This window comes from Phyllobacterium sp. TAF24, assembly GCF_052113785.1.
Classification (GTDB): Bacteria; Pseudomonadota; Alphaproteobacteria; order Rhizobiales; family Rhizobiaceae; genus Phyllobacterium.
In genome coordinates, this window is sequence record NZ_JBFRDN010000006.1 from 95,172 (window position 1) to 152,249 (window position 57,078).

A 57,078-nucleotide genomic window follows, 5' to 3' on the forward strand; every position below is an offset into this window, starting at 1 on the left:
CTCGAGTGGTTGCGTGTTTTTGGTCATGGTGAATGCCCTAGGTTGAGAAACTAGATCGGCACGGGTTGGGGGAACTCGGGTCGGGGAGATAAATAAGGAACTAATCAGTTCCCTAATTATGTCTGGACAATTCCGATTGCAAGACAGAAAATGCACGAGCAACTATTTTTGAAGACCGAAAGCAGAACACTGGTGACAAACCTGACAGTTACTCTTGAGATCGACCCTGATGATCCCGGCGAAAACACGGAAGAGATCAAACGTCCACGAGGGCGGCCTCAGAATCGATCCGATGCGGAAACCAAACATCTGATCCTGCAGGTCGCAACGCAGGTCCTATTAAAGAACGGCTATACGGCAACCCGGATGGAAACGGTCGCGCGCGAAGCTGGAGTCGCCAAACGAACGATCTATCGCTTCTGGACAACGAAATCCGATCTACTGGCTGCAATTACTGCCGAACGAGGGGAAGAAATCGTCGCGAAGGTGGATAAATTCCTTCAGACAATTCATCCGGAATCCCTCGATAAGCTGGGGCTGAAAAGCGCACTCGAACACATATTGAGCGAGTTTGCCCATATCATCCTGTCGGATCAAACCGTGGCTTTCTATCGTCTCGTAACTGCGGAAGCCTTGAATTTTCCAGAGGTGGCAACTGCCTTTTACCGGGAGGGGCCGTCCAGAAGTTCTGCAATGGTTGCCCGTTTTCTGGAACAGCAGCAAAAACGTGGGCTGATCAAGCTTGAAGACACAAAGGTTGCAGCTTCCATGTTGTTGAGCATGGTGACTGCAGAACCGTTTCGCATGGCAACACTGGGTCTAGCAGGTGTTCCGGAAGACCGGGAAATTGAGGCACGCGTTGCCATGGCTGCGACACTGTTTCTGGAAGGATGCAGTACGAACCCTGCCAAATAGCCTATCCTTCCAGCAATCCTAAATGGTTCGCAAGCTCGCGCGCCGCAGCCCCGCCCGCGCGGTTTGCGCCTATTGTAGAGGCGGAAGGTCCATATCCAACCAGATGAATACGCGGATCTTTGGCTACCTGCGTCGCCAGCCTGCCTGATATGATGATGCCGCCATTCTCTTCACGGATTTGCAATGGCGCGAGGTGGTCCAGAGAACTGCGGAAACCGGTACACCAGAGAATGACGTCCGCTCTCTGTTCTGTACCATCAGCCCAACGAACACCGTTTTCAGTGATATCCGTGAACATGGGCAACCGATTGAGCACCCCTCGTGCTTGGGCGGCCCGCAAGGCTGGCGTCCATGGAATGCCGGTTACTGAAACAACAGAGCCCGGCACCAGTCCGCGCCTTACACGATCTTCCACAATAGCAACGGCCGCGCGCCCATCCTCAAACGTGAACGGCTGATCGCGAAACTGCGGCTCCTGCCTTGTCACCCAGGTTGTCGACGTGACGCGCGAAATCTCGTCCAGTAATTGCAAAGCGGAAATACCCCCACCAACAACAATGACGTGCTTTCCAGCAAACTCATCGGCTGTCTTATAGTCATGGGTATGAAGCTGGCGGCCCTTGAAACTTTCGCCACCCGGATAGGTCGGGATATAGGGTGTTTCCCACGTCCCGGTCGCGTTGATGATGCCCCGGGCGGAAAAACCTCCCCTCTCCGTTTCGACGCGAAAACGGCCAGACCGTTCGCAGACCACGGTCACTGTCTCCGGCCTGATCACCGGCAGTTCAAACTTCCGTTCATAGGCCGCATAATATTGCGGTACGGCCACCGACGCCTTTACCTCGTCACCGACATCCACCGCATCGGAAAACCGCAAACCGGGCAGATCATGAACGCGGTTGACAGTCGTCAAAGTCAGGGATGGCCAGCGATATTGCCACGCCCCGCCAGCGCCCGGTGATTTGTCCAGAACCAGATAATTCTTCCACGATTTGAGACCAAGTTGCTGCAGATGGTATGCCGAGGAAAGCCCTGCCTGTCCGGCACCAATAACGACTATATCCGCCTTCAGCAAAGTGCGGACGTCGTTACGCTCTGACGCGTTGTCTGTTTTTCGCTCAGTTGGGGGAAAAAGCATATGATCTGAAGGCATACCCAATCATAAGTTTGATCCGGACGAATTCAAGTGCCCAGCCCTCAACTGTTGCTCATATCCGTTCGGGCTTCAATGGCGCGAACAACGGCTGCCATGTCCTCCTGACCATGTCCAAGGGCCACGGTCTCGCCGTAAAGCGAATAACAGATATCGAGCAAGGGTGAAGCAATGTTTGACTGTCTTGCTGCCGCTGCGATCAGCCGGTTGTTCTTTAAAACATCGCTGATCGAAGTTAACGCCGCAAAATCCCCATCAACCAGCTTATGGGCGCGGAGGCGCGAGACGCTGCTTGCCATCGGCCCTGCGTCGAGCACAGCGAGAAATTGTTGCAGGTCAAGCTGATGACGCTCGGCAAAATGAAACGATTCGGCGAGGCCAGTGACCATTGTGATCAGGAAAAGATTGATCGACAGCTTCATCAGAAGGGCGGAAGGAACCTTACCGCACTCCACCACCTGATGACACATCGGTTGCATCAATGGTCGTACTTCATCGACGCTCGCCGGATCGCCGGCCAGCATCGCCACGAGTAAGCCGGCCTCGGCGGGTTTGCGGGACCCTGAAACCGGCGCTTCGACATAACTACCTCCTGCCGCCCGGATATCAGCCTCAAGCCCGCGTGAATATTCAGCCGAATTCGTACCCATACTGACGATGATGTGCTGCGCAACATTGATGGCAAAATCCGGTGTACCCCGCCCCAGCACCAGATCGGTGGCATCGCTATCGACCATCATCAAAATGACAATGCGTGCCTGACAAAACACCCCTGCCGGACTATCAGCCACGCGCGCGCCTGCGGCGCGTAAAGGTTCAATTTTGTCGGAAGAACGGTTCCACACGACAAGCGATGTCCCAGCTTTGACCAGATTGAGCGCCATAGGCTGGCCCATCAGACCAAGACCGATAAAACCAACATCCATTTAAACCTCCAGCACGAGTTCCGAATTTTCTTCGTACGATAGCAATCGATCACACATTCGACTATCAAATAGATATGAAGTGATACTTCGGGAAACCATAAGTATGAACACAGCTCTCGATATGGATGCCCTGCGAACAATGGTTGTCGGCACGGATATGAAGAGCTTCGCCCGCGCGGCATCTCAGCTCGGCCGTTCGCAATCGGCCATCAGCATGCAATTAAAGAAGCTTGAGCAGCAGACGGGGCAAACCTTGTTTCGTCGCAGTGGTCGCGGGCTTGTTCTGACTGAGGCCGGTGAATCGCTGCTCGCTTACGCCCGGCGGATCATTGCGCTGAACGATGAAGCCACCGCATCTCTTGGCACAATAGCCGCGTCAGCGGCTGTGCGCATCGGATTGCCCCAGGATTTCTTTGATGACGTGATGCCCGAAACCATCACCCGTTTTGCCCTTCTCAGGCCGAATGTTCATGTGGAGGTAGCGGCCGGTCGCAATTATGCACTTGAAGAAGAGGTTCGCACGGGTCGGCTTGATGTAGCCCTTGCATTCTTTCCTGCGGGCTCGGATACGCATGGAACATTGATAGCCTCGCAACAAATATTGTGGTTCGCCAACCAGCATTTAACCAAGCCACTGAATGGGGATTCGCTTGCGCTTGTCCTGAATGACCATCCGTGCCTCTTCAGGCAAACGGCTTTGCAGACACTGGAAAGCAAAGGGTTGCGTTGGCGTTTATCGCTGACAACGCCAAGTCTGCCGGGCATATGGGCTGCAGTCCGCTCGGGACACGGCCTTTCGCCCAGAACGGCACATGGGGTCCCGGCGGGTATACGCGACATAGGCAAAGAGTTTGATCTGCCTGAACTTCCCCGGATTGAGTTGCGGATGCTGACTGCAAGCAACCTTTCTCCCGCCGCAGTAGATTTGCAGGACATATTAAACGCGGTGGCCACCGAGAAGGTTGGACAGAACCAACAAGCTAATTGACGCGAGATAGGTGCTCGACCAGTTCCCGTGCGTGAGGATGCAAATCATCAAAACTGCGCGTGCAAATTGCAAGATGTCGGGTGGCCCATATGTCAGTCAAACGGATCGAATGAATTGTCATTGAGCGGCGATATCTTTTGGCGGCTGTTTCCGGAACGATTCCCACACCGACACCATGCGCAACCATGCGGCAAATGCTTTCAAAAGTCCGCATGCGGATGCGAAAAGAGAGGGGATGTCCAGCGCGCGCCGCATGATCCCCCAGATAATCCTGCAGCGGACTCCCCGCGCTGAGCCCGACAAATTCCTGTCCGGCCACATCCTGAAACGCGATATGGCGATGGCCGGCCCATTTGCTTGACCGGGCGACAACCAAGACAAGTCGATCAATAGCAAAGGATCGCAGTTCGAGTTTTCCGGGGTCAACCGCATTGGTGATGATACCGACATCGGCTGAACCACCAGCCACTGCCTTGACGATCTCCGTGCTGAGACGTTCCTTCAGATCAATATCGACATTCGGTCGGCCAGCGAGAAAGATTGCGAGTTTCTCCGGCAGGAATTCCGTCATTGCAGCCGTATTCGCCAGCAGGCGAATATGGCTTTTCAATCCCTTTGAAAATTCGCCCAGTTCCCCGCGCATCTGCTCGATCTGTTGCAAGACAATGCGGGCATGATGGGCAACCGCATCACCCGCTGGCGTTGGTTCGACACCGCGTCTGCCCCGTTCAAGCAAGGGAAGACCGATCACCTCTTCCATGCCGCGCAGACGTGCGCTCGCGGATGGAAGTGTCATGTTGGCTTGCGCGGCACCATGGGTAATGCTTCCAGCTTCCACAACCAGAAGAAAGAGGCGTAAATCTGTGAGGTCAAAGCGCATACATTGCTAGTAACATTCAATCTGCCTTCGTCATAGCCTTAGGCAAAGTATGTTTCTTCCGCATTGTGAAAGGCGCATCGTCAGGCAATGTGGGAGCATGTTTGATTTGCCCCTCGCCTCCCTTCTCATCATTGCGCTCACATTCTTTCTTGCCGGGATCGTCAAGGGCGTCACCGGCATGGGCTTACCGACTGTTGCCATGGGCATTCTCGGCACGATCATGCCACCAGCCGGTGCCGCCGCCCTTCTGCTCGTGCCATCCTTCGTGACCAACGTGCTGCAATTATTGTCCGGACCAAGCTTTGCCGCTCTCGCATTGCGCTTATGGGCGATGATGCTTGCCATCTTATTGGGTACTATCGCCGGGTCCTGGCTCATGGCCAATGATACCGCAGGCTGGACCACAATGGGTTTGGGCGCTGCGCTGATGATCTATGCCGGCTACAGTCTTATGGCGCGGCAACTATCGGTCCCGCGAAATCTGGAGCCCCTCCTGTCACCGCTCATCGGCGTCATCACGGGCGTTGTAACCGGCGCAACAGGTGTGTTTGTCATTCCTGCCGTCCCCTACCTGCAATCGCTCGGTTTGACCAAGGATGATTTGATACAGGCACTTGGCCTATCCTTTACTGTTTCAACCATAGCCCTTGGCGTCGGATTGACATCAGGCGGAGCCTTGCAGCTCGACAGTTTGAGCACATCCACGCTTGCTCTGGCACCGGCGCTATTGGGTATGTGGTGCGGCCAGAAGGTCCGCAATGCGATCAGCCCCACGTCATTCCGTCGCTGGTTCCTGATCTGCCTCCTGCTGCTGGGGCTGGAACTCGTCTTAAAACAGCTATTCTGACATCCACCTATTGCTCATTTTTCTTGCACTTCTATTTGGGAGCCGCTTAGTTTCGACCGCCAGTTGAAACAAGAGGAATGATCTATGTCGAAACTTTACGTTCGCAGCTTCTCTTTATCCTTGGATGGTTATGGCGCAGGCCCTGATCAAAGTTTAGATAATCCACTTGGCGTGAACGGAATGTCCCTGCACCAGTGGGCCTTTACCACACGCACTTTTCAAAAGATGTTTGGTCAGGATGGCGGCGTAACTGGGATCGATGATGACTTCGCTAGACTCGGATTCGACAACATCGGAGCGTGGATACTTGGACGCAACATGTTCGGTCCGGTGAGAGGCCCCTGGCCCGATGATAGCTGGAAAGGATGGTGGGGTGATAATCCGTCCTATCACGCTCCCGTTTTCGTTCTGACGCATCATGAGCGTCCGTCTATMGTGATGGAAGGTGGAACAACATTTCATTTTGTGACGGATGGTATCGAAAGCGCGCTGACACAGGCCAAGGCTGCGGCTGGCGGAAAGGATGTGCGGGTTGGCGGCGGCGTTGATACGGTCAAACAATACCTGCGGGCGCGTCTTATCGACGAGTTGCATCTCGCCGTATCGCCGGTGTTTCTCGGCCAAGGTGAAAACCTGTTTTCCGATATTGATCTTCGCAACCTCGGATACGTTTTTGGCCGCAGTGTAGCCACTCCCAATGCTACCCATCTCATTATTACCAAGGAAAGTTAGGGCAGCAAAAACCCGTGCTGGGTTCTCAGCACGGGTTTGATTTACGCAATCAGTGATCTGACCGGATTACTCTTCGCGCTGACCTGTCAGCTGCAGCAGCAACTGGAAGATATTGACAAAGTTCAGATAGAGCGAGAATGCGCCAAAAACAGCAAGCTTCTGCTGCGATTCAGAATCGAAGCTTTCCGCATACTGTTCCTTGATCGACTGTGTGTCCCAGGCAGTCAAACCGATGAATACCAGCACACCGGCAACCGACACCACGAACTGCAGCATGGATGAACCGAGGAAAAGGTTGACGACACTGGCAACAACAACACCGATCAGGCCCATCATCAGGAATGCACTGAACTGGGAAAGGTCACGTTTGGTTGTGTAACCATAGAGGCTGGTTGCACCAAACATGGTCGCTGCGATGAAGAACGTACGGGCGATGCTGGTTCCGGTGAAAACGAGGAACACCGATGCCAGCGACAATCCCATCACCGCACAGAACGCCCAGAACATGGCCTGCGCCGAAGACGCGGACATGGACTGCATCTTGAAAGAGAAGAACATGACAAATGCCAGCGGTGCCAGCATTACGACCCATTTCAGGGGGGTCGAAAAGATGGGTACATAAAGAGCTGGTGTTGACGCAACAACAAACGCAACAACACCGGTCAGGACAAGACCAAGACCCATATAATTGTAGATGCGCAGCATATGCTGGCGCAGACCTTCATCGAAGGCCGCGGATGACTGGCCGCGAGTCGTGTCCATCCCATAGCGAAGAGGGGTATTCATAAACATGGTTCCTTTCGGTTCATTGGATCAGTAAAGGGTTTTGGCAAGGCTTATCGCAGCGTTTTCGAGATCTGCTGTTGCAGCATCCGAAACGAGCGCATAGGCGACATCGCCAATCTGGAAATAGGCCGCCGAAGTGTCATTGACGCGCACGGCCTTGGGTTTGACGACGTCAAACGTGCCGGGGCGGACGGCGAAGAGTGAAACCGGACCAAGATTATCAGACCGGACTTCCATTTCGACGCTCGGCCCAAAGTTGGATGGGAACAGCTGAACATCGCGAACGCTCCACTTGTCTGGCATGGTAGGTATGACGATCCCGGTCGATGCGCGTATCTCGGCAGGGTCATAACTGCGCGTTTGCGGTTGCGATGCCATACCGGCACGGACCGAAGAGGTCTTGTGGGCCATGATGGCATCGGAGACATAGGCGGGTGGAGGCGTCGCAGCCACCACCTTTGAGACTGTCAAAGGGCCAAATCCCGCATGCGCCATCCATCCCAAAGCGAGCAAAACACCAACCGCTGCCACACGCTGCAACCCGCCAAACAGCCGATCGCGTCCGAGGCCTCGTTCAAGACGATGAGCAAGCTCCGAAGTTTCCGGAGAACCCGTCGTGTGGCCCTGCACTAAAGCGAGTCGCAGTTCATCTCGCGACTGCAAATCGGACATAACACGAGCCGCCTGTTCCGGATGCTGTGACAAGTAGCGTGCAACTTCAATTCGGCGCAGCGCATCAAGTTGATCGTCAATGTAAGCATCAAGATCAGCTTCGACCACGGGATCAATCGTTTCGGTCATCGCGACCTCCTACAATTTTCAAGTGACCAGATTTGTCTGGCTGCTTTTCTGTTTCCTGCGAACGAAGCGTTGCGCGAGCGCGGCTGATCCGCGACATCAAGGTCCCGACAGGAATGTTCAACGTCCCTGCCGCTTCCTCATAAGAAAGCCCCTCAATAGCCACGAGATGAAGGGCAGACCTCTGCTCCTCGGGCAGCGCAAAAAACGCTTCTCTTATCTGGCCAAGCCGCACGGAATGCTCCTGCGGCGCATCGATGCTCGTCTCATTCAAGAAATAGGCGGTTTCCAGAGTTCGGGCTTCTGTCGCGGTTGAACGTTTGACGTCGATGAACCGGTTATGGAGGATCGACAGCAGCCAGCCACGCAACGTTTTGCCGTGACGAAACCCGCCTCGCCGCTCATAGGCGCGCAGAAGCGTATCCTGAACAAGGTCCTCAGCGTCAGCATCGTTCCGGGTCAGGGAACGGGCATAACGACGAAGAGACCCAAGCTGTCCAACAACATCAAAGCGTGGTTTCGGCGTTTTCATAATGAGTATACGGAGCCCGCGCGGTTTTATTCCCGCTGCATCCTATTATTTTTTACAGCTCAAACAGATTATTTGTTTTGGAAGGGCGCTGACGGGCCCATCCCACGTCGGGCCCTTCATTTGAAGGTTTCGCGGAAATCGTCGCCGATCAAATTGCCAATCCACCAAGCAATGAGCGCCAGTATAGAGCCCGCTCCTTGAGCCGCGCATCGCGCACATAGGTCAGATCTTCATTGTCCAACCGTTCAAGTTCTTCGAATGTGAAATCCTGGGCGTCGTGAGCATTCCATGCCTGCTGCAATTCCCGGCACGGATGATTGCCGAGACGAAGTGTGAACCATAGACGGTTCTGGATCGTGTCGAGAGTTGTGCTTTGGCCAATCCAGGCAGTGCCGGACATGAGGCAGCGAATGGCATAAATCCCCATAATCAACTTTCTTTCCTTGTAGGCGGTCGTCGCAGCTTTCCTGTTTTCAGTTTTCATCCACCATTCCAATCATTTCAGACATTTCGAGCTGCAGACCAAATAACAAGCAATTCGACTTCGGTCAATTTATTACCCGGATGATATTGACTATAGTATTAAAGCCCGGATATAAAACATCGCATTAACAGCGAGCCAATCCCATGACCGACCATCTTTCCAAACCTTGCACCGCCTTCGAAGGCAATCGCATCCTGTCATCAGGCCCTTTGATTGAGGTGGCGCTGGCCGTAAAGAACGCATCTGAAGAAAAGCGCGCAACTGAGCCGCTTCTTGTCTTTGACGACGCCACGGGTCGCGCGATGGATTTTGATTTACGCGGAACCAAGGCGGATATCATCGCCAGACTGGTGCAATCTTCGGTGGCTGCGAGCAATCAACCGAAAGTGCCTCAATCAGTTGCGGAGTCCACGACTGACACCATCGAAACCGCTCCGCGTGGACGAGGCAGGCCAAAACTGGGAGTAATTGCACGCGAGGTCACGCTGTTGCCGCGCCATTGGGAATGGCTCGCAGCACAAAATGGAGGCGCATCGGTTGTTCTGAGAAGGCTGATAGACGAAGCCAGAAAGGCCGGTGGCAGCGAACAAAAAATACGTGCGGCACGGGAAGCCGCTTATCATTTCATGTCCGCCATGGCAGGAAACTTACCACACTTCGAAGAGGCAATCCGCGCCTTGTTTGCGGGTGATCGGGAAGCATTCATTGAACGCATTGCTGATTGGCCTGAAGACATAAGCAGATATGCAACAAAGCTAGCCTACGGAGACGCTGCCCTCTCCCCATAATCTGAAAGCTAGCCTCTTCCAACTACCCACAATCAAATCCTCAGAACTGGAGTGGCCTACCGCTCCGGAAAGGCAGGCTTGTGCCTGACAATCAAGATGAACCAACAAACGACCACACCGGTTGCCTCAAGACCTCTCTGGCAGATCTACCTTGCTATCCTGCTCCCTATGATGCTGACGAATATTCTGCAGTCGGCATCCAGTACGGTTGACGGGATATTTCTGGGTCAGCTTCTCGGGGTCAATGCCGTTGCTGCTGTATCCGCATTCTTTCCCGTCATCCTCTTGCTCTTTGCGATTGTCATTGGCGTTAGCAGCGGCGCCACTGTTCTCATCGGTCAGGCATGGGGTGCGGGTGACCATAGCAAGGCTCGAACCGTGGCCGTCACAGCGCTTGCCATGATGATCGTTGCAGGTCTTGCCGTGAGCATCGTCGGCGGCTTGCTGGCTCCAAAGATTATATCACTGCTGGGAACGCCCGTGGGCATTCAGACTGAAGCCACGACCTATGCAAGAACATTGCTGATCGGGATGCCGTTTATCTTCATACTTTGGCTGGTAACATCAATGAGCCGTGGCGTATCTGATGCGGTGACACCGTTATGGGCATTGTTGGTTGCCACGATTATCTCCCTGATTTTCACACCCGCCCTGATCCTCGGCTGGTTTGGTCTGCCTCAACTCGGCGTCGCCAGTGCGCCGGTTTCAACGATTATTGCGTCCATCGCTGCCTTGCTTTGGCTCGGCCAGCATTGGCAGCGCAAGAACCATCCCCTTGCCCCGGACTTTCGGCAATTACTGAGAATACGCATCAATCCTATCATGGCCAAAGTCATCCTGCGTATCGGTGTGCCGATGGCTGTACAGATACTCACTATGGCGATTGCCGAGATTGTGCTGCTTGGTCTGGTAAACCAGCACGGTGCACAAGCAACAGCCGCCTATGGAGCAATCAACCAAATATTGAACTGGGTGCAGTTTCCGGTCATGTCGCTCGGCATCACGACTTCGATCCTTACATCCCATGCCATCGGCGCGGGACGACCGGAGCGGATCAGTAAGATCTTACGGACGGGACTCATGCTCAATATCGTCACCACCGGCAGTTTTGTCCTGCTTGGCTACACCCTTGCCAAACCCATTATCGGTCTGTTCATCACCGACCGCGACGTCGTGGCTTCGGCAACCCACCTTCTGCACATTGTTCTGTGGAGCCTGCTTCTCGTTGGGGCAACAAGCGTCCTGACTGGCGTCATGCGTGCCAACGGAACAGTTTTTGGCCCGACAGCTCTATCAATTCTGGCTATTCTCGCAATCGAGATACCTTTGGCGTACGGGCTGAATGCCCGGCTTGGCCTGCCCGGGATTTGGTTCGCCTATGCCACGACGTTTGTCTCGATCTTGCTCTTCCAGTCGCTGTTCTTTCACTTCGTATGGCACAAGCAACAGGTCTCACGACTGATCTAGATCTAACCCTCAAGGTTGCTGCGCGCCGGTTGTTGTCACATAGATCGCGTAAAGCGATTTCGTCGCCGTGATGAACAACCGGTTGCGACGGGGGCCTCCAAAAGTCAGGTTGGAAACGCCCTGGGGGACTTTGATCTTACCAAGCAATACGCCGTCGGGACCAAAACAGTGAATGCCATCGGCCGCACTTGACCACAGATTGCCATCCGTATCGACCCGCATACCGTCTGGAATCCCGTTATCAATATGGGCGAATACACGACTATTGTTCAATGTCTTTCCATTGACAACATCAAATACGCGGATATGCCGTGGCGCGCCTTCCGTATGGCTTGCGCCGGAATCTGCTATGTAAAGCAGGTTTTCATCCGGTGAAAAAACAAGGCCATTGGGCTGAAGGAAATCGGTTACAACAGCTGAAATGTCGCCGTTCGAGGGATCAAGCCGATAGACATTGCGTGACGGCTGTTCAGGATCAGATTTATATCCCTCATAATCAGAGAGAATTCCATAGGTTGGATCAGTAAACCAAACCGAGCCATTCGAATGGACGACGACATCGTTGGGAGAATTAAGCTTCCTGCCAAGATATTGATCCGCCAGAACAGTTATGGTTCCATCGACTTCGGTTCGGGTGACCCGGCGCGCACCGTGCTCGCATGATACGAGGCGGCCTTGCCGATCCCGTGTATGACCATTGGCAAAATTGGAAGGTGACCGGAAGACGGAAACACCACCATCCGGCACCCAGCGCAACATGCGCTGGTTGGGAATATCGCTCCACAAAAGGCAATTGCTGTCATTGAACCACACCGGTCCCTCGGCCCAACGGCAGGAAGAATACAGTTCTTCAAGCGCTGCGCTTCCGACAATGAGAGGCCGAAAACGTTGATCGTGAATTTCGTAAAGCTCGGTATTGGCCATTGGGGGGATACACCAGTTTAGCGTTGGTCAAAATTGCATCGACCGGCAATCACAATCACGCCGATGATGATAGTGCCTGTCATGACCGCCAAATCTATAGGTATTGAGCATCGACACAAGTGATGGATCACAGGCCCTTGAGCCTATGATCCGAGCCTTGGGAGGCTAGAGCGGTTTCATCAGCTGCCGTATTTCCCAATCAGCGATCTGCAGCAGCCGATAGACCTGCATTTTGCTGTGATGGTATTGAGCTATGTCATTACGACCGGGGTGATAAACTTTATCGATATGGGACATTACCTCCATCGCTTCACTGGTTGACGAAAATGCCCCGGCGGCCATCGCTCCCAGAATGGCAGCGCCCAGCAATACGGGCTCACTGCTCGTCGGAACTGCAACGGGAACCCCCGCCGTATCGGCGAGAATTTGACGGACCAGTTCTGACTGTGCCGCTCCGCCGCTGGCAACAACTATCGTAATGTCGATGCCTTGTTCTTTCAGGGCATCGATGATCTGGCGGCAGCCATAACCAAGACCGCACAGCCCTGCAACATACAGATCAACCAATCCCGATACGTCCCGGTTTGCGTCTGCTCCGGCAATAATGGCCCTGGCATCGGGATCAGCATTGGGAGAACGATTGCCCAGGAAATCCGGCAGGACATGCACACTTCGCGCGCGTAGCGCAACTTCACTCAGGTTTGAGCCACCCATCACGGCCTGTTGTTCAAGCCATGCCACGAGTGACATGCCGCCTTCCGCAGCGAGTATGTCCGCCTCTGGAGAGGCCGGATGCATGTGTATCAACTGATTAATGGCCGCACCCGCTGCCGATTGACCAGCTTCATTGAGCCACAAATCCGGGACCATGGCCGAATAATACGGACCCCAAATACCTTTCACGTAAGTTGGCTCGCGTGTCGTTGCCATGGCACAGGCGGAGGTACCAAAGATGTAGGCAAGTGAATTTTCCAACGGGCCCAGTCCACTCGCTCCGACAGTGCCAATTCCGCCAGCATGGGCATCAATGAGTCCAGCACCGACGGGCGTGCCCGCATTCATTCCGAAATCGAGAGCGGCTTGCGAAGTCAGTCCACCAGCCAATGGTGTTCCCGCCGCAACGACCTTCGAGCCAATTTGCTCAAAGGCGTTTTCTGTAAGTTCGCCCAAGCCAATGCCATGAAAATAGCTCTCATCCCACCGCCTTTCATGAGCAAGATAGGTCCACTTGCATGTGACCGTGCAACCGGATCGAGCAAGACTGCCTGTCATCCGCCATGTCAGATAATCGGAAAGATCAAAGAAATGGGCGGCAGATGCAAAACTATCCGGCTTGTTTTCCTTAAGCCAAAGCAATTTCGGCGTTTGCATTTCCGGCGAGAGCTTGCCACCGACATAATTCAGAACCGGATGACCCGTTGCATTGATACGTTCCACCTGCTCGGTTGCCCGGTGGTCCATCCAGACGATGACATTACGTTGCGCATCATTGGATGGGCCCACCGGCACCGCCGCGCCGTTTTGGTCTACCACCGCAAGTGAGCAGGTGGCATCGACGCCGATACCGGCAATATCAGATGCAACAATATCAGCCTGCCCAATAGCCGCTCTTATCGACGCTGAGACCGCAGCCCATATATCCTCCGTTGACTGTTCGACGATTTCGCCAGCCTCATACCACGTGCGAACAGGGTGTCTGGCGGAGGCAAGGAGCACTCCGTGTCTATCAAACAATCCTGCCCGCGCGCTGCCGCTACCGACATCAACCCCAAGAAACACGCTACCGCTCATGCTTCTTACTCGGCAGCCTGGCGCAAGTGCGGAACCATCAAGACTTTGACAGCATCCGGCCGCGCGGAAACTTCCAAGGCCTCATCCCAGTCATTCATGTCATAGTGGTGGGTGACGATCCCTTTCGAGGTGACAAGCTTGCGATCAAGAAGATCGATAGCAACGGGATAACAATAGGGGCCTAGATGCGCACCACGCAGATCGAGTTCCTTGCGGTCGCCGATAATGGACCAATCGGCTGTGGTCTCATGACCAAAGACCGAAAACTCCACGAACCGCCCCAGCTTGCGGATCATTTGCAGCCCTTGCGTCACGCCGATCGGCGCACCTGTTGCCTCGATATAAACATCGCAGCCATAGCCCTCGGTCAGCGCCTTGATGCGGCCAACCGCATCCTCATTTTTTGGATTGATCACGATATCGGCTCCGAACTTCTTGGCCAGTTGCAACCGCTCATCGACAGGATCAATGACGATAAGTTTCTTTGGTGTCTTCAGATGGGCAATTTGCGTCATCATCAATCCCAATGGGCCGGCGCCAGCAATGACCACGACATCATCGAGTTGAACATCACCCCGGTTGACCGTATGGATGGCACAGGCAAGAGGTTCAACAATCGCAGCATCTTCCAAAGGCATGTGAGACGGAATTTTGTGTACACGGGCGTTGGATGGGATGCGCATGTATTCAGCCAACCCGCCATCGGCCACATCCTTTTGAAAACCGAAAATGTCGTGCTTCTCGCACATCCAGTAAGAACCGGATTGGCAATAGCGGCATTTGCCGCAAGGAACGATCTGTTCAGCAATGACAGTATCCCCAAGAGCGACGCCGAAATGCAGATCAGCGCCCGGTCCCATTTCGGCCACGTAGCCGAAGAATTCATGGCCCGCGACAACCGGCGCTTTGACCCATGGGTCCTTCCAGAACATATCAGCGCCGGACCAGCACTTTCTGTCCGATGCACAGATACCGCAGGCTCCGATCCGGATGACCAGTTCATTTGGCCCAGCAACGGGTTTGGCGATCATCTCGACCCGGTAGTCTTTGGGCCCGTGGCAAACGATGGCAGTCATTGTGTCAGTCATTTTTCATACTCTGCAAGTTGGTTGATTGGAAAGATTCAGCTGCGCCGTTCGCGGCCGATGTAAATGGCAAGAAGAATGATCCCGCCCTTGATCACATTCTGGACGTAAGGGTCGACGCCCATCATGTTCAGACCGTTATTCAGCACGCCCAACAGCAAGGCTCCGATGAGTGTGCCAATAACCGAGCCACGCCCGCCCGCTATCGAAGTCCCTCCGAGAACAACTGCCGCAATGGCATCAAGTTCAAAACCGGTGCCGGCATTGGGCTGTCCGCTCATGAGACGGGAGGTCAGAACGATGGCTGCAATCGATGCGGTGAAGCCGCTGAGAACGTACACAAACAGTTTGGTACGGCTAACGCGTACGCCCGAAAGGCGCGTCGCAGTTTCATTGCCGCCGATTGCATAAACATGCCGCCCGAACGGCGTCCGTTCCAGAAGCACCCATGCCAGCACATAAACAACAAGCATGATGAGAATTGGCATTTGAACGCCCAGAACCGTGCCGCCGCCGAAGAACTTGATCCATGATGGCAGGCCGCTGATGGGATAGCCGCCCGAATACATGAGGCCAAATCCGCGCGCTATGCCCATGGTGGCAAGGGTGACGATGATTGACGGCATTCCCGCAAACGCGACCAGTCCGCCATTAAAGACACCAATACCGATGCCGATACCAATACCTGCCAGAAGAGCCAGCGATGCGTTGAGACCAGCAACCATGAGCCCCGCGGCAATGGTCCCGGCAAGCGCCATGACAGCACCGACCGATAGATCAATCCCGCCAGTCAGAATGACGAACGTCATGCCAGCGGCGATGATGGCAATGATCGATACCTGCCGCATGATATTGGTGATGTTTGCCACGGACAGAAAGCTGTCGCTGGCAAAAACCATGATGATGGATACGGCCAGAAGCCCTAGCAATGGATAAAAAATCGGGGACTGCCTGAGCACCCGCAGCAGATTCTGCTGCTTCAATGCCATACCAGTCGCCATCTGTGTTTGATCAGACGAAGTCATGATGGATACCTGCATTGTGGTTGGTTTCACCTGCCGTTGCGTAACGCATGATGTCCTCGGGCGTGATCTGCGGCGGTTCAAGAATGGTGGCAATCCTGCCCTGTTTGAACACAGCCACCCGGTCAGACATACCGACGATCTCAGGCAGTTCCGAAGAGATCATGACAATGGAAAAACCACGTTCAGTCAGTTCGCGCATGAGCTGGTAGATTTCCGCCTTGGCGCCCACATCGATGCCGCGCGTGGGTTCGTCAAAGAACAGGATATCGGCATGGTGATTGAGCCATCGGGCGATGACAACCTTTTGCTGATTGCCTCCAGACAGACTATCGACACGACTTTCCGGGCCGCTGGCCTTCAGCTTCACCTTTTTCATCATGTCGAGGGCACTGTCGTGCTCGGCCTTTCCGTCGATGAAAAAATGCCATTGTTTGTATTTGCCCAGATTGTTGAGCGTCATATTGTTGCGCACGCTGGAGGACGTAATCAGGCCCTCGCCTTTCCGATCTTCCGGCAACAGTCCGATCCCTTGCAGCAGCGCATCGCTTGGGCTGGAAAGCTTGGCATCTTTTCCATGCACCCTGACCTTTTTACGGGTCGTGGAGATTGCTCCGATGATCCCAAGTGCGGTTTCCGTTCGACCTGAGCCCACAAGCCCGGCAAATCCCAGAATTTCGCCCTTGTAGAGACTGAAACTATTGACCGGGTCACCACCCGCCAACTGCAACTCAATGACATCGAGTGCGATCTCGTTTCTCGGCGGATTAAACGGCTTTGACGGAAAGCTCTTTTCGATCTTCCGGCCAACCATCAGTTCGACGAGTTCATCGATATTTGTCGAGCCTACAGCCCGTTCACCAACAAAACTGCCATCCCGCAAAACAGTGATCCGGTCACAGATTTCAAAAATCTCATCGAGGTGATGTGAAATGAAAATCATTGCAACACCCTGACGCCGCAGTTCCCGCATGATGGCAAAGAGATGCTCGGCTTCGCTTGGTGTTAATGTTGCGGTGGGCTCATCGAGAATGAGAATGCGTGCATCAAGCGCCAGTGCCTTGGCAATCTCAATGAACTGCTGCTGCGCGATGCTCAAATTCTGCACCGGCTCATCCAGCGGAATAGTAATGCCGAGCCTGTCGAGCAGTTCTCTCGACCGCTGGCGCATGCGTCCGCGCTGGAGCATGCCGAAAGCAGAGCGCAGCTCTCGCCCGAGAAATATGTTTTCAACCGCGTTGAGATAGGGGATCAGGCTGAATTCCTGAAAAACGATACCAACGCCTGCCTTGACTGCATCCTCATAGCGGGCAAAGACACAATCCTGTCCTTCAATCAGAATTCTGCCCGCATCCGTCCTGTGGACACCGCATAGAATTTTCATCAGCGTCGATTTTCCAGCACCATTTTCACCCAGCAGCGCGTGGATTTCACCGGCCTTGACGATCATGCTGACATCGGTCAACGCCTTGATGCCGACAAAGCTCTTTGAAATATTCTCGACTTGCAAAAGTGGGCTCATCGTTGCGTTCCTCCGCAATGAGGTTTCCCGCGTCTGGCGGGAAACCTCATGCTGGTTACCAGCTGAAACCAGATGCGTTCTTTGCATCGACCACGACCACATCGATCGGTAACGCTTGCGGAACGACCTTTGCACCCCAGTGCTTTGCCAAAGCCAAGGCGAGACCAATGCGCACCTGATCACGGGGAAACTGGGCTGTCGTTTCGATGAAGGCTCCGCCTTTGCCGATGGCTTCAACAGCCTCAGGCGCACCATCCACGGAGGTGAGTTTGATATCCTTGCCACTGGCTTCGATGGCCGAGAGCACACCCATCGAACCACCGTCATTGACCGAGAAAATACCCTTCAGATTGGGATGCGCCTGGATCATGTTTTCGGTGACACTCAGGGCTGTGTCGCGTTCCTGCTTGCCGTTCTGCACTTCGACGATCTTGATACCAGGCACTTCGCCCAATGCTGCCTTGCATCCTTCAACACGCTGCAGAATGGGAACAACAGGAATGCCGTCCAATATGGCGACCTCTCCAGAACCACCAAGTGCCTGCGCGAGATACTTGCAGGACATATAACCGGCATCGCGGTTTTTTGAGCCTACGAAACTGTCCACCGGACCAGAAGCATTGGCATCCACCGCAACAACGATAATACCGGCGTCATGGGCCGCTTGCACCGCAGCTTCGATACCACTGGAATCAGTTGGATTGACCAGAAGGATATTGATGCCTTGCTGGATCATGTCCTCAACATCGGCGATCTGCTTGGCGACGTCGTGTCGAGCATCCGTAACGACAACTTCGGCTCCGAGCGATTTTGCTGCCGCGTTCAACGCATCCTGCATGCTGACGAAATAAGGGTTGTTGAGCTCCTGAAAAGTCATGCCGATTTTAAGCGGCTTGCTTTGGGCGAAAGCCACAGCCTGGCTGCCGCCAATCAGAATTGCCGCGACTGATGCCGCCTTGATGAATGAACGCAACATTGTGTCTCCTCCACTTGTTGTTTGCGCTACAGATAAATCTCTCCCTTTCGCAGGAACGGTTTTCGCGTTTCTACGTCAGTACTCAGTCAATGGTGGTCGTGTTTGCTGCCGGTCAGGCAGCTGCCTTCCTCGCGAACTGTTCTGCGTGCAGCACGCGGAATCTCGAGGGTGCCATTGCTTTCAGTGCCAAAAACTGGCGATTGAAATTCGAAAGATTATTGAAGCCCACCTCGTAGCAAATATCCGTAACGGACATACCCTCCTCGCTCATCAGCAGCTGACAGGCGAGATTGATGCGCAACCGGTTGATATATTGCACGGGCGTCATACCCGTGTGCTTGTGAAAGGAGCGGGAAAATGCACTTGCGCTCTGACCCGCAATCGCCGCCAGGCTGCTTTCCTTCTTCGGTGATGTAAGGTTTTCGGCGATGTAGGACAAAACCTTGTTCATCGACACGGACATATAACCCGACGGGTCTGGCATGTAGTTGTGGCTTGCCAGCGGCTTGCGCTCCGGCGCATTGACCAATTGATGAATGATCTGCATGAAAAGGGCGATACGGCGTGCACCATGCGCATCGACAAGCTCACTCAAATTGGGTTTTACGGCTTTCGCTGTCTCCGGATCAAAGAGCAATCCGCGCGGGCTCTTCTGCAGGATCGTCTTGAAAACAGCAAGCTCCGGAAACACGTCCATCGTATTTTCAATAAACCGTTCAGTGAACTGGACGATCAGGCCACGCCTCTCGATGACCTGACCTTCGGGCACATTGCTAACCCAATTGTGGGGCAGATTTGGTCCGGTCAGAATAAGGTTACCTGGTTCAAATTCACCGATGAAGTCACCGACGAAATAACGACCGGATGTTTCTACAATCAAATGGATTTCATATTCAGGGTGAAAATGCCAACGAACTGTATGATAAGGATAACCGTGCGACCAAGCTTTGAAGGCCTCACCGCGACAAATCTGTACAACTTCAAGATCTGGTCTCATTGGCCCTCCTCCGGCAATGAAACGCACTGAGCCGTCTGCGTTGTTAATTCGGATAACGAGCCGGTTTGCTTGTGGTGTTGATCCTCCTCCAAGTTCACCGGCCATTCTCTGGCTCTTGAACAAAACACTAAACGCGCGATAGCAATTCAGCTACCTCGTTTTCAGCACCATACTGATACTTTTTTGATATTTTGCTTACTCAAACTTCAAAATATGCACCAGCGATACGCTGATTGGATGGCTGATTGTGAAAACCTATCCCCTATCCGGATTAGCCGCACGACGCAGAATCTCAACAACCATTTCGGAAGCTTTGATGAGCGACCCAACCGGAAGAAACTCGTAGAGCGAATGGAAGTTGTGAGCCCCGCAGAAGAGATTGGGGCATGGTAAACCTTTTTCCGAGAGTACGGCTCCGTCGTAACCACCACGCATCGGAATGGACTTGGGCTCCACGCCAATTGCCCGCATTGCTTCCAGTGCCAGATCGACTGGATAGCGATTAGCGCCCTGCAGACTTTCGGCAACGTTGCGATACATGGGCGTATAAGTGGAAACTACAGTCTGGGCACCATGGAGCTGGTTGAAACTTTCAACAAGGTTCTGCACGAAGTGACGCCGATGCTCAAAACCGGCCTGTGTAAAATCGCGGATATCGAGGACAATTCGAGCCTCGGCAACGGTGCCATGGATGGATTTTACCCAATAATAGCCTTCCCGGTTTTCCGTATATTCAGGACGCTCCCCTGCCGGAAGCATCGATATGAACTGCTGGGCAAATAGAACCGCATTGCGCAGCTTTCCTTTGGCGGACATCGGGTGAGCCGTCTGGCCCCGCACCGTTATGTGGAACTCGCCCGCGTTCCAGTTCTCATAGACAATCTCGCCGATCGCACAACAATCCAGTGTGTAGGCGAAGTCTGCGTTAAGAGATGCTACATCCAGCGCCTTGGCGCCCAGAAGACCAATTTCTTCATCCGGAACAAAGACAACCTTCACGTCGCCGTGCTCGATTTGCGGATTCGACTGGAGGGTCTGCATTGCGTGCATGATCTCGGCTATGGCCGATTTGTTGTCTGCGCCGAGCAGGCTCGTTCCATCTGTCACGATGATGCGGTCACCGACATAACGCTCGAGTTCAGGAAACTCGCCTGCCCGCATGACGACACCGAGCGCTTCGTTCAGCACGATGTCACCACCGTTGTAATCTATGATTTGAGCATGCGTATCCGTGTTATACTCGTGGCTGGTATCCAGATGGGCTACCCATGCAACGGTCGGAATTTTGCGACCTTTATCCATCACGTTGGATGGAAGCGTACCCACTACGATTGAATGGTCTCTTTCCTCAACGCTCAGACCCAACGCACGCAATTCGCCGGCCAGCAAACGCGCCAGAACCGTCTGCCCCGAACTGGAGGGCAGATGCCCCGCCCCCGGCACTGTGGTGCTGTTGATGCGGGTGTAATTCAGAAATCGTTCAACAACGTCCATTGGGGTTCCTTACATCTGACCGAGGGGCTGATTTCAATGATTCCCCCTCTTGCGACAAGTGTTTATTGATTGATACATTTGTATTGCATTGTTTCAAACCCTCGTTGATAAATTCTAATCCCACCAACTGCGGCAAGTTGATTCCTAGAAGAGACAGGACGATATGAAACTCCCCGAAAAGATTTTTTCAGCGACCATTCTAGCAATCGCATTGAGTGGACCGGCATTAACCGCTGCCTCGGCAAAAACATTGATCTATTGCTCGGAAGCCTCCCCGGATGGCTTCGATGCTGCTGCCACCACATCAGGTGCAACCTATGACGCCTCCGCGCGCAACGTTTCCAATGGTCTTATCAAGATAAAACGCGGTTCAACCGAACTTGAGCCTGGACTTGCCGAGAGCTGGGCTATTTCCGCAGATGGCAAAGAATATACATTCCATCTTCGCAAGGGCGTAAAGTTTCAGACCACCAGTTATTTTACCCCAACGCGGGATTTCAATGCCGACGATGTCATATTTACATTTGATCGACAGGGCAACAAAGCCAATCCCTACAACGGCAAAGGGGTTTGGCCACAGTACAATTCCTATTCATTTCCAAGCCTGATCGAAAAAATCGAAAAACTTGACGACAATACCGTCAAGTTCGTCCTCACCCGGCCAGAGGCAACGATGATTGCCTCCTTGTCCCTCACATTTGCGGTGATCCAGTCAAAAGAATATGCGGACAAGCTTCTGGCTGAGGGTAAGCAGGATCAATTTGGTCTGTTCCCTATCGGGACAGGACCCTACCAGTTTGTCGATTATCAGCCGGATACGGTCATTCGTCTGCAGGCCAATCCTGATTATTGGGGAGGCAAGCAAAAGATCGATGACCTGATCTTCGCCGTCACGCCTGATGCCTCTGTCCGGTATCAGAAACTGAAAGCGGGTGAATGCCATGTTATGGCCTATCCTAATCCGGCGGATATTCCAGAGATGAAAGCCAATCCGGCGATCAATGTGCTGCAAAAAGAGGGCCTTAATGTTGGCTTCCTGGCGTATAACACATTGGCGGTTCCATTTAACGATGTTCGCGTGCGCAAAGCCATCAATATGGCTGTCAATAAGCAGGCGATTATCGACGCAATTTATGGTTCGACCGGCATAGTTGCCGTCAATGCAATCCCGCCCGGCGTCTGGTCTTACAACAAGACGATTAAGGACGATCCATACGATCCAGAGCAATCGAAAAAATTGCTGGCCGAAGCAGGCGTGAACGATCTTTCCATGAAGATCTGGGCAATGCCGGTTCAACGTCCTTATATGCCGAATGCGCGCCGCGCGGCCGAGATGATGCAAGCCGATTTGGCGAAGGTAGGGATCAAGGTCGAAATCATTTCCTATGATTGGACCGAATATCTGAAAAGATCGTTGGAAAAGGATCGGGATGGCGCTGTCATTGTTGGTTGGACCGGCGGAATTGCCGATCCGGACAATTTCCTTGCAGCTCTTCTCGGCTGTCAGGCCATAGGCAGTGGCAATCGCGCCAACTGGTGCAATGAGGATTTTGAGAAGCTTATTCAAGCTGCGAAACTCACGACGGATCAGGCCGAGAGAACCAAGCTATACGAACAAGCGCAAGTTGTGTTCAAAGAACAGGCACCATGGATGACGATTGCCCATCAGGTCGTGCAACAGCCCATCAGTGCCAAAGTCAAAGACTTCCGGGTTGATCCATTTGGCGGCAACCTCTTCGAAGATGTTGATATAGAAGAATAGGAAAGACAGGCAACTGAGCAAGGGCTAACTTGCTCAGTTGCCGATTTCCATCCGATACCGAACCGGATGCTGACGACGTGATGCGGAAGAACGTTTTATTGAACGGCTATTTTCATCTGAACAAATTCCGCCACCGACGAGGTGCCCAGCTTTTCAGAAATATTGGCTCTATGTGCATCGACCGTTCGCAGCGAAATGTTTAGGGCGCCGGCAATTTCCTTCGAGCCCCATCCCCTGCAGACGAGGCTGAGGATTTCATTTTCACGGCGAGTTAATGTCGCAAGCAACGCCTCTGTTTCCCGTTTTTCCAACGCAACCACGAGCGCTCGATCTGCCTTGGTTAAGGCCTCGAACAGTTGCTCCTGATCAACGGGCTTTGAAAGAAAGTCCACAACACCGGATTTGAATGCATCCCGGCAACTGTTCAAATCGCCATGTCCGGTGATGATTATGATCGGCCATATAATATCTCTCGATATCAGTTCCCTCTGCAATTCCAGTCCCGACAGTTCGGGCATCTGCAAATCCAGAAGCAAATAACCGGGCGGTAGCGGATCGACCTTTTGGAGAAAGTCCACAGGATCGCTGAAGGTCACAACATCTATCTTGTACGCTTCGAAGAGCAGGCAAAGCCCTTCCCTGACCGCAGAATCATCATCAACGAGGTAGACCGGATAGCGCATCAAAGCATCACCTTGTCCAGTTGTGACAGACATATTGTAAATTGGGCACCTCGGTCATTCAAGACATTAACTTTGTTGCCGATCATACCGAACTTTCAACATCGAGAACGAACTCAAACTTGCAGTCTTCCAAGTGACGACCCGTCGATGGTGGCAAACGCCACCACTAACAGGTATTAGCCCCATCATTGGGGATAGTGTTACTGGAACACTCAAGCGGACAAATGAAGCCAATTCTCCCAATTTTCATGCCCATGAGGGAGGAGAACAATGCTTAGCGCATAGTTCTTCAGCCCCAGATCGCGCAGGCACCAATCACCCACGGATTCGAAATTAAAAAATACGTCGATGAAATACTGCCACAAGAATAGGCTTCAACGATTTAACCATAGATGGCTTGGCAATTCGGCATTATGAAACCCCTGTATAAATCTCCATAAAATACGAACTCATTCAAAAACAATGTTGCACTGGTGCAATAGGATCATAGCGCATGCGGATAATACATTCGTATTTGTACCTAGCGGTACGATTCTGACATTTGTATGTTGTGCATGATGTCAAATTCGTTCCCTGAAACCTTTGGCGTTCAACCCGGACAGCAACATTTTGCATGTCCAGTTACCCAGATCGAGCGCCAAGCTTTTAAATTCAACGAACACGCCATCGAACCGGCTCGGGATGCCACAAGGAATACCCACCCCTAGGTAGCCATACATATTTATTCTGATCTGGCCGCGTACTACACTGTACTGAGTTGCCTCAACTGAGAGGCTCTTCGGACACACGTTGGAAATAATGGCAAATGTCATCTACCGGATAATGGACAAGGCATGAATGATTTCCAGACGGCACACCCGATCAAACCGCGAGAGTTGTACCGCTTTAAGCGTGCAGCTCAAGATGTTCTGATGATAGCGCTTTATCGAAACAAGATGAATCCTGCAGTCCTCAAATCAATCGTTGCCGATGATGCGGTGAACGCGATTATCACCCTGCTCATCCACGCGCAGCGTGCGGACCAGGAACAAAAATCTACGAGAAGGCAAATCCGCCGCGCAAAGATGGCACACGTCACCCAGGCACGAGCCTCCCGTGTCTCCTTAGCCGCTCCCAAACTCAAACAAAGCAATCCCAGTGAAAGCGCAAATGAGGTCGAGCAAAGTGCAGAAACTTGCGCAACGTCGGAGTAACGGCGCTGGACCGCAACTACGGCCAAGCTGACGGGCGACCAGCCTTTCTCAAGCACCCTTGCATCAACACTCGACAGGTGCGAGTGGTCAATTACACGGTCATTTGCGCCCAAGACCCACGCAATGGGTAAATCATTGTAGCAGGCTTGTTCTGACGAAAAGGCGACAAGCCGGCAAACGTGTGTTCATTTGAATGAAGAATGACAAAGCAACAAATCACTCGCAATAGGTAATACTACTGATATGCCCGGATCGCACACCGGGCGAAATAGCTTGGACGACAAGGATCGTTACAGAGATTCGTCAGGATTTTCGGCGAAACGTCATGCTGGTTTCCCACCAACAATTAATCTCTTCGACTGCATATCTGGTAAATGTGCAGTTCCATGAAGGTTTTGACATTTTACTATCCATACTGCTCATATAGCTCCCACTGATGTCTTGACGGTACAGTCAAAAATACCAACGCGGGAGCTAGCATGGACCTTGATTTTGACAATGGATCGACAAGGAAAACAGCACCGCAACCAACGACACCCAGTGGCACGAAGGCCTCCGCCATCGGAACGCTGGGTAATCTTCTCGGTCGCGCCGGTATCCGGATTAATGGCGACGCTCCATGGGATATTCAGATCAAGGATGAAAGAGCCCCCACCCGCATACTGGCTCAGGGTAGCTTGGGACTTGGCGAAAGCTACATGGATGGCTGGTGGGATTGCGCATCTCTGGATATCTTCTTTGAACGGATATTTCAGGCCAATCTAACAGAGCATGTCACGGCAAAAGACATTGTGCAGACATTGAAAGCACGTTTGCTCAACCTGCAAAATAGCAGGCGGTCATGGCAGGTCGGCAAGGCGCATTACGACGTTGGCAATGATCTTTTTTCTGCAATGCTTGATAGCCGCCTGACCTATTCCTGCGGATATTGGAGAGAGGCCGACAATCTCGAAGATGCGCAGGCAGCAAAGCTCGATCTCGTTTGCCGTAAACTCGGCCTTCAGCCCGGAATGCGCCTTCTGGACATTGGTTGCGGCTGGGGCAGCCTTATGCAATTTGCTGCAGAAAACTACGGCGTTTCCTGTGTTGGCTTGACGATATCCAAGGAGCAGGCAGAGTTCGCGCGTCAAAAGCTAAGCGGACTGCCTGTGGAGTTTCGTCTGGCCGATTATCGCTCGTTCAATGTAGACGGGCAGGAGAAATTCGACCGTATCGCGTCAATCGGCATGTTCGAGCATGTTGGCCACAAAAATTATGGTGCTTTTTTCGATACCAGCAAACGCAGTCTGGTCGCAGACGGATTGTTTCTGCTGCACACGATTGGAAGAAAACGCACCCGGAACGTCATAGACCCCTGGTTCGATCGCTATATTTTCCCGAATGGTGAACTGCCATCCCTGAATGAAATATCCACCAGTGTGGATGGCCGGTTTGTTATCGAAGATGTTCACAACTTCGGAGCCGATTACGACAAGACGTTGATGGCGTGGCATGTTCGATTTGAAGCGGCGTGGCCACAATTCGCGTCGAAGTACGGCGAGCGGTTCTATCGGATGTGGCGATACTATCTCCTGTGCATGGCAGGATGTTTCCGGGCTCGCCAGATACAGCTTTGGCAAACGGTTCTCTCGCCATCAGGTGTTCCGGGAGGCCATCTGCGCCATTCCTAGAACGCCAACGTAAATCATGTGGGCGGAGGCGTTCTCACGGTGGACCTGGGTGCGTTTATCCGTCAGCACAAAGCTACTGGCACGAACGAATGTAAATCTATCAGAACACTTGTATTGTGAATTCATCACGCATAGGATGTTTTATATCAGAAAGAATTTTCTTCATTTTTTTCCACTCATGAAAGTCAGCCCATTTGCGGGATCATCTCGACCAGACCGATCGTCGGCTCGTCAAACTGCTTTCACAGGATGGGCAGCTCGCCATTACGCGGCTTGCCGAGATGATGGAGATATCCGTACCCACGGTGCGGACCCGTCTGCGCAACCTGCTTGACCGGGATCTTCTCAAGATTACAGGGTCGCTCAATCTGACCGAGCGGCCGGAATTGATCTCGGCGATTGTCGGCGTCAATGCACAAGGGCGTGGCCGAGCCCGCGAGATTGCGCGGCGCATTGCGGAATTACCCTTTGTGAGTTCCGCATCCGTGGTGACAGGACGGTTCGATATCATTGTCGAGGTTGTCGTTGCCGGGGATGTCGCTGATCTTTACCGCGTCACAAGTGAATTGATTCCCGCGGTCGGCGATCTGGGAGAGATCGTTCGCACCGAAACCTTCGTGGTCATGGCGTCATGCAATAAATGGGTGACCTTGCCGGAAGGCTGCTGGTCGGAAGGTCCCGACCCAACGCCTGTTGAATGATTGAGTTGGAAGATCCCGTCCGAGGAGGTCGGACTATACCAATAACGCCTAAAAATAGGCGGGGCATATAACGAGGAGGAACAGAGAATGAAGGTTGCCAAACTGGTTATCGCAGGTCTTGCGATGCTCACTGCGGCCAGTGCCGCAAATGCCGGAACGCTGGATGATATCGTCAAGCGCGGGGAATTGCGTGTTGCGGTACAGACGCAGGGCCCTCCCTTTTCCATGGTTGATCAGGCAGGCAAGCGCACCGGCAGTTCCGTGGAGCTTGCCGAGCTGATGGCAAAGGAAATGGGCGTAAAGATCAGCTTTCTCGATTTTGATTGGGATGGTCTTATTCCGGCGCTTCTGTCAGGGAAGGCCGATCTGCTTGTCGCAGACATGACCCCGACCCTGCCGCGCGCCATGAAAGTCGCTTTTACCAAACCCTTCATGTTCACAGGCAGCACCGTCTTCGCAAAGGCGGGGAGCAAGTTCACGACGATCGACTCCTGCAAGGCGGCAGGCACCAAAATCGCCGTTCTGCTCGGCGCTACCGGCGAAAAGGTAGCCAAGGCGACATTCCCGGATGCTGACATCAAAAGCTACAAGGGTGGCGGTCCGCTCCTGCTCGATGCGGTTAACAATGGTCAGGCCGATTGCGGCGTCAACGACGTCTCAGCTGTAAAGGGCCAATCCGCCGCCTATCCGGCCGGAACGTTCACCGTGATGCCGGAACTGCTGTCGAAAGAGCCGCTGGCATTTGCCACCCGCTACGATGAACAGGACCTTCTTATCTGGATGAACCTGTTTCTCGATCAGGTAGCAATTGATGGCCGTCTCCAGAAAAACCTGGATTACTGGGTCGAATCCGATGCCTGGAAAAAAGATCACTAGGCATGGATAGGTTTGGGTGGTCGTAGCCGGTTCGTTAAAGCCGCCTACGGCCACCCACCTGCCGGATCACTATTCGCACGGTCGCCTGAGGGATCATCCCGGACATGCTTGAAAATTTCAGCTTTCGCACCATCGTCGAATACCTGCCGCTGTTCGGCCACGGCTTCCTCGCGACGCTTTGGCTGTCGATTGTTTCCTTCGCCGGTGCTCTTGCTGTCGGAATAATTCTTTGCGCCATGAATTTGCAGCGCTCGCGCTTAGCCAATGTCCCCGCAAAGATTTATATCGATGCCATTCGCGCAACGCCTCTGCTGGCACAGCTTTATTTCCTCTACTTTGGCCTGCCACGACTTGGCATTGTATTGCCGGAACTCGTTGTCGGTATCCTCGCTCTATCGTTGAACAGCGGCGCCTATATCGCCGAGATTATTCGGGCGGGTATCCTGTCCATCTCACGCGGACAAGTGGAGGCAGGTATTGCATCGGGGATGACCTACATGCAACGCATGCGCCTCGTGGTATTGCCGCAAGCGTTCCGCGTAACAATTCCTCCGCTCCTTGGCCAAGCCATTGTGCTGGTGAAGGACTCTGCGCTGCTCTCCCTGATATCGGTCTCGGAACTGACCCGCGCCGGGCAGCTCCTGGCTTCAGACCGCTTCATGCCGGCTGAAGGTTTTATTACAACCGCTGCCTGTTATCTCATCCTCTATTATGGGCTGAAGGGCCTCGCAGCCCTGTCAGGCCGGTGGCTTGGCCAACAGTCAGTCAGGAGCCGCACATGATCTGGCAGCAATTCCAAAGTCTTATCGGCAGCTATCCGCTGGCTCTGCGGGGTCTAGGCATGACCGTGGCACTATCACTCATCAGCCTTGTCGTTGGCACGCTTGTCGGCTTTGCCCTCGGCATATTGAGGACAGGCGGTGATCAATTGATCAGCCGGGCCATTGGTGTCTGGGTCGATCTGATACGCGGCACACCGTTCCTTGTGCAGATTTTCCTGATCTTCTTCATCCTGCCTGAATTGGGCATTGAGCTTGACGCGTTCACAGCCGGTATCATCGCTCTATCCAATCTGGCTGCCTGCTTCATCTGCGAAATCGTTGCCGCTGGCATCCGTGCTGTTCCGACCGGGCAGGTCGAGGCGGCGCTTGCATCGGGCTTGTCACGCTGGCAAAGAATGCGGCAAGTTGTGCTGCCTCAGGCCATGCGGATGTCGCTACCGCCGCTAGTGGGGCAATATGTGCTTCTTATCAAGGATTCGTCGGTTGTCTCGGCAATCGGCTTGACCGATCTCACCCGGGTTGGCTGGCTTGTCGTGCAACGGGTGCCGAATGGCCTTCTTGTGTTCGCCATTGTTGGCATTGGCTATTTTGTCGTCTGCTATCCACTCATACTGCTCGCCCGCAGGCTCGAAAGCCGCATGGGCGCTGCGCATGGCGAGGTACAATTGTGAGAATGGGCCGACACTTCATCAAGGAAGGTATCAGGCATGATTGAGTTTCGCGGCGTCAATAAATGGTTCGGAGCGCTGCATGTGCTCAAGGACATCACACTCAACGTGGAACCGCGTGAAGTGGTGGTGGTTTGTGGACCAAGCGGTTCCGGCAAAAGCACTCTGATCCGCTGCGTCAACGGCCTCGAGAGCACCAAGGACGGCGATCTTGTTGTTGACGGACATCGTGTCGGTGACCCCGCGACCGACATGACCGAACTTCGGGCCGAGGTTGGTTTTGTCTTTCAATCCTTCAATCTCTACCCGCACAAGACGGCCTTGGAGAACGTCACTCTCGCACCGATCCATGTGCGCAAAATCGCTCGTTCCGCAGCGGAAGCAGCCGGACGCGAAATGCTTGCAAGAGTTGGACTCGCCGACAAATTCAACGCCTACCCATCGGAACTCTCAGGTGGTCAGCAGCAGCGCGTCGCGATTGCGCGCTGTCTTTGCATGCGGCCCAAGATCATGTTGTTTGATGAACCGACATCTGCACTCGACCCTGAGATGATCAGCGAAGTGCTTGACGTTATGGTCAGTGTTGCCGAAGAAGGCATGACCATGATGGTCGTCACCCATGAAATGGGTTTTGCCCGCAAAGTTGCCCAGCGGGTGGTTTTCATGGATGCAGGCGCTATTGTTGAAAGCGGCACACCGGAAGAGTTTTTCTCCAATCCAAAGACTGACCGCAGCCGTGCCTTCCTCAGCAAGATTCTGCGCCATTGATACCAGATTCCAGCTCGCTCAATGTTCTGCTGAAAAACCGAGGAATTGCTTTAGCTCAGGTGTCTGTGGATTGGCAAAGACCTCTTCCGGCTTGCCGATTTCATGTACCCGGCCCTGATGCATAAAGACGACCCGGCTACAGACGTCGYGGGCAAACTTCATTTCATGCGTTACCATCAAAAGTGTCATACCCTCAGCCGCCAGTTCGCGCACGACGGCCAGCACTTCGGCCACCAGTTCCGGGTCAAGCGCCGACGTGATTTCATCACACAACAGAGCGATGGGCTGCATAGCCAATGCGCGGGCGATGGCCACGCGCTGTTGTTGACCGCCTGATAATTCATCGGGAAACGCGTCGTATTTGTGTGCCAGACCAACCCGGTCAAGCATCTTGCGAGCCATAGCCTCCGCGTCCGCCTTCGGCGTCTTCTTGACCACCATCTGAGACAGCATGACATTGCCGCCCGCAGTCAAATGCGGGAACAGATTGAATTGCTGAAAAATCATCCCGACCTTGAGCCGCAACGCCTTGAGATGCAGCTCATCTGGAAGCAATTGTGCACCCGCAACCGCTATGGAGCCATCGTCGATCAGTTCCAAACCGTTGATGCAACGAAGCAGCGTGGATTTACCCGAACCACTTTTGCCAATAATCGCAATGACTTCACCGGGATCAACATCGATATTGATGCCTTTGAGTACCTCGTTCGATCCGAAGCTCTTGCGGACTTCAGTGACTTCGATGAGCGACATTGAGTTTCCTTTCCAGAATCTGGCTGCTCTTCGACAGTGGCCAGCAAAGAGCAAAATAGAACAAGGCGACAAGCCCGTAGACAGTGAAAGGCTGGAAAGTGGCATTGGTAACAATGGTGCCAGCCTTGGACAGCTCAACGAAGCCAATGATTGAGGTGAGCGCCGTACCCTTTATAACTTGCACAGAGAAGCCGACCGTCGGCGGTATCGCGATCTTCAGCGCCTGCGGAATGATCACGTAACGCATCTGTTGGACGTAACCCATGCCCAAACTGGCTGACGCTTCCCACTGCCCTTTGAAAACCGATTCCACACAGCCGCGCCAAATCTCGGTGAGGAATGCCGCAGACCAGAGGATCAATGCGAAACCGGCGGCCAGCCACGCAGGAACATTGATGCCAAAGAGACCAAGGCCAAAGAAAGCGAGGAACAGCTGCATCAGCAGCGGTGTCCCCTGGAACAATTCGACATAGTATTTGGCTATAAACCGCAGGAAACGCCCGCGCCCAATGCGCATGAACAAAAGCAATGTCGCAACAAGCCCGCCACCAATGAACGAAACCAGCGAAAGCAGAACCGTCCAGCGCATGGCAAGCAGAAGGTTGCGCACAATATCCCAAAGCGTGAATTCGGTCATCGGACGGATCTCCTTGGGAAAATCAACCGTCCCGTGACAACCAGGATCTGTCGCAGGAGAATGGCCAGCAGCAGATAGATGGCAGTCGAAACGAAGTAAGCCTCGAAGGCCCTGAACGTTCGCGACTGGATAAAATTGGCTGCGAAAGTCAGGTCCTCGACAGCAATTTGCGAAACGACTGACGAGCCAAGCATGACGATGATGATTTGCGACGTGAGCGCCGGCCATATCCGCTGCAGCGAAGGCACCAGAACCACATGACGAAAGGTCTCGAAGGGCGACATGGCGAGACTGGACCCGGCTTCGAACTGTCCGCGCGGCGTCGCCTGAATGCCAGCCCGGATGATTTCACAGCTGTAAGCACCAAGATTGATGATCATCGCCAGATTGGCCGCCTGCAATTCACTCATCTGCACACCGAGCGACGGCAGGCCAAAGAAAATGAAAAACAACTGGATCAGGAAAGGCGTGTTGCGGATCAGTTCGACATATAAGGTTACGGGCGGCCGCAACCATTGAGGACCCAAGCTCCTGATCCAGGCGCAAAGGATGCCAAGCGCTATGCCGATGACTGCACCAACGGCAATCAGCTCAACAGTGATAGTGAGCCCCTTGAGAAAAACCGGCCAATATTGCGCCAGCCAGCTATAATCAAATACATATTTCAAAACGGAACCCCGCTCGGTGGAATGAATGAAACGCCATCCTGCAAAAGCATGATGGCGCACACCGTGGTTTAGAGGTCGGCAGGGATAGGTGCGCCCAGCCATTTCTGGGAGATTGCTGTCAACGTGCCATCAGTTTTGGCTGAAGAGATGATGCTGTTGATTTTCTCCAGAAGCTTTGGCTCGTTCTTGTTCAGGCCGATAGAACAGGGTGAATTCTTGATCAGGAACTTTAGCTCCGGCCGTTTTGGCGGGTTCTTGGCAAGAATCGCTGCAGCAACAACATTGCCCGTGGCGATAACCTCGACCTGGCCAGACAGGAATGCCGAGATTGTGCCATTATTGTCTTCGTAGCGCTTGATGACGCTGTCGCCGGGTGCGATCTTGGTAAGCTCCAGATCTTCGATCGCACCGCGCGTGACGCCGATCGTTTTTCCAGCCAAATCTTCAGCTTTGGAGATTGCTACCGTTGCAGGTCCAAACACACCATTGAAGAATGGGACGTAAGGCGCCGAAAAATCGATCACCGCTTCGCGTTCGGCAKTCTTGCCAAGACTGGAAATTACCAGATCAACCTTGTTTGTCTGCAAATAGGGAATTCGGTTGGCGCTTGTCACCGGGACGAGTTCCGTCTTCACCCCCAGTTTTTCGGCAATCAGATTGGCTACATCAATGTCATAGCCCATCGGCGTCATATCAGTGCCAACGCTGCCAAATGGCGGGAAATCCTGCGGGACGGCCACACGAAGCACTCCGCGGGATGCAATATCCGCCAAAGCATCGGCAGACGCCGTACCTATTGGGCAAAGCGATCCAATCATCAGGATTGCCGCACCAAGAATTTTGAATAGTGATCTGCTGTTCATTTGCAAGCTTCCCAATTGGTCAATATCAGGAATGCCAAAGCAATTGTCGTGCCAAGAACCATAGAATTTGATTAGGACTGTACAGGTAGCTTACATCCGATCAATTGATCAGGGAGTCGCGCTCATAACTGAAAAGCGCACTGCTCTTTATATCGGCACAAATACATGAATGATCAAATTATGAGCACGACACTCCATAACGACACGCCGCATTTTGATTCCCATCAAATCGCAACGCGACAATTTGCATAGCTAATATGCAACTTTGTATGTTGCTCCAAATTTGAGCGATGCTATTTTGAAGATGTTAGGTTCTTTCCTCCCAGAAATCCTAACGCCGAATGCAGCAACCTCCTCCCTGCTGCATTTACAATCAAGGCCCAGCGCACCTCCTCCCGCGTTGGGCCTTTTTGCTTTATGGCTCCCTACGCAATCGCAAAAGTCGTTAAATCGCATCGAAATGGATGGTCGCAATCATTCATGTTTTGACGCTCTTTGTGTTTTCTCCCACGTTTCCACAACCTATGGTATAATCTGCGAGGTAACGGTTTCAAAAAGGAGAAACTTTATGCAACTGAGCGCACCTACGAAAATTGTGTTTATTATCGCGGTGATACTGGCCGTGCTATCGCTGCTTCCGGTGGTTGGAATTGCAGTGGGAGTTCTTGGCGCCTACAGCTATTGGTTGTTGCTTGTCGCTTTTATCGTACTTGCAGCCGGTAGCCTGTTTAAAGGCGTTTAAAACCAGCGAACTGTTCACCCAATCGCCGCCCGGCGATAAACGCCACCTGCCATGTCACGACGCACGCCTCGTGGGTTGAGTACTATTCTGCGTCCACGTCAGAAATGCGGGTCGGAATGCTGGCATACATTCCGGTTGTGCGGAATTCAGTCGGGCTTGCCCCATATATTCGCCTGAACACCTTTGAAAAATAATTAGCGTCGTCAAAACCGGTCATGATCGCAACCTCCTTAACCGGCAGGAAGGCTGCGTTTGTCAGAAGCTTTGTTGCGCGCTGCATCCGCTTCTGCAGGACAAACTCCGCAGGTGGCAGACCTTCACACTCGGCGAAGACGCGCGAGAAATGCGCTCGGCTGAGGCCGGAAACATTTGCCAGTTCTTCAACGGGAAGTGGTTTGTCGAGATTGGCACTGATGTGATCGATGACCGGCTGCATGACCGTCTTCTCATGCTGGTCAACAGGGTGCGAGCCGAACACGCCATCGTAGAGTGCCATGGCTGCCTCATAGGCAATGGCTGACGCGCGGCCAGCGGTTTCCGCGTCCATGATCAGGCGCATGCTGCAATCGGCAAGATGCTCGATTGTCTCACTTGGCAGCCTCAAAACTGGCCCTTGCGCCGCGAGAATCGAACGATGAATGCGCAACGCTTCCTCACCATTCATCGAGATCCAGAAATACTCCCAGTGATCGCCCTTCTCCAGCCAATAACGGTGGTTATGCGGCACAAGCACGAGCAGAGTTTCACCCTCCCGCACTTTATAGTTCCGGTTTTCATAGCGCAGCGTGCCCGTTCCGCTGATCGTATGCTGCAGGACAGTAAAGGGGGTCTGCCCCCGCTTGCGGCCATCCCAATCATAGATTTCATCACGGCGCACTTCATAACCGGTGCTGGTTGGCATGGTATGAAGCGTATGGCGCCCCCGCGGCAGGGAAACCGTCTTCATGCTATGCCCGGTATCGATCAGTTTTTGCAGCACAAAATTACCCTCAAAAGCATAATCCCTCTCTAGTCGCTCCCATGAATATACGCATAATGCTGGGTAAGAACAGCAGATGAACTGTTTGCGACCAATGTTGAAAGAGGGAAAGACAGGAAAAACCTGATCTTTGGAGCGCGCTTGAAAGCCGGGCTCCGCCGTATTGTTCTTATCCGTTCCGAATGATCGAGGTCGACATGAGCAGTTTCAAAATCGCTATCATTGGCGCTGGCAGCGTGGGGTTCACAAAAAAGCTCTTCACCGACATTCTCTGCGTGCCGGAATTCAAGGATATTGAATTCGCTCTGACTGACATCAGCGAACATAACCTCAAGATGATCAAGGCAATTCTGGATCGTGTTGTTGAGGCCAATAATCTTCCGACGCGCGTGACAGCCACGACAGACCGACGCAAGGCCATCGAAGGCGCTCGCTATGTTATAAGCTGTGTACGGGTCGGTGGACTTGAGGCCTATGCGGACGATATCCGCATTCCCCTGAAATATGGCATAGATCAGTGTGTGGGCGATACAATCTGCGCAGGCGGCATCCTCTATGGACAGCGCAATATTCCCGTCATTCTCGATTTCTGCAAGGACATCCGCGAGCTTGCGGAACCCGGTGCAAAGTTCCTGAACTATGCCAATCCCATGGCCATGAATACCTGGGCTGCTATCGAATATGGCAAAGTCGATACGATAGGGCTTTGCCATGGCGTTCAGCATGGTGCGGAACAGATCGCAGAAATTCTCGGTGCCAAATCCAAGGATGAACTTGACTACATCTGCTCGGGCATCAACCACCAGACATGGTTTGTCGATATCCGCCTGCGCGGCCGCAAGATTGGCAAGGATGAACTTATTGCCGCGTTCGAAGCCCATCCCGTTTTCTCACAACAGGAAAAGCTGCGTATTGATGTTCTCAAGCGTTTCGGCGTCTATTCCACTGAAAGCAACGGCCACCTCTCGGAATACCTGCCCTGGTATCGCAAACGTCCCGATGAGATCACCAAATGGATCGACATGTCCGACTGGATTCATGGTGAGACTGGCGGCTATCTGCGTTATTCAACGGAAACGCGGAACTGGTTCGAAACCGAGTTTCCGCAGTTTCTGGAGGCCGCAGCAAAGCCTATCGATCCCACCCGCCGTTCCAATGAGCATGCCAGCCATATTCTTGAAGCGCTGGAAACCGGGCGTGTCTATCGAGGCCATTTCAACACGCGCAATACCGGGATCATCACGAATCTCCCCGCCGACGCGATTATTGAATCGCCGGGGTTTGTCGACAGGTTTGGTATCAACATGGTATCCGGCATCACATTACCGGAGGCGTGTGCAGCCACATGCATTTCATCGATCAATGTGCAGCGGATGGCCGTCCATGCCGCAATCAGCGGCGATATCGATCTTTTGAAACTTGCCGTTCTGCACGATCCGTTGGTCGGTGCTGTGTGCACACCTGAGGAAGTCTGGCAGATGGTCGATGAAATGATCGTCGCCCAAGCGCAATGGTTGCCGCAATATGCCCATGCCATTGACGATGCGAAAGAGCGTTTGCGCCACAAGACGGTAGCGACGCGCGAATGGAAGGGCGTCGCCAGCCGTTCAGTACGCTCTATCGAAGAGCTGAGAGCAGAAAAAGCATTGATGAAACAGGCGTGAATTAATTTTTCCGGCTGCTTTCCCCTCTTGGAGGAGACGGGGTAGCGACATGAGCCGGGCCAGATTGAAGAGGGAGAGACGATGAGCCATTTTCGCTATTTGAGTTCACTCGCCATAGGTGTTTCAATGCTGGCTTTGCCGGTATTGGCGTCCGAGCCGACAGTTCCGCCGGAACCGCCATCCTTCAAAGCGCAGGCAAAAATCTCATATGTCTCCAGAGATGCAATTCTTGAATTCAAAGCCCTTCCCGCCTATCACGAACCTGATTGGGTCACCGAAAAATTTGTAAAAGCGGGCAAGCTTCCAGCGGTCAAAGACCGGCTACCCAAAGAACCGCTTGTCTATAAAACAGGAAATATGCCCGATGGTATCGGTGTCTATGGTGATACATTGCGCCATGTCATTGGCGGACGGCCGGAAGGCTGGAACTATATCGGCGGCCAATCGCAAGGCTATGGGGGTATCGACATTGGCCTGTCTGAATGTCTGACGCGAACCGCACCGCTGTTTCAGGTTGAAGCAACGGATGTCGAGCCCTTGCCAAATCTGGCTAAGGGATGGGAATGGTCAGCGGATGGCCACACCCTGACCATGCATCTCATTGAGGGTGCGAAATGGTCCGATGGCGCGCCATTCGATGCGGATGATGTGATGTTCTATTGGGATGACAATGTCATTGACCCCAATGTTTCACCACTCAATGGCGCAACCCAGGAGACGTTTGGTGTTGGCACGACGCTGAAGAAAATTGATGCCTATACCGTTGAATGGACATTCAAGAATGCTTTCCCGCGCCAGTATCTTTACGCCATGGCCTATGGAACATTTTGCCCGGGTCCAGCGCATATCCTCAAGACGAAGCACCCAAAATACGCTGCAACAACCTATGATCAATACAAAAACGGTTTCCCGCCTGAGTATATGAACATGCCGGTTATGGGGGCTTGGGTTCCAGTCGAGTACAGGCCTGACGATATCATCGTGCTTCGCCGCAACCCTTATTACTGGAAGGTGGACGAGGCTGGCAATCAGCTGCCCTATGTCAACGAGATGCATTATAAGCTCTCAACCTGGGCTGATCGCGATGTCCAGACGGTTGCAGGTTCAGCCGATTTTTCCAATCTCGAACAGCCGGAAAATTTCGTGGAGTCGCTGAAACGTGCCGCGCAGGACAACGCGCCTGCCCGGCTTGCCTTCGGCCCGCGCCTCATCGGCTACAATCTCGATATGAACTTTTCGGCCAATGGCTGGGGCGCACCCGATGCGCGCGGTCAAGCCGTTCGTGAACTCAATCGCGACGAGCACTTCCGCAAGGCGGTGACCATGGCGATCGACCGGAAGAAATTAGGCGAAGCGCTTGTCAAAGGTCCGTTCACCGCGATCTATCCCGGCGGGCTGTCATCGGCAACGAGCTTCTATGACAGGCAATCCACCGTCTATTATCCATTTGATTTGGAAGGCGCAAAGGCAGAGCTGGCAAAGGCCGGTCTGAAGGACACCGACGGCAATGGCATTGTCAACTTTCCGCCTGACAAAGCAGGCGGCAAGGATGTGGAAATCACCCTTCTGGTGAACAATGCCTACAACACCGACAAGAACCTTGCGGAAGGCGTGATCGGCCAGCTGCAAAAGCTTGGCCTGCGCGTCATTCTCAATGCCGTGGATGCCAACCAGCGCGATGCCGCCAATTTTGGTGGACGGTTCGACTGGATGATCTGGCGCAACAATTCGGAACTCGCTTCTGTCGTACAGAACACCGAACAATTGGCTCCGGTGGGACCCCGCACCAGTTGGAACCATCGCGCTCCGGAAAATGGTCAGCTGGATCTGATGCCTTTCGAAGAAGAGATGGTGAAGATCGTCAACAAGTTCATCTCAAGCCAGGATAACGCCGAACGAACCGAGCTGATGAAGCAGTACCAGAAGGTCTACACGACAAACGTGAATACAGTCGGATTAACGGAATTCGCCGGTGCTCTCGTTATCAACAAGCGCTTCTCCAACATTCCGTCCGGCGCTCCGATATTCATGTTCAACTGGGCCGAGGACGCCATCATCCGCGAGCGCGTATTCGTCAAGGCGGACAAACAGGGTGATTTTGAACTGTACCCACAGCAATTACCCGGAAAGCCGGGCGGTCCCGGCCCGATGAACTGAGCCTCCCAAGGACTCTGGCTGGCCGGTCGCACTGATGTGCGGCCGGCTCATCAACCGAACAAGTCGATGGTGTGAGTACATTCATACCCGTTTTGAAACCAACACAAGAGAAGTGAACCGGCCCATGTTACGATTCCTGCTTGTGCGTATCGCCTCTGCCATTCCGGTGTTGTTTGTGCTGAGCGTGGTTACCTTCGCCATTATTCAGGCGCCTCCCGGCGATTATTCCGATTACATCCGATCGCAATTGATGAATCAGGGCGGAGCTTCCTTCGAAGCGGCGGACGCGCAAGCGCAGGCCTACCGGGTCGCGAACGGTCTCGACAAGCCTCTACCCGTTCAATACGTCAACTGGGTGGTCGGCATGGTGACGCGCGGCGATTTTGGTCACAGCCTGTTCTATAACAAGCCGGTTGCCGACGTGGTCGGTGAACGATTACCACGAACTCTGTTGCTGGCACTCACCTGCCATATCCTCGCATCAATTATTGGCATCAGTTTTGGCATATTGGCCGCCACCCGGCAGTATTCATGGGTCGACAGCCTGCTCTCCGGCATATCATTCCTTGGGATGACCGTGCCGCGCTTCCTGATGGCGCTCATCATTGTCTACATCATGGTATTTCATTTCAACGTATCGGAGATCGGCAGTTTCAATTCACCGCGTTATGGCGGTGCGCCCTGGTCCTGGGACAAATTTGTCGATCTCGTCCGGCATGTCTGGCCCGTCGTGGCCATCGCAACATTTGGTGGCCTCGCCTACAATATGCGCGTGATGCGCGGCAACCTGCTCGATACGCTCAACGCCCAATATGTGGAAACAGCACGCGCCAAAGGTCTGAGTGAGGGCGCTGTCATCATGCGCCATGCGGTACCGAACGCACTCCACCCATTGATTATGTATCAGGGTGTCGTGTTGCCCTATATGCTGACCGGAGAGATAGAGACTGCGATCATCTTTGCTTTGCCGACCGTCGGTCCCGCCATCGTCGGCTCCATGTGGGTTGGCGATGTCTACGTCACGGCGACTTTCATGCTGGTGCTTTCGGCCACATTGATCGTCGGCAACATCATCGCAGACCTTCTGCTCGCCCTCGTCGACCCACGGGTGCGGCAATATGGGGAGGTGAAGTGATGCATATGCAAATTCAACAACCACCTCTCACCATCGAAACGGTTAATGGCAAACGCGGCAATGAACGCTATATCGCTCTTGTCTGGCGACGTTTGAAACGCTCCTGGACCGGCATGATCGGCCTCGTTCTGGTCTGCCTGTTGCTTGTTATGGCCATCTTTGCCGGTTTCTTTGCGCCAGTTGATCCCATGCAGACAGACATTGGCTTTGCACCGCCTGAAGCTATCAGGTTCTTTGACAAGGATGGCAATTTTTCTCTTCGCCCGCGCACCTATCCGATTGCCGAGACAGAAGAACTTGACCCGGTGACATTTCAACCCGTGGTCGGGCCAGACTATGACAATCCGCGCCTGCTGGGTTTCTTCGTCAAAGGCTTCGACTACAAGCTTCTTGGTATCATCCCGACGAACCGGCATTTCTTTGGCACTTCAGATGGGCAGCCAGTGCATTTCCTCGGAACGGACAAGTTCGGGCGCGATGTTCTTTCCCGGGCCCTTTACGGTTCTCGTATCTCGTTGATGATTGCCTTGATTGTCGTCTCCATCGTTACAGTTGTCGGCACAACGGTAGGTCTGGTCTCTGGCTATTTCGGTGGAAGATTTGACGCGTGGACACAACGCTTTGTCGAACTGGTGCTGGCATTTCCCCAGCTACCACTCTATCTCGCACTCAGTTCGCTCATACCGGTTACGGCACCGACCAATATCTTCCTCGGCTTTGTCATCATCGTCATGTCGGCGCTTGGCTGGGCCCAAATGTCACGCGAAGTGCGCGGCAAGACGCTGGCGCTGGCGCGTATCGAATATGTGCGGGCAGCTCTTGCCGTAGGAGCATCGGACCGCCGCATCATTTTTCAACATATTTTTCCAAACGTCATGAGCCATGTGATCGTTGCCGTCACCATAGCAATTCCTCACATCGTCCTTCTGGAATCCTTTCTGGGTTTTCTCGGGTTTGCCGTGAAACCCCCGCTCATCTCCTGGGGTTTGATGTTGCAGGATACGGCAACCTATTCCGTTATTGGGTCTTACCCATGGATACTCACACCCGTTGCTTTCGTGCTTGTCACCGTCTTTGCGTTCAATGCGCTTGGCGATGGTTTGCGCGATGCCGTTGACCCCTATTGAGGCTGGATGCGATGCCGATAATTGAAACAAGCACCATGGCGCCCGAACAACGACTGGATAGCGCAGCGCATCCGGAAAGCCCTGTTATTGACGCACGCAATGTTGCGGTCCGCTTCAAGGTAGAGGATGGCATAGTCGATGCCGTCAAGGATGTTTCCTTTCAGCTCTATCGCGGGGAAACCATTGCGATCGTCGGCGAATCCGGTTCTGGAAAATCCGTCACTGCGCGCACCATCATGGGGCTTTTGACCAAGCGTGCTACGGTCTCCCATGGGGCGAAGATCATCTATGACGGCAAGGACATCCTGAAATTCTCAAGCCATGCACGACGTGCGTTGCGCGGCAACCGCATGTCCATGATCTTTCAGGAACCCATGAGTTCGCTCAATCCGATCTATACGATTGGCAGTCAGATCATCGAGGCCATTCGCGTGCACCAGCGCATCAGCAGACGCGAAGCACAAAAGCGCGCGCTTGACCTGTTGATACAGGTTCAGATCCCCGATCCGGAATCCCGGCTCAATCAGTATCCGCACCAGCTCTCCGGTGGCCAGCGCCAGCGCGTCATGATTGCTATGGCGCTCGCAAACAACCCCGACGTGCTGATCGCCGATGAACCAACTACCGCGCTCGATGTGACGGTTCAGGCCCAGATTCTCAACCTTATCCGCGATCTGCAGAAGCGGCTCGGAATGGCTGTCATTCTCATCACCCATGACCTGACCGTCGTCCGGCAATTTTCGGATTATGTCTATGTCATGCAGCATGGCGAGGTGAAAGAGCACAACACGACAGCAGCGCTCTTTGCGAACCCTCGTCATCCCTATACGTGCCATCTTCTCGGGTCTGAACCCAAGGGAGAAGCCAATCCGATGCCCGCAAACTGCGAAGCCATTCTGGAAGGCAAATCTGTTCGGGTGACATACATGTTGAAACGCGGCGGCTTCTTCAAGCCGCAGTTGCACGAGCTTGTTGCTGTCGACAGTCTCAATCTGAAACTTCACAAGCATGAGACGCTGGGTATTGTCGGCGAATCCGGCTCTGGCAAGACGACTTTCGGCCAAGCACTTGTCCGGCTCGTGCACACGGATAGCGGCGAGATTTATTTCGACCGGCAGCCAATTCACAACAAGTCCCGGGCTGAAATGCGGCCCTTGCGATCGCGAATGCAAATTGTCTTTCAGGACCCGTTTTCCTCACTCAATCCACGCATGTCGATTGGACAGATCATCGAGGAAGGGCTGATCATCAACCGGATCGGCGAGAACCGGGCTGATCGTCTCGACCGTGTTCAGGAAGCCCTGAAATGTGCGGGGATGCCACATAATATCCTATCCCGCTTCCCGCACGAATTTTCCGGCGGCCAGCGCCAGCGCATAGCCATTGCGCGTGCCATAGCGCTCGAACCGGAATTCATTCTTTTGGACGAACCGACATCGGCGCTCGATCTGTCGGTGCAGGCACAGATTATCGATCTGCTGCGTAAGCTGCAGGATGATTGCGGGCTGAGTTATCTGTTCATTTCTCACGATCTGAAAGTGGTCCGTGCCCTTTGCCACCGCGTCATGGTGATGCAGCACGGCAAGATCGTCGAAGAAGGCCCTGTCAACGACGTTTTATTCCATCCCAAGACCGCCTACACTGAACGGCTTGTCAAAGCCGCCTTCGAGGTAGCCGCATAATCCTCCCGGAGTTTGCCATGTCAAAACAACCCAAAGTCACCTTTATCGGAGCCGGTTCCACCGTCTTCATGAAAAACATCATCGGCGATATTCTGCAGCGCCCGGCACTATCGGGTGCGAAGATCGCGCTTATGGATATTAATCCGCAACGTCTGGCCGAGAGCGAAATCGTTGCCGGCAAACTGGCAAAAACACTCAACGCCAAGGCCGTCATTGAAACCCATACGGACCGTCGGCGCGCGCTTGAGAAAGCCGACTTTGTCGTGGTGGCTTTCCAGATCGGCGGGTATGAACCCTGCACCGTCACGGATTTTGAAGTTCCCAAAAAGTACGGCCTTCGCCAGACCATTGCCGACACGCTTGGCGTTGGCGGGATTATGCGCGGCCTGCGGACCGTTCCGCATCTTTGGAACATCTGCGAGGATATGCTTGCCGTCTGCCCGCAAGCCATTCTGCTTCAATACGTAAATCCCATGGCAATCAACACCTGGGCGATTGCGGAGAAATATCCGACAATCCGCCAGGTTGGCCTTTGCCATTCCGTGCAAGGTACAGCGGGTGAACTTGCGCGCGATCTTGATATTCCAATCGAAGAAATTCGCTATCGCGCCGCTGGTATCAATCACATGGCCTTTTACCTCCAGTTCGAGCATCAGCAGCCCGATGGCAGCTATCGCAACCTCTATCCGGATCTCGTTCGCGGTTACCGTGAAGGGCGTTTTCCAAAACCCAGCCATTGGAACCCGCGCTGTCCCAATAAGGTGCGCTATGAGATGCTGACCCGGCTTGGCTATTTCGTCACGGAAAGCTCCGAACATTTTGCGGAATATACACCCTATTTCATCAAGGATGGACGCGACGATCTCATTGAGAAGTTCGGCATTCCGCTGGATGAGTACCCGCAGCGCTGTATCGAGCAGATCGAACGTTGGAAGGGTCAGGCAGAGACCTTTGCAAAAGCCGACAAGATTGAGGTGACTGAAAGCCGCGAATATGCGTCATCCATCATGAACTCCGTATGGACCGGCGAACCATCGGTCATTTACGGCAATGTGCGCAACAATGGCTGTATCACCTCGCTGCCAGCCAATTGTGCTGCGGAAGTTCCCTGCCTCGTTGATGCCTCAGGCATTCAGCCGACCTACATAGGCGCTCTGCCACCGCAACTCACGGCGCTCATCCGCACCAATATCAATGTACAGGAATTGACCGTTCAGGCGCTGATGACCGAGAACCGCGATCATATCTACCACGCGGCCATGATGGACCCGCATACGGCCGCGGAGCTCGATCTCGATCAGATTTGGTCACTCGTGGACGACCTTCTTACCGCGCACGGCGATTGGCTCCCGGCATGGGCTCGTGGTCCCCGGAAGGTGCAAGCTGCTTAAGTCCAAGGGATTGGCGGTAGAGCAGTTTTCGGCCCGATATCTTCAAGTATCGGGCCGATTGGCGATAATCTCCGGATTAAAAACCGTCCACGTCGATGACAGCCTGAGCAAATGCTGCGGGCGCTTCCTGAGGTAAATTATGCCCGACACCACCCTCTATAAGCCGGTGCGCATATTTACCCGTAAACTTTTTAGCGTAGGCGCTGCTATCCGGATGCGCAGCACCGTTGGCGTCGCCTTCCATGGTAATCGTGGGGACACTGATGAGCGGACCTTCGGCGAGGCGGTTCTCCAGATCATCATACTGCTTTTCACCTTCAGCCAGTCCGATCCGCCAGCGATAATTATGAATGACGACGCTGACGTGGTCCGGATTGTCGAAAGCTTTGGCACTGCGGTCGAACGTGGCATCATCGAAATTCCACTTGGGYGATGCAAGTTGCCAGATCAACTTGTTGAAATCGTGCCGGTACATCTCGTACCCCGCCTGACCCCGTTCTGTCGCAAAATAGAACTGATACCACCATGCAAGCTCTGCTTTAGGTGGCAGAGGTGTTTTGTTGGCTTCGCGGCTGCCAATCAGATAGCCGCTTACGGAAACCATTGCCTTGCAACGCTCCGGCCACAGGGCCGCCAGAATATTGACCGTCCGTGCGCCCCAATCAAAACCGGCCATGACCGCCTTGTCTATCTTCAGCGCATCCATCAATGCGATGATATCGACGGCAACAACTGCCTGTTGGCCATTGCGAGGCGTGCTGTCCGAAAGAAAGCGCGTTGTGCCATAGCCGCGAAGATAGGGAATAATGACCCTGTAACCCGCCGATGCGAGCAAAGGCGCTACATCGACAAAGCTGTAAATGTCGTAGGGCCAGCCGTGAAGACAGATGACGACTGGACCATCGGCAGGACCGGCCTCGGCATAACCAATATTGAGAACGCCGGCATTGATCTGCTTGAGCGGATCGAATGAAGTATTTGTGCCTGGTTTGATTGCGGGCAGACGTCCTGGTTTGGATTTATCAGATTGCGCAGTTGCTGAGCCGATCATTCCGAGCTGAGCGACTGCAAGTGCTGCCGCGGCAGTTCCGAACAAGCGGCGGCGACCGTGATTGATTGCTTCTGTCATTGTCTTCTTCCTCTGGAATGTGGGGAAAGTTACAAATCCTGTTTGATGGCTGTTAAACAGCTTGATCGACAGGCGGGAATCTCATTTCAGCGCGGCGGGCGCATTGCTTTGAACGAAAAAACAGCTCTTTCCGATCGGGCTTCAATCGTTGACACTGCAGCGACCAGCCCAGCGATTGCCGAGGGCTCGCGGGAAGCGGCATCGTAGGCACAGGGCGCCGCAAATATTGCAACTCCGATGAGGCATTTGATTGCGAGCTGCATTGCCGATGTCCTTCAAGTTAATTATGATAATAATCATTATTTCGATATCTTTACCGCACCCAGAACCTATTTACAAGCGATGATAATAATTTTTATCATAATCATTCTGCATGCTTGTATTGAGTAGCTCGTGGCCAAGGAACCATCTTTCCTCTGCACAGGCTTCCGAACTGACAAGGCCGACGCGAAAGTGCCTCTTGGTGTTGAAATTTATGCGTCCGTCAGCAATGATGAAACAGGCGTGCAAGTTTGCATGCAATCAATAACGGGGAGGTATAATGTTCCGTCGCTTGGTTCTGCTGGCCGCCGCTGCCTGTACTTTCAGCTTGTTCGACACCCCTTCATGGGCACAGGAAGCAACCCAATGTCCGGCCAAATTACCCGCGGATACGGACTGCTACTCGGGACAGGACCGCAACGGGGCGTTCTACTGGATCGCTCGCCCGAAAAACTGGAACGGCATCCTTGTCCTCCATGCTCACGGCGGACCACGCCTGACGCGTCCGAAGATTGACGATCCGGTTGAGGATCTGGAACGCTTTGCTGTCACCGTTAGCGAAGGTTACGCATGGGCTGGATCGAGTTATCGACGGGAAGGCTATGGCGTGCGTATGGCCGCCGAAGATACAGAAAACTTGCGCCGGATTACTTGGGACAAGCTGGGGCGCCCTCGCCTCACTATTCTCCACGGCCAGTCATGGGGTGGGAACGTTGCCGCAAAAGCAGCAGAGCTTTATTCCATCGACGGTGCTGGCGACCGGGTCTACAACGGCGTGGTTTTGACAAGCGGCGTTCTGGCCGGAGGCACGCGTGCCTATGATGTCCGCGCCGATCTGCGTGTCGTCTATCAATACTATTGCCACAACAACCCCAAATCCGATGAAGAGCAATACCCACTTTGGCAGGGACTGCCACAGGACGCAAAACTCTCACGGAAAGAACTGGATGCCCGTGTAAACGACTGCACTGGAGTCGACTTGCCTGCCGACCAGCGATCGACCGAACAGAAACAAAACCTTGCCAATATACTGGCTGTTATTCCTGTTCCCGAAAGGACGCTTGCTGCTCACCTCGCTTGGGCGACGTTGACATTCAAGGATATGATATGGCGACGTCTTGAAGGCCATAACCCATTCGACAATCAGACAACGCGCTATACCGGCTCCAGCGATGATGACGCATTGAACAAGGGCGTAGAACGTTTTACCGCCGATCCTGAGGGCGTACGCCTGCTTGCCTATGACAGTGATCTTACCGGTCAGATTGTCCTTCCCACCTTGACCATGCATGCCAAGGATGACCCGACCGCCCCTGTCGAGTTCGAAACGGTTTATCGGGATATGGTTGCCAAGGCTGGAAACAGTGATCTTCTGGTTCAGACATTCACTGACGAGCACGAGCACAGCAAGCTCTCAACCCCGCAATATGCGGCTATCTTTCAATCCATGGTTGACTGGATCGACAAGCGCGCCAAACCAACGCCGGTCTCGATCGATGCAATCTGCCAGCAAAAAGCTCCTGCTTATGGTGAACCATGCCGGTTCGATACAGCGTTTTATCCGGGGCCACTCAAATCACACGAAAAGACGCCCTAAGCGACTGACACTGCTCTTTATCCCGCTCACCAGCGAGCTTGAAGCTGTTACATTTTCAAGCCAAATCAGCTCGCCAACATATATTCCACAATCCGGCAGCGGCTAAGAACAAGTTCGACTTTCCCTCTCGCAAGACGATGGAGACAGATGCGCTTGCGCCAAGGCCCGTCATTGAGGGTAAAGAGAAAACGGTCATTGCCAAGTGCCATCAATGGCATCGGACGGCGTGTGGGCCCGATACCCATAATCACCATTCCATCTTTGATTTCAAACTGAGCACCATACTGACCGGCGACCCAATGACCGTTCAGGTCATCTGGAACAGTCTCCGGGTTCACTGGCAGGAAACAACGCTGCACATAACCTGCCTCACCTTCAAGTGCCGAGCCTGTCCAATGCAATCGCAAGGGAGACGAGGCAGAGCGCGACGAAAACCAGCCATCGCCGTCATCATAGAGCGTGTCCTCGGCATCCAAATAAGTGGCAATTCCGTTCTTGAGTTCAATCCAGTAGGGGCCCGTTTCCGTTGCGTAAAGGCCATCGGGAAGCGTGCAGTTGGTTTCTGGCAATGGCAGCCCTGTCAAGGCGCTCATGGTATTGAAAGCAAGCTTGTAACTGTTGGTGTCATCACGATTGGAGACGACGACAACTCCGGTTCCAGCTTCCGGATCAAGAAGAAAATAGGACTTGTAGCCGGGGTGTGAGCCGCCATGCCCGACGAAATTGCGACCGGCCAAATCTGACCAACGCAATCCCAGTCCGTAGCCGGATGGCCGACCATCGGCCATATAACGGGTGGCAGATAGTGCCGCGAGCAAGCCCGTGTCACGATCATTGTTGGCAAGCAAATGCTGCAGCCACACGGCCAGGTCGTTGCCAGAACCTGCGAGACTGCCCGCCGCGGAGATATGCAAGCCTGCAGCACTGAGTTGCCAGTTTTCGTCATCCTTGAAATAACCCGGCACAAGGCCTTTAACCGGGTCAATCCAGACCTCGGGCGCTTTCAGGAAAATATCAAGCGGCTGTGCGATCTCACTTTGTACGAAAGCATCGAAGGTTAATCCCTTGCGCTCGAGCACTGCTTCAACAAGGCGATAGCCGGTATTGGAATAAGAAACGTCCGTACCCGCATCGAAATTCAACCGGGTTAACGAGAAAAGAAAGTCCAGAAGTGGTCCCTTCTTTGTCTCCGTATAGACTGATAATCCCAAAAGCGTCAGACACTCGCGCACATCTGGCAGTCCGCCGCTCATGTCCAAGGCGCGGCCCACTGTAACATCGGCAAGGGGGCTCTGCAGTTCAGGAAGATAAACACCAAGCCGGTCATTCAGTGAGATGAGATCAGTGTTACGAAGTACCATTGCGGCAAATACATGCTTGGTCACGGATGCAAAACGGACCACGCTGTCGGCTGAAAATTCCTTGCAAGTCGAGAGGCTTCCCAGCCCGCCACAATGAGCAAAACGAATGCCTTGCGTATCAAAGCCAATGATTGCTCCACCCGGCTCAGTATCAGGCCATTGGCTTGCAAAACTCTCGGCGCACTGGGAAGCGGCCACCCAATTTGGAATAATAGGCATCCCGCTTCGTTATCCGGAAGTCCATATTCAGGCAAGGGGTCGCGGCATGTGATCTTTGCGTTTGGGTACGCAGCGAGCAGAGAAAACGCATTTGCCATTTGCGATCATTCGGTTCAAAGCTGGTGGCATCATCGGGACTCAATCCCACCATTCTGAAATGCACCAAGGCTTCCTGACCTATGACCACCGATCCAATCGTTCCTGTTTTCGACGGGCACAATGATGTCCTTCTTCGTCTCTTGCTGTCGAGCGAGCCTTCGCCGGAAACGCGGTTTATCGAGGGCGAAAAAGCCGGGCATATCGATCTGCCGAAAGCACGCAAGGGCGGATTGGCGGGCGGGCTATGTGCGATGTATGTTCCGACCCCATCACAGCAGAAAGATGCAAATGGCGATTACACGACGCCTGAGATGGCAAGTGCGCTGACGACCACTTTGGCCATGGCCGCCCTTCTCGCTCGCATCGAGCGACAGGCGGAAGGCAGACTGCGTATCTGTCGCACAGCCGATGACATTCGCGAAGCTATGCAGCGCGGCGCTTTTGCCTCCGTGCTTCATATAGAGGGAGCCGAAGCGATAGGTCCCGATCTTGATGCGCTCTATGTCCTCCATCAGGCAGGTTTACGCACCCTCGGCCCCGTATGGAGTCGCCCGAACATATTTGCCTACGGCGTACCGTTCCGCTTTCCCAGTTCACCGGATATCGGACCGGGTCTCAGCGATCATGGAAAGAAATTGGTCCAGACCTGCAATGAACTGCGTATCATGGTAGACCTGTCCCATATGAACGAGCAAGGTTTCTGGGATATTTCGGCAATATCCGATGCTCCACTTGTCGCATCTCACTCGAACGCTCACGCATTGAGCCCGCATAGCCGTAATTTGACCGACCGCCAACTCGATGCAATCCGCGATACAGGCGGACTGGCCGGTCTGAATTTCGGCGTTTTGTTTCTACGACAGGACGGTACGAGAAACCCCGACACTGATCTGAGCGTATTGGTAAAACACATCGACTATATCGTTGACCGCATCGGTATAGATCATATCGCCCTTGGTTCTGATTTTGATGGAACAACCATCCCTGCTGCTATGCGCGATGCCGGTGATTTGCAGTTACTCGTCAGTGCTTTGCGTCAATCCGGATATGATGATGAGGCATTGAGGAAAATTTGCCATGCGAACTGGATACGCGTCCTTGAGCAAACGTGGAAAAATTAAGCCCAGTTGATCGCGAGCGCGTTTCCGGCCATGGCATTGTTCTAATTGTCTTGCGTCACTTGGCCGGCACCGGGATTAGCCATTACGCAGCACGGCGTGTGTGGTCGCTTGCGTTTTAAATACGTATGACTAGAATCCTATCCTGCAGGATACGTTGGTTTGGGTGAACGCCGCCGACTGCGGTTGTCCGCCCTCTCCCGGAGAGTCACGTGAACAGTGAGTTGATCGACGAGCCGTCGGCATCTGCGGACAAAGTCCCGCCCAAGCGGTACCGTCATTGGCTGCTTTGGTTGCTCATCAGCACTGCCGTCATTGTACTGGTCACAGGGTACGTTGTTTATGCAAAGCTGACTGGTAATCTCCGGTACATAGAGGTCAGCCGCGAGGATCTGGGTGATGTCCGCCCCGCCAAAGTAACAAGTGCCGGGCTGAACATTCTTGTGGTCGGATTGGACCAGAGCACCAGCGAAAATTCCCAGCATATCGGCGACCGTACCGATACAATCATGCTCGCTCATCTGTCTCCCGAACGGAATAATGCGGTGGTGATCAGCTTTCCACGTGACTCAATGGTTCAGCTTCCCGCTTGCCGCGTGCGGGAGGAATTTCCGGGACAGAAAAGGCATCTCGGAATTATCAATTCGTCATTTAGCTTCGGAGGCATCGGCTGCACCTGGAAGACCATCGAAACACTTACCGGCATTCGGATCGACCACTTCGTCATGGTTGATTTCGCCGGTTTCAAAAACATGGTGGATGCGATCGGTGGGGTAGATCTCTGCATCCCGGAACCGATTCACGACGAATACGTACCGCTCACCTTGCCTGCTGGCTGGCAAACACTACTGGGCGAACAGGCACTCGGATATGTCAGGGCGCGCCACAGCATTGGCGACGGGTCTGATATCGGGCGCATCCAACGCCAGCAGGATTTCGTCGCTGCCATTGCGAAAAAGTCGATGAGCAGGAAGATTTTGGCCAATCCGGTCCTGCTCTTTAGCTTCCTCGACGCCGCAACCAAATCCGTTATCACCGACCCCGGCCTGACCGCAGGTGTCATGCGGCATCTCGCGCTCACCGCCTTGTCAACCGATACGATCCACTTTGTTATCACGCCCTGGCGCTATTCCACGGCCTACCCCGGCCGGGTCGAGTGGCGAGAAAGACCAGCCAGGAAACTGTTTCAGTTGATCTCTGCCGACCAGCCTGTCGCCGACGCTTTGAGCACGAGCAGTCAAACCACTGAGCCACAACGCAGCAGGACGGACGCCGAACCGGTCCTCGATAATGATGAGCCGGTCACTACACCCACCGCGCCGTGTTCACCAGCACAGGCAAATTAGATCCCTGTACCACGCCCGTCCGATGCCAGTGCTAACCAGATCTATTTGGGTCGGCGGATAGCGCGTACCTTGCCACTGTTTCCGCCTCCGCAAAAGAACCTATCCGCGCCATCGGACTCAAGCCCCGATACACCGGTTCCCGCGGGCATATCCAGCCTCTCCAGTACCTCTCCCGTTTCAGGGTCGATGCGCCTCACGTCGCTATCATCACCTTCCCATGTCCCATGCCAGAGTTGGCCGTCAACCCAGCTAACGCCCGTGACGACACGCTTGGACTCGATAGAGCGAAGAATAGTTCCGGTCTGCGGATCGATCTGGTGAATCTTCCGGCCCCGATACTCTCCTACCCAGAGTGTACCCTCGGCCCAGGCAAGTCCGGAATCACCACCATTGCCCGGGGCCGGAATTGTATTGAGGACGAGGCCCGTCTTCGGATCAATTTTCTGGATGCGGTCTTCAGCGATCTGATAGAGATACTGACCGTCGAAGGCCGTCCCGGCATGGGCGGCGACATCAATCGACTGAACCGTGCTGCCGCTCGCCGGATCAAAGGCGCTAAGCTTGTCGCCTGATGCAAACCAGACGTTCTGACCGTCAAACGTGACCCCATGGACGTGATCAGTTCCCGGGAAAGGTCCGTACTCACGAACTATTTCGGCAGCAGAGCGTTTCATGATCGTCTCCTCATCATTTCCAATACACCCATACTAGTCGCTCGGCAGCGGCCCAGGGAGTAACAAGATAGTCGGGAAACCCAGAACCGGCGGCGTCATCCACCGAAGCGCTCTTCCACGACCAAACGACTGCACCCTGCCTGTCGTTGCAAGTTGCTCGAGCGCCCGCTGTACGGTACGGGGGCTGGCGCCAAGCGCAATCGCCAGAGCAGAGCTTGACCATGCCTCGCCATCGGCAAGAAGGGCGAGCAAATCGCCATGCTGCCCTTCAATGAGCGGGGCGAGCACGACGACGTCGCTTGCACGGCACGGCTCCAGCAAAAAGCCACGCTGTGTCGCCCTAACATCAGCAAGCGCTCCAAGCTCGGCACGCAGCCGCCCGACCTCTACCCGCAACCGCGCGCGATGCGATTCGTCAGCATGTTTGCCGCCAAAGGCGCGCGCAATCAGCGTGCTTCTCGTCACATCTCCCGGCCATGCTTCAGCCAGTGCGCGAACCAGTGCGAACAAGACCGGACGCGTCGCCAATGAAATTGTTTTGCCCGGTTCGCGCGCAATATAACGGCATGCGTCGACAACGAACGCCCGTGACGCCAGCAGCGCTTCTACATCTTCCAGTAAGAGAGGCCGCTCCTCGCCACGCGCGATCAACCGTGCTGTGGGTGCATCGAGAATGAGACGCGCATTTTCGACCTCCGTTGTCAGAGCAGGGATATCAGCCTGGTGAGCCGCCGCCTCCGCCTGTGCAAACGCGATGCGGGCTGTTTTCATATCAAGGCGCCGGATAGCAATGCCCGCAACCACGAGTGCGTGGGCAGCCCTTGAAGCCGATGGGAGCAGAGTTGTGTCAAGCACAGCGAGCGAACGCTCAGCGTCGTCAAGACGTCCAATCAGCAGTAGACGCCGAACTTCGAGATGCCGTGCATGCGCGGCATTGACGTGGTCACCGTGTGCTTCCAGCGTGTTTCGTGCGGTATTGAGCGATTTGGCAGGCCAAGATAGGTCGCGGGAGACAAGTGCGATCTCAGCTTCGGCGACGACACACCGCGCCCGTGCCACTGCCTCTCGCGGGCCAAACGCTCGTGCAGCACCTTTCAACAGGGCTTTTGCGCGACCGAAATCGCCAAGCTGCGCCATGATGATACCTCTAAGAGCGAGCGCTGGCGGATCTTCCCGCAGGGCGACCCGCTTCAGCGCGCCCAGCAGATCACCTGCTGCAAGTGCATGAGCCGCAGCCGTAATCAGCGAGTCCATGGCAATCCCGTCACACTTGTAACTCCCATGATTTCGGCATCCGGCCCTAATCTGTTCAGGACCAGTACGCAACACGTCGCACCAGCAATGGTAGACGACAGATATCCGAAGGAGAAGGACGATGACAGCACATGTGACCGGAACACGCCAAGACGATCACGATGCCGCCCGAAGCGTCACCGATTGGCTATGTCTCGCAGCGGGGCCCATATTCCTGATCATGGCATTGCTAACGGTCTTCGCCGATGATGCAACCATGATCTGCTCTACTGCACACGAAGCTTTACCGATCAACGGAATGACCATGATGTATCTGCTGATGAGTGTCTTCCATTCGGTGCCCTGGATCAGGTTGATCGCCCATCACCGAAGCGGTACTGCCCGCTCGTGAGCACTACAACCTTGTTCATGGAGTACGGCAGACTTGTTGCTTTGCAAGAAGCCTACCGCTGAATTTGCCGTAACGCCAAATGCCTACCATCGGCTTCCCCGCGAATTAACCGTTTCTGGCCATTGCGGCTTAAAGTATTTTCGAACCCCAGTCTGCGAATTGGTCATTTCGATCGTGCCGTTCTCAAGAACGCGATACGATATATACGGGTTGCTTCGGGATCGCGCTTGGTCACCCGGTTTCGCTTCCACACTCAAAATCCGTTCAATTGTTTTTGGTACGCTGATTGTGAGGTCAGTTGCAGCTAAAGCTGAGGTTGTGATGCATCCAAATGCGACCAGGATGCCCAGAAACTGTATTCTCATGATATTTTCTTCCGAATAATTGGCGTTGGGCGCAGAGTCTGCCAGCGGCTGGTTGCCTGGATCTCCGGCAAGCCAGCGCAGGAAACCGCGTTGCTCAGATCAGATTGATCGTGACGTCGATATTGCCGCGTGTGGCCTTGGAATAGGGACAGGTCTGATGAGCGGCATCCGTAAGCGCCTGAGCGACGTCATGTTCGAGACCGGGCAGACTGACGTTGAGACGGGCCTGAAGAAAGTACGCACCATCAACCAAACACAAATCCACCTCAGCATCGATTGCCGCATCGGCAGGAATGGTCACGTGCATTTTGCGGGCCGCAAGTCCCATCGCGCCAATGAAACAGGCCGACCAACCGGCCGCGAACAGCTGCTCGGGATTGGTACCAGTACCCGTTGAGCCGGGAGACGAGAGCTTGATGTCCAAACGATCATCGGCGCTATGGGATGTGCCATCACGGCCGCCCGAAGTGCGTGTTTTACCGGTGTAGAGTACGTTTTGAGATTGAGTCATGATGTGGTTTCCTTTGCAGTGAACAAAAATTGAGGCGTAACGGCCACAGCAGCCATTGACCGCATAAAGCGGTCACGACGTATCGCTCATGTGTCGGGATTGATCGAAGATGTAACGCAGTGTGGCGGGAAACCGGCTTGATACATTGCCGTACAAATGAGCTTAGTTCAGACGCAATTGGTTCACATAGGCACAACCAAACAGTCACAGATGCATTAATTTTAGTGTTAGCGCAGATCAATGTCAGCGGCATATGGCGATGTCGGCCTGACTGAGACGCCTCAATTGATTATTATAATAACTAATATTATAATAGCTGTGTGGGGTCATATCGGCCTTACGAATGATGATAATCATTCACATCGCAATTCTTGTTTCCGGAGCCTCAATGACTCAAAAGACGCCCGTCCGCAGCAAGACGGCAAAACTGGCCGACTTCATGTGCTTTTCGATCTATTCGGCCAATCTCGCCTATTCCCGGGTTTACAAGCCTGTCCTTGACGAGCTTGGCCTCACCTACCCGCAATACATAACAATCATCAGCTTATGGGAAGAGGACCAGCAAACAGTCAAGGGATTGAGCGAAAAGCTGTTTCTCGAATCGAGCACCATGACTCCCATGCTGAAACGGTTGGAAGCCATGGGATATCTCACGCGCACCCGAGACAGCGAAGATGAACGCAACGTGCGTATTTCACTGACGGATGCGGGTCGCAGCCTGCGCGAAAAAGGCTTTGGCTTTGGCGAGATTACAGTCAAGGCCTCGGGCCTTACACCCGAGGAATTTCCTGTCTTGCAAAAGGCCATCGCCAAGCTCAGGGACAATCTTGTGAAGGCTAGCAAAGGCGAGCTCTGAGTTTCGATCAGCCTTGGTTCACCGAAACCAGAACAGGTTCCGCACGGTAGTAGTCCGGGAAGAAGCTTTTCAGATTTTCGACCTTGGGTTGCTCGTGGAAGACGATATAGGGATTCTCGGGATTTCTGGTCATGAAGTCCTGGTGATAGGCTTCCGCTTTGTAGAAGGTTTTGCCGGGTTCAACAGTGGTCGCGATCTGTTTTTTGAACACACCCGCTGTCCCGAGTTGCTCAATATAGTCTGAAGCAACACTGGCTTGCTCATTATTCGCCGGAAAGATTGCAGAGCGATATTGTGTCCCTCTGTCCGGTCCCTGACGATTGAGCTGTGTCGGATCATGGGCGGCAGAAAAGTAGATTTGGAGAAGTTTGGCGTAGCTGATTTTTTTCGGATCGAAAACGATTTGCACCGCTTCGGCATGACCCGTCCTGCTGGTTTCAACCAATTCGTAAGTTGCAGTTTCAGGGGCGCCACCAGCATAGCCCGAGGTCGCACTGACAACACCATCGACGTGCTGAAATACACCCTGAACACCCCAGAAGCAGCCACCCGCAAAGACCGCTGTTTGCATTGCGCTGGTATCGGCGACATCATGAAGTGCAGTCGGCACGAGCCTTGGCTCTTCCGCTGCGGATGGCGCATAGCCAAGCAGTAGCGTACCCAGCAGACCCAGTAATCCCGCCATCGCCAGAAGCGGGCGCAGACTTGAGATTGGCCTTAGTTTTTTCAATCCTATTGTGTTTTGCATGATGGTGTCCTCACCCGCTTGCCCGCATCTGATAAAGCTGCGTCTGTGTGACGGTTCCATTCCCGGCGGTATCGGTATCCGCATCAAACAGCGCAGACGTATCCCGCATGTGTCCTGATGAGGTTGAAACTGTAACAAAGTGTGGAAGAGCCAAGGCGCTATACGCTGCGGTACAATGCCGTGGCTGGCCGGATATCCGACTCCACATTTTTGCAGACGATTTTATTTTGAGACCGCTTGGGCCGCTTCCGCGATCAGTTTTGCAACCTCCTGTGGTTGCGACGCGTAAACGGCATGGCTTGCCTTTACTTCAACCACTGTGCTGCCTGCCCGCTTGGCCATACTGCGCTCAAGCTCGGGATTGATCGACTTGTCGTCGGTGGCGACCAATGCCCAGCTCTTTTTGGACTTCCATGCCGGTTCGCCAGCTTCTGTGCTGAATATAGCTTTGGAAGCAAAGACCTGCGAATGTGCGAGAAAATCAGTCGTCTCCTTCGGCAGATCCGCCGCAAAGGCTTCGGCAAAGGAATTGGGCTCGATATAGGAGTATCCATCCTTCAATGTCTTGACCTTGCTCTCCTTCATGGCGGTAGAAAGATCGCTGGTCGCGAGCTTCACAATGCTTTCGCCTTTCTCCGGCTGAAACGCAGCGATGTAGACCAGACCCGCAACATTATCGGCTTTTCCAGCTTCACTGATGATCATGCCACCTGCGCTATGTCCAACCAGAATACTTGGGCCGTCCTGAAGGTCGAGGACGCGTTTGGTGGCGGCAACGTCATCAGCAGGGGATATCAGTGACTGCTGAGCGATCGTCACCTTGTATCCATGCTTTGTCAGAATGTCAGAAACCGGTCGCCAGCCTGCGCCGTCAACGAAAGCACCATGAACGATGACAATGTTTTTAACATCGGCTGCCGAAGCGACCGACAGTGAACCAGCAGACAAGATTAGGCCCGCGACGGCAAGAGAGATGGAATGTCTGATCATGGTAGATACCCTTTTCCAGTAATTAGTTGTATCATAATAATTATTATGATAACTAAATATTAGAATGCCTTTTGGAACTTGTCCAGAAGCAGCAGGGGAGTGCGCCGCACAATTTTGTTTGACACTGTATCCAGTCGGCAGATCGATACAG

General features: G+C 53.7%; 55 protein-coding genes (1 of these 55 cut by a window edge). 26 read left to right on the forward strand and 29 right to left on the reverse strand.

The window, feature by feature from the left end:
- Positions 1–27, reverse strand: partial view of an HlyD family secretion protein gene (locus tag AB4Y96_RS07595; RefSeq protein WP_091881342.1) — the start only. Its footprint begins 1,164 nt before the window's first position; the window shows 27 of its 1,191 coding nt (coding positions 1–27); the start codon lies at positions 25–27; the stop codon falls past the left edge of the window.
- A gap of 165 nt (positions 28–192) precedes the next feature.
- Between AB4Y96_RS07595 and AB4Y96_RS07600 the strand changes: the two genes are divergently transcribed.
- A complete protein-coding gene (locus AB4Y96_RS07600) occupies positions 193–915 on the forward strand; it encodes a TetR/AcrR family transcriptional regulator (RefSeq protein ID WP_175540621.1) in 723 nt (240 codons plus the stop codon).
- A 1-nt stretch (position 916) separates the two neighbouring features.
- On the opposite strand, the gene AB4Y96_RS07605 is transcribed toward AB4Y96_RS07600, so the two are convergent.
- Together AB4Y96_RS07605 and AB4Y96_RS07610 are read right to left on the reverse strand one after the other, a co-directional pair.
- Positions 917–2,053, reverse strand: coding sequence for an NAD(P)-binding domain-containing protein (locus tag AB4Y96_RS07605; protein WP_441916474.1), 1,137 nt, complete (start codon positions 2,051–2,053; stop codon positions 917–919).
- Positions 2,054–2,112: 59 nt separating this feature from the next.
- Positions 2,113–2,994: an NAD(P)-dependent oxidoreductase gene (locus AB4Y96_RS07610; protein ID WP_441916475.1), complete on the reverse strand. Its 882-nt coding sequence runs from the start codon at positions 2,992–2,994 to the stop codon at positions 2,113–2,115.
- 103 nt (positions 2,995–3,097) lie between these two features.
- Between AB4Y96_RS07610 and AB4Y96_RS07615 the strand changes: the two genes are divergently transcribed.
- Positions 3,098–3,982 (forward strand): LysR family transcriptional regulator, encoded by an 885-nt coding sequence (locus AB4Y96_RS07615; protein ID WP_441916476.1) that lies wholly within the window; start codon positions 3,098–3,100, stop codon positions 3,980–3,982.
- Here AB4Y96_RS07615 and AB4Y96_RS07620 read toward each other — a convergent pair.
- Positions 3,975–4,862, reverse strand: coding sequence for a LysR family transcriptional regulator (locus AB4Y96_RS07620; protein WP_441916477.1), 888 nt, complete (start codon positions 4,860–4,862; stop codon positions 3,975–3,977). The two genes, AB4Y96_RS07615 and AB4Y96_RS07620, sit on opposite strands and share 8 nt — an antisense overlap.
- Positions 4,863–4,959: 97 nt before the next feature.
- On the opposite strand from AB4Y96_RS07620, the gene AB4Y96_RS07625 reads away from it, so the two are divergent.
- Both AB4Y96_RS07625 and AB4Y96_RS07630 read left to right on the forward strand, forming a co-directional pair.
- Complete coding sequence (locus AB4Y96_RS07625; protein ID WP_091881358.1) at positions 4,960–5,709, forward strand: sulfite exporter TauE/SafE family protein; 750 nt, start codon at positions 4,960–4,962, stop codon at positions 5,707–5,709.
- A gap of 84 nt (positions 5,710–5,793) precedes the next feature.
- A complete protein-coding gene (locus tag AB4Y96_RS07630; protein WP_441916478.1) occupies positions 5,794–6,441 on the forward strand; it encodes a dihydrofolate reductase family protein in 648 nt (215 codons plus the stop codon).
- Positions 6,442–6,507: 66 nt separating this feature from the next.
- Here the strand turns inward: AB4Y96_RS07630 and AB4Y96_RS07635 are convergent, their stop codons facing one another.
- From AB4Y96_RS07635 to AB4Y96_RS07650, 4 genes are all read right to left on the reverse strand, one after another.
- Complete coding sequence (locus AB4Y96_RS07635) at positions 6,508–7,227, reverse strand: Bax inhibitor-1/YccA family protein (RefSeq protein ID WP_441916479.1); 720 nt, start codon at positions 7,225–7,227, stop codon at positions 6,508–6,510.
- A gap of 27 nt (positions 7,228–7,254) precedes the next feature.
- The gene (locus AB4Y96_RS07640) at positions 7,255–8,028 is read right to left on the reverse strand and encodes an anti-sigma factor family protein (protein ID WP_091881363.1); all 774 of its coding nucleotides are present in this window, start codon (positions 8,026–8,028) and stop codon (positions 7,255–7,257) included.
- Positions 8,012–8,557, reverse strand: coding sequence for a sigma-70 family RNA polymerase sigma factor (locus tag AB4Y96_RS07645; RefSeq protein WP_441916480.1), 546 nt, complete (start codon positions 8,555–8,557; stop codon positions 8,012–8,014). Before AB4Y96_RS07645 ends, AB4Y96_RS07640 begins: the two co-directional genes overlap by 17 nt.
- A 148-nt stretch (positions 8,558–8,705) precedes the next feature.
- Complete coding sequence (locus AB4Y96_RS07650; RefSeq protein WP_441916481.1) at positions 8,706–9,041, reverse strand: GIY-YIG nuclease family protein; 336 nt, start codon at positions 9,039–9,041, stop codon at positions 8,706–8,708.
- A gap of 143 nt (positions 9,042–9,184) precedes the next feature.
- On the opposite strand from AB4Y96_RS07650, the gene AB4Y96_RS07655 reads away from it, so the two are divergent.
- Both AB4Y96_RS07655 and AB4Y96_RS07660 read left to right on the forward strand, forming a co-directional pair.
- The gene (locus tag AB4Y96_RS07655) at positions 9,185–9,829 is read left to right on the forward strand and encodes a DUF2239 family protein (RefSeq protein WP_441916482.1); all 645 of its coding nucleotides are present in this window, start codon (positions 9,185–9,187) and stop codon (positions 9,827–9,829) included.
- Positions 9,830–9,925: 96 nt separating this feature from the next.
- A complete protein-coding gene (locus AB4Y96_RS07660; protein ID WP_441916483.1) occupies positions 9,926–11,296 on the forward strand; it encodes an MATE family efflux transporter in 1,371 nt (456 codons plus the stop codon).
- A gap of 9 nt (positions 11,297–11,305) precedes the next feature.
- On the opposite strand, the gene AB4Y96_RS07665 is transcribed toward AB4Y96_RS07660, so the two are convergent.
- From AB4Y96_RS07665 to pepT, 8 genes are all read right to left on the reverse strand, one after another.
- Positions 11,306–12,220: an SMP-30/gluconolactonase/LRE family protein gene (locus tag AB4Y96_RS07665; RefSeq protein WP_441916484.1), complete on the reverse strand. Its 915-nt coding sequence runs from the start codon at positions 12,218–12,220 to the stop codon at positions 11,306–11,308.
- 165 nt (positions 12,221–12,385) lie between these two features.
- On the reverse strand, positions 12,386–14,011 hold the full coding sequence (locus AB4Y96_RS07670) for an FGGY-family carbohydrate kinase (RefSeq protein WP_441916485.1): 1,626 nt from the start codon (positions 14,009–14,011) through the stop codon (positions 12,386–12,388).
- A 5-nt stretch (positions 14,012–14,016) separates the two neighbouring features.
- Positions 14,017–15,099 carry a zinc-binding dehydrogenase gene (locus tag AB4Y96_RS07675; protein ID WP_441916486.1) on the reverse strand — a complete coding sequence of 361 codons (1,083 nt, stop codon included), beginning with the start codon at positions 15,097–15,099 and terminating at the stop codon, positions 14,017–14,019.
- Positions 15,100–15,134: 35 nt separating this feature from the next.
- Positions 15,135–16,121, reverse strand: coding sequence for an ABC transporter permease (locus AB4Y96_RS07680; RefSeq protein ID WP_175540622.1), 987 nt, complete (start codon positions 16,119–16,121; stop codon positions 15,135–15,137).
- A complete protein-coding gene (locus AB4Y96_RS07685) occupies positions 16,108–17,640 on the reverse strand; it encodes a sugar ABC transporter ATP-binding protein (RefSeq protein ID WP_441916487.1) in 1,533 nt (510 codons plus the stop codon). Before AB4Y96_RS07685 ends, AB4Y96_RS07680 begins: the two co-directional genes overlap by 14 nt.
- A gap of 55 nt (positions 17,641–17,695) precedes the next feature.
- Positions 17,696–18,616 (reverse strand): ABC transporter substrate-binding protein, encoded by a 921-nt coding sequence (locus AB4Y96_RS07690; protein ID WP_091881384.1) that lies wholly within the window; start codon positions 18,614–18,616, stop codon positions 17,696–17,698.
- A gap of 112 nt (positions 18,617–18,728) precedes the next feature.
- On the reverse strand, positions 18,729–19,613 hold the full coding sequence (locus AB4Y96_RS07695; protein ID WP_441916488.1) for a helix-turn-helix domain-containing protein: 885 nt from the start codon (positions 19,611–19,613) through the stop codon (positions 18,729–18,731).
- Positions 19,614–19,868: 255 nt separating this feature from the next.
- Complete coding sequence (gene pepT / locus AB4Y96_RS07700; RefSeq protein ID WP_441916489.1) at positions 19,869–21,107, reverse strand: peptidase T; 1,239 nt, start codon at positions 21,105–21,107, stop codon at positions 19,869–19,871.
- Positions 21,108–21,270: 163 nt separating this feature from the next.
- Here pepT and AB4Y96_RS07705 point away from each other — a divergent pair, with 163 nt between their 5' ends.
- Complete coding sequence (locus tag AB4Y96_RS07705; RefSeq protein ID WP_441916490.1) at positions 21,271–22,869, forward strand: ABC transporter substrate-binding protein; 1,599 nt, start codon at positions 21,271–21,273, stop codon at positions 22,867–22,869.
- A 95-nt stretch (positions 22,870–22,964) separates the two neighbouring features.
- On the opposite strand, the gene AB4Y96_RS07710 is transcribed toward AB4Y96_RS07705, so the two are convergent.
- Positions 22,965–23,552, reverse strand: coding sequence for a response regulator transcription factor (locus AB4Y96_RS07710; RefSeq protein ID WP_441916491.1), 588 nt, complete (start codon positions 23,550–23,552; stop codon positions 22,965–22,967).
- An 833-nt stretch (positions 23,553–24,385) separates the two neighbouring features.
- Here AB4Y96_RS07710 and AB4Y96_RS07715 point away from each other — a divergent pair.
- The 7 genes from AB4Y96_RS07715 (at position 24,386) to AB4Y96_RS07745 (ending at position 30,210) form a co-directional block, all read left to right on the forward strand.
- Entirely contained in the window at positions 24,386–24,745 is a 360-nt protein-coding gene (locus AB4Y96_RS07715; RefSeq protein ID WP_441916492.1) for a hypothetical protein, read from the forward strand.
- 479 nt (positions 24,746–25,224) lie between these two features.
- Positions 25,225–26,415: a cyclopropane fatty acyl phospholipid synthase gene (cfa, locus tag AB4Y96_RS07720; RefSeq protein ID WP_441916493.1), complete on the forward strand. Its 1,191-nt coding sequence runs from the start codon at positions 25,225–25,227 to the stop codon at positions 26,413–26,415.
- 194 nt (positions 26,416–26,609) lie between these two features.
- Positions 26,610–27,116, forward strand: a complete 507-nt coding sequence (locus AB4Y96_RS07725) for an Lrp/AsnC family transcriptional regulator (RefSeq protein ID WP_091881401.1) — start codon at positions 26,610–26,612, stop codon at positions 27,114–27,116.
- Between the two features lie 87 nt (positions 27,117–27,203).
- Positions 27,204–27,992, forward strand: a complete 789-nt coding sequence (locus AB4Y96_RS07730; protein WP_441916494.1) for an ABC transporter substrate-binding protein — start codon at positions 27,204–27,206, stop codon at positions 27,990–27,992.
- Positions 27,993–28,096: 104 nt separating this feature from the next.
- Positions 28,097–28,774, forward strand: a complete 678-nt coding sequence (locus AB4Y96_RS07735; protein WP_091881406.1) for an amino acid ABC transporter permease — start codon at positions 28,097–28,099, stop codon at positions 28,772–28,774.
- Complete coding sequence (locus AB4Y96_RS07740; RefSeq protein ID WP_441916495.1) at positions 28,771–29,445, forward strand: amino acid ABC transporter permease; 675 nt, start codon at positions 28,771–28,773, stop codon at positions 29,443–29,445. The genes AB4Y96_RS07735 and AB4Y96_RS07740 overlap by 4 nt, the downstream gene beginning before the upstream one ends.
- A gap of 36 nt (positions 29,446–29,481) precedes the next feature.
- Positions 29,482–30,210: an amino acid ABC transporter ATP-binding protein gene (locus AB4Y96_RS07745; RefSeq protein ID WP_091881410.1), complete on the forward strand. Its 729-nt coding sequence runs from the start codon at positions 29,482–29,484 to the stop codon at positions 30,208–30,210.
- 18 nt (positions 30,211–30,228) lie between these two features.
- On the opposite strand, the gene AB4Y96_RS07750 is transcribed toward AB4Y96_RS07745, so the two are convergent.
- The 4 genes from AB4Y96_RS07750 to AB4Y96_RS07765 form a co-directional block, all read right to left on the reverse strand.
- The gene (locus AB4Y96_RS07750) at positions 30,229–30,963 is read right to left on the reverse strand and encodes an amino acid ABC transporter ATP-binding protein (RefSeq protein ID WP_441916496.1); all 735 of its coding nucleotides are present in this window, start codon (positions 30,961–30,963) and stop codon (positions 30,229–30,231) included.
- Entirely contained in the window at positions 30,941–31,600 is a 660-nt protein-coding gene (locus AB4Y96_RS07755; protein ID WP_441916497.1) for an amino acid ABC transporter permease, read from the reverse strand. Before AB4Y96_RS07755 ends, AB4Y96_RS07750 begins: the two co-directional genes overlap by 23 nt.
- On the reverse strand, positions 31,597–32,268 hold the full coding sequence (locus AB4Y96_RS07760) for an amino acid ABC transporter permease (protein WP_441916498.1): 672 nt from the start codon (positions 32,266–32,268) through the stop codon (positions 31,597–31,599). The genes AB4Y96_RS07755 and AB4Y96_RS07760 overlap by 4 nt, the downstream gene beginning before the upstream one ends.
- Before the next feature lie 68 nt (positions 32,269–32,336).
- Positions 32,337–33,086: a transporter substrate-binding domain-containing protein gene (locus AB4Y96_RS07765; RefSeq protein WP_441916552.1), complete on the reverse strand. Its 750-nt coding sequence runs from the start codon at positions 33,084–33,086 to the stop codon at positions 32,337–32,339.
- A gap of 613 nt (positions 33,087–33,699) precedes the next feature.
- Here AB4Y96_RS07765 and AB4Y96_RS07770 point away from each other — a divergent pair.
- Positions 33,700–33,873 carry a hypothetical protein gene (locus tag AB4Y96_RS07770; protein WP_091881418.1) on the forward strand — a complete coding sequence of 58 codons (174 nt, stop codon included), beginning with the start codon at positions 33,700–33,702 and terminating at the stop codon, positions 33,871–33,873.
- 82 nt (positions 33,874–33,955) lie between these two features.
- Here the strand turns inward: AB4Y96_RS07770 and AB4Y96_RS07775 are convergent, their stop codons facing one another.
- Positions 33,956–34,819 carry an AraC family ligand binding domain-containing protein gene (locus AB4Y96_RS07775; protein WP_441916499.1) on the reverse strand — a complete coding sequence of 288 codons (864 nt, stop codon included), beginning with the start codon at positions 34,817–34,819 and terminating at the stop codon, positions 33,956–33,958.
- Between the two features lie 230 nt (positions 34,820–35,049).
- Here AB4Y96_RS07775 and AB4Y96_RS07780 point away from each other — a divergent pair, with 230 nt between their 5' ends.
- The 6 genes from AB4Y96_RS07780 (at position 35,050) to AB4Y96_RS07805 (ending at position 44,008) form a co-directional block, all read left to right on the forward strand.
- The gene (locus tag AB4Y96_RS07780; RefSeq protein ID WP_441916500.1) at positions 35,050–36,516 is read left to right on the forward strand and encodes an alpha-glucosidase/alpha-galactosidase; all 1,467 of its coding nucleotides are present in this window, start codon (positions 35,050–35,052) and stop codon (positions 36,514–36,516) included.
- An 81-nt stretch (positions 36,517–36,597) separates the two neighbouring features.
- Positions 36,598–38,673 (forward strand): ABC transporter substrate-binding protein, encoded by a 2,076-nt coding sequence (locus AB4Y96_RS07785; RefSeq protein ID WP_441916501.1) that lies wholly within the window; start codon positions 36,598–36,600, stop codon positions 38,671–38,673.
- A gap of 124 nt (positions 38,674–38,797) precedes the next feature.
- Complete coding sequence (locus AB4Y96_RS07790; protein ID WP_441916502.1) at positions 38,798–39,808, forward strand: ABC transporter permease; 1,011 nt, start codon at positions 38,798–38,800, stop codon at positions 39,806–39,808.
- A gap of 5 nt (positions 39,809–39,813) precedes the next feature.
- Complete coding sequence (locus tag AB4Y96_RS07795) at positions 39,814–40,935, forward strand: ABC transporter permease (protein ID WP_441916553.1); 1,122 nt, start codon at positions 39,814–39,816, stop codon at positions 40,933–40,935.
- An 11-nt stretch (positions 40,936–40,946) separates the two neighbouring features.
- Positions 40,947–42,617 (forward strand): ABC transporter ATP-binding protein, encoded by a 1,671-nt coding sequence (locus AB4Y96_RS07800; RefSeq protein ID WP_441916503.1) that lies wholly within the window; start codon positions 40,947–40,949, stop codon positions 42,615–42,617.
- Between the two features lie 17 nt (positions 42,618–42,634).
- The gene (locus AB4Y96_RS07805; protein WP_441916504.1) at positions 42,635–44,008 is read left to right on the forward strand and encodes an alpha-glucosidase/alpha-galactosidase; all 1,374 of its coding nucleotides are present in this window, start codon (positions 42,635–42,637) and stop codon (positions 44,006–44,008) included.
- A gap of 76 nt (positions 44,009–44,084) precedes the next feature.
- On the opposite strand, the gene AB4Y96_RS07810 is transcribed toward AB4Y96_RS07805, so the two are convergent.
- Positions 44,085–45,137, reverse strand: coding sequence for an alpha/beta fold hydrolase (locus AB4Y96_RS07810; protein WP_441916505.1), 1,053 nt, complete (start codon positions 45,135–45,137; stop codon positions 44,085–44,087).
- Positions 45,138–45,678: 541 nt separating this feature from the next.
- Here AB4Y96_RS07810 and AB4Y96_RS07815 point away from each other — a divergent pair.
- On the forward strand, positions 45,679–46,995 hold the full coding sequence (locus AB4Y96_RS07815; protein ID WP_441916506.1) for a hypothetical protein: 1,317 nt from the start codon (positions 45,679–45,681) through the stop codon (positions 46,993–46,995).
- 65 nt (positions 46,996–47,060) lie between these two features.
- Here the strand turns inward: AB4Y96_RS07815 and AB4Y96_RS07820 are convergent, their stop codons facing one another.
- Entirely contained in the window at positions 47,061–48,575 is a 1,515-nt protein-coding gene (locus tag AB4Y96_RS07820) for a serine hydrolase domain-containing protein (RefSeq protein WP_441916507.1), read from the reverse strand.
- Between the two features lie 179 nt (positions 48,576–48,754).
- On the opposite strand from AB4Y96_RS07820, the gene AB4Y96_RS07825 reads away from it, so the two are divergent.
- Both AB4Y96_RS07825 and AB4Y96_RS07830 read left to right on the forward strand, forming a co-directional pair.
- Positions 48,755–49,795 carry a dipeptidase gene (locus tag AB4Y96_RS07825; protein ID WP_441916508.1) on the forward strand — a complete coding sequence of 347 codons (1,041 nt, stop codon included), beginning with the start codon at positions 48,755–48,757 and terminating at the stop codon, positions 49,793–49,795.
- Positions 49,796–50,004: 209 nt separating this feature from the next.
- The gene (locus AB4Y96_RS07830; RefSeq protein WP_441916509.1) at positions 50,005–51,138 is read left to right on the forward strand and encodes an LCP family protein; all 1,134 of its coding nucleotides are present in this window, start codon (positions 50,005–50,007) and stop codon (positions 51,136–51,138) included.
- Positions 51,139–51,179: 41 nt separating this feature from the next.
- Here AB4Y96_RS07830 and AB4Y96_RS07835 read toward each other — a convergent pair whose 3' ends face one another.
- Together AB4Y96_RS07835 and AB4Y96_RS07840 are read right to left on the reverse strand one after the other, a co-directional pair.
- Positions 51,180–51,812: a Vgb family protein gene (locus AB4Y96_RS07835; protein WP_441916510.1), complete on the reverse strand. Its 633-nt coding sequence runs from the start codon at positions 51,810–51,812 to the stop codon at positions 51,180–51,182.
- A 33-nt stretch (positions 51,813–51,845) separates the two neighbouring features.
- A complete protein-coding gene (locus tag AB4Y96_RS07840; protein WP_441916511.1) occupies positions 51,846–53,066 on the reverse strand; it encodes a helix-turn-helix domain-containing protein in 1,221 nt (406 codons plus the stop codon).
- Positions 53,067–53,187: 121 nt separating this feature from the next.
- Here AB4Y96_RS07840 and AB4Y96_RS07845 point away from each other — a divergent pair, with 121 nt between their 5' ends.
- Positions 53,188–53,457 carry a hypothetical protein gene (locus AB4Y96_RS07845; RefSeq protein ID WP_441916512.1) on the forward strand — a complete coding sequence of 90 codons (270 nt, stop codon included), beginning with the start codon at positions 53,188–53,190 and terminating at the stop codon, positions 53,455–53,457.
- A gap of 459 nt (positions 53,458–53,916) precedes the next feature.
- On the opposite strand, the gene AB4Y96_RS07850 is transcribed toward AB4Y96_RS07845, so the two are convergent.
- On the reverse strand, positions 53,917–54,333 hold the full coding sequence (locus AB4Y96_RS07850; RefSeq protein ID WP_441916513.1) for an organic hydroperoxide resistance protein: 417 nt from the start codon (positions 54,331–54,333) through the stop codon (positions 53,917–53,919).
- A gap of 388 nt (positions 54,334–54,721) precedes the next feature.
- On the opposite strand from AB4Y96_RS07850, the gene AB4Y96_RS07855 reads away from it, so the two are divergent.
- Positions 54,722–55,189: a MarR family winged helix-turn-helix transcriptional regulator gene (locus AB4Y96_RS07855; RefSeq protein WP_091882299.1), complete on the forward strand. Its 468-nt coding sequence runs from the start codon at positions 54,722–54,724 to the stop codon at positions 55,187–55,189.
- A gap of 7 nt (positions 55,190–55,196) precedes the next feature.
- On the opposite strand, the gene msrA is transcribed toward AB4Y96_RS07855, so the two are convergent.
- Together msrA and AB4Y96_RS07865 are read right to left on the reverse strand one after the other, a co-directional pair.
- Positions 55,197–55,937, reverse strand: a complete 741-nt coding sequence (gene msrA / locus AB4Y96_RS07860; RefSeq protein WP_441916514.1) for a peptide-methionine (S)-S-oxide reductase MsrA — start codon at positions 55,935–55,937, stop codon at positions 55,197–55,199.
- A gap of 222 nt (positions 55,938–56,159) precedes the next feature.
- Entirely contained in the window at positions 56,160–56,927 is a 768-nt protein-coding gene (locus tag AB4Y96_RS07865; protein ID WP_441916515.1) for an alpha/beta fold hydrolase, read from the reverse strand.
- Positions 56,928–57,078 lie beyond the last annotated feature (151 nt).

Excerpts from the sequence above, each read along its gene's own strand:
- AB4Y96_RS07675 (WP_441916486.1), bottom strand. The coding sequence starts at position 15,099 with ATGACTGACACAATGACTGCCATCGTTTGCCACGGGCCCAAAGACTAC.
- AB4Y96_RS07670 (WP_441916485.1), bottom strand. The coding sequence starts at position 14,011 with ATGAGCGGTAGCGTGTTTCTTGGGGTTGATGTCGGTAGCGGCAGCGCG.
- AB4Y96_RS07785 (WP_441916501.1), top strand. The coding sequence starts at position 36,598 with ATGAGCCATTTTCGCTATTTGAGTTCACTCGCCATAGGTGTTTCAATG.
- AB4Y96_RS07850 (WP_441916513.1), bottom strand. The coding sequence starts at position 54,333 with ATGACTCAATCTCAAAACGTACTCTACACCGGTAAAACACGCACTTCG.
- AB4Y96_RS07640 (WP_091881363.1), bottom strand. The coding sequence starts at position 8,028 with ATGACCGAAACGATTGATCCCGTGGTCGAAGCTGATCTTGATGCTTAC.
- AB4Y96_RS07660 (WP_441916483.1), top strand. The coding sequence starts at position 9,926 with ATGAACCAACAAACGACCACACCGGTTGCCTCAAGACCTCTCTGGCAG.
- AB4Y96_RS07855 (WP_091882299.1), top strand. The coding sequence starts at position 54,722 with ATGACTCAAAAGACGCCCGTCCGCAGCAAGACGGCAAAACTGGCCGAC.
- AB4Y96_RS07695 (WP_441916488.1), bottom strand. The coding sequence starts at position 19,613 with ATGAGACCAGATCTTGAAGTTGTACAGATTTGTCGCGGTGAGGCCTTC.
- AB4Y96_RS07820 (WP_441916507.1), bottom strand. The coding sequence starts at position 48,575 with ATGCCTATTATTCCAAATTGGGTGGCCGCTTCCCAGTGCGCCGAGAGT.
- AB4Y96_RS07815 (WP_441916506.1), top strand. The coding sequence starts at position 45,679 with ATGTTCCGTCGCTTGGTTCTGCTGGCCGCCGCTGCCTGTACTTTCAGC.
- AB4Y96_RS07740 (WP_441916495.1), top strand. The coding sequence starts at position 28,771 with ATGATCTGGCAGCAATTCCAAAGTCTTATCGGCAGCTATCCGCTGGCT.
- AB4Y96_RS07665 (WP_441916484.1), bottom strand. The coding sequence starts at position 12,220 with ATGGCCAATACCGAGCTTTACGAAATTCACGATCAACGTTTTCGGCCT.
- AB4Y96_RS07800 (WP_441916503.1), top strand. The coding sequence starts at position 40,947 with ATGCCGATAATTGAAACAAGCACCATGGCGCCCGAACAACGACTGGAT.
- AB4Y96_RS07705 (WP_441916490.1), top strand. The coding sequence starts at position 21,271 with ATGAAACTCCCCGAAAAGATTTTTTCAGCGACCATTCTAGCAATCGCA.
- AB4Y96_RS07825 (WP_441916508.1), top strand. The coding sequence starts at position 48,755 with ATGACCACCGATCCAATCGTTCCTGTTTTCGACGGGCACAATGATGTC.
- AB4Y96_RS07615 (WP_441916476.1), top strand. The coding sequence starts at position 3,098 with ATGAACACAGCTCTCGATATGGATGCCCTGCGAACAATGGTTGTCGGC.
- AB4Y96_RS07755 (WP_441916497.1), bottom strand. The coding sequence starts at position 31,600 with ATGACCGAATTCACGCTTTGGGATATTGTGCGCAACCTTCTGCTTGCC.
- AB4Y96_RS07805 (WP_441916504.1), top strand. The coding sequence starts at position 42,635 with ATGTCAAAACAACCCAAAGTCACCTTTATCGGAGCCGGTTCCACCGTC.
- AB4Y96_RS07655 (WP_441916482.1), top strand. The coding sequence starts at position 9,185 with ATGACCGACCATCTTTCCAAACCTTGCACCGCCTTCGAAGGCAATCGC.
- AB4Y96_RS07840 (WP_441916511.1), bottom strand. The coding sequence starts at position 53,066 with ATGGACTCGCTGATTACGGCTGCGGCTCATGCACTTGCAGCAGGTGAT.
- AB4Y96_RS07645 (WP_441916480.1), bottom strand. The coding sequence starts at position 8,557 with ATGAAAACGCCGAAACCACGCTTTGATGTTGTTGGACAGCTTGGGTCT.
- AB4Y96_RS07775 (WP_441916499.1), bottom strand. The coding sequence starts at position 34,819 with ATGAAGACGGTTTCCCTGCCGCGGGGGCGCCATACGCTTCATACCATG.
- AB4Y96_RS07780 (WP_441916500.1), top strand. The coding sequence starts at position 35,050 with ATGAGCAGTTTCAAAATCGCTATCATTGGCGCTGGCAGCGTGGGGTTC.
- AB4Y96_RS07710 (WP_441916491.1), bottom strand. The coding sequence starts at position 23,552 with ATGCGCTATCCGGTCTACCTCGTTGATGATGATTCTGCGGTCAGGGAA.
- AB4Y96_RS07865 (WP_441916515.1), bottom strand. The coding sequence starts at position 56,927 with ATGATCAGACATTCCATCTCTCTTGCCGTCGCGGGCCTAATCTTGTCT.
- AB4Y96_RS07735 (WP_091881406.1), top strand. The coding sequence starts at position 28,097 with ATGCTTGAAAATTTCAGCTTTCGCACCATCGTCGAATACCTGCCGCTG.
- AB4Y96_RS07845 (WP_441916512.1), top strand. The coding sequence starts at position 53,188 with ATGACAGCACATGTGACCGGAACACGCCAAGACGATCACGATGCCGCC.
- AB4Y96_RS07795 (WP_441916553.1), top strand. The coding sequence starts at position 39,814 with ATGCAAATTCAACAACCACCTCTCACCATCGAAACGGTTAATGGCAAA.
- AB4Y96_RS07635 (WP_441916479.1), bottom strand. The coding sequence starts at position 7,227 with ATGAATACCCCTCTTCGCTATGGGATGGACACGACTCGCGGCCAGTCA.
- AB4Y96_RS07650 (WP_441916481.1), bottom strand. The coding sequence starts at position 9,041 with ATGAAAACTGAAAACAGGAAAGCTGCGACGACCGCCTACAAGGAAAGA.
- AB4Y96_RS07730 (WP_441916494.1), top strand. The coding sequence starts at position 27,204 with ATGAAGGTTGCCAAACTGGTTATCGCAGGTCTTGCGATGCTCACTGCG.
- AB4Y96_RS07610 (WP_441916475.1), bottom strand. The coding sequence starts at position 2,994 with ATGGATGTTGGTTTTATCGGTCTTGGTCTGATGGGCCAGCCTATGGCG.
- pepT (WP_441916489.1), bottom strand. The coding sequence starts at position 21,107 with ATGGACGTTGTTGAACGATTTCTGAATTACACCCGCATCAACAGCACC.
- AB4Y96_RS07790 (WP_441916502.1), top strand. The coding sequence starts at position 38,798 with ATGTTACGATTCCTGCTTGTGCGTATCGCCTCTGCCATTCCGGTGTTG.
- AB4Y96_RS07625 (WP_091881358.1), top strand. The coding sequence starts at position 4,960 with ATGTTTGATTTGCCCCTCGCCTCCCTTCTCATCATTGCGCTCACATTC.
- cfa (WP_441916493.1), top strand. The coding sequence starts at position 25,225 with ATGGACCTTGATTTTGACAATGGATCGACAAGGAAAACAGCACCGCAA.
- AB4Y96_RS07770 (WP_091881418.1), top strand. The coding sequence starts at position 33,700 with ATGCAACTGAGCGCACCTACGAAAATTGTGTTTATTATCGCGGTGATA.
- AB4Y96_RS07680 (WP_175540622.1), bottom strand. The coding sequence starts at position 16,121 with ATGACTTCGTCTGATCAAACACAGATGGCGACTGGTATGGCATTGAAG.
- AB4Y96_RS07605 (WP_441916474.1), bottom strand. The coding sequence starts at position 2,053 with ATGCTTTTTCCCCCAACTGAGCGAAAAACAGACAACGCGTCAGAGCGT.
- AB4Y96_RS07715 (WP_441916492.1), top strand. The coding sequence starts at position 24,386 with ATGAATGATTTCCAGACGGCACACCCGATCAAACCGCGAGAGTTGTAC.
- msrA (WP_441916514.1), bottom strand. The coding sequence starts at position 55,937 with ATGCAAAACACAATAGGATTGAAAAAACTAAGGCCAATCTCAAGTCTG.
- AB4Y96_RS07690 (WP_091881384.1), bottom strand. The coding sequence starts at position 18,616 with ATGTTGCGTTCATTCATCAAGGCGGCATCAGTCGCGGCAATTCTGATT.
- AB4Y96_RS07685 (WP_441916487.1), bottom strand. The coding sequence starts at position 17,640 with ATGAGCCCACTTTTGCAAGTCGAGAATATTTCAAAGAGCTTTGTCGGC.
- AB4Y96_RS07620 (WP_441916477.1), bottom strand. The coding sequence starts at position 4,862 with ATGCGCTTTGACCTCACAGATTTACGCCTCTTTCTTCTGGTTGTGGAA.
- AB4Y96_RS07745 (WP_091881410.1), top strand. The coding sequence starts at position 29,482 with ATGATTGAGTTTCGCGGCGTCAATAAATGGTTCGGAGCGCTGCATGTG.
- AB4Y96_RS07835 (WP_441916510.1), bottom strand. The coding sequence starts at position 51,812 with ATGAAACGCTCTGCTGCCGAAATAGTTCGTGAGTACGGACCTTTCCCG.